At 59.1% G+C, this 55,900-nt stretch carries 48 protein-coding genes, 2 tRNA genes and 12 pseudogenes; 32 read left to right on the top strand and 30 right to left on the bottom strand.

Features of this window, described 5'->3' with window-relative positions:
- Together AC0L3S_RS32580 and AC0L3S_RS32575 are read right to left on the bottom strand one after the other, a co-directional pair.
- Positions 1-404 (bottom strand): aldehyde dehydrogenase family protein (locus AC0L3S_RS32580; protein WP_473283734.1); only part of this gene is annotated, 404 nt, incomplete at its 3' end.
- A gap of 1,679 nt (positions 405-2,083) precedes the next feature.
- Positions 2,084-2,159, bottom strand: a tRNA-Ile gene (locus tag AC0L3S_RS32575).
- Positions 2,160-3,094: 935 nt separating this feature from the next.
- Between AC0L3S_RS32575 and AC0L3S_RS32570 the strand changes: the two genes are divergently transcribed.
- Complete coding sequence (locus AC0L3S_RS32570) at positions 3,095-3,364, top strand: hypothetical protein (protein WP_259219457.1); 270 nt, start codon at positions 3,095-3,097, stop codon at positions 3,362-3,364.
- A 400-nt stretch (positions 3,365-3,764) separates the two neighbouring features.
- Positions 3,765-4,037, top strand: coding sequence for a DUF3551 domain-containing protein (locus tag AC0L3S_RS32565; protein ID WP_259219458.1), 273 nt, complete (start codon positions 3,765-3,767; stop codon positions 4,035-4,037).
- A gap of 478 nt (positions 4,038-4,515) precedes the next feature.
- On the opposite strand, the gene AC0L3S_RS32560 is transcribed toward AC0L3S_RS32565, so the two are convergent.
- The 3 genes and pseudogenes from AC0L3S_RS32560 to AC0L3S_RS32550 form a co-directional block, all read right to left on the bottom strand.
- A complete protein-coding gene (locus AC0L3S_RS32560; protein WP_259219459.1) occupies positions 4,516-5,085 on the bottom strand; it encodes an anthranilate synthase component II in 570 nt (189 codons plus the stop codon).
- Entirely contained in the window at positions 5,082-6,476 is a 1,395-nt protein-coding gene (gene pabB, locus AC0L3S_RS32555; RefSeq protein ID WP_259219460.1) for an aminodeoxychorismate synthase component I, read from the bottom strand. The genes AC0L3S_RS32560 and pabB overlap by 4 nt, the downstream gene beginning before the upstream one ends.
- Positions 6,477-6,616: 140 nt before the next feature.
- Positions 6,617-6,898: pseudogene (locus tag AC0L3S_RS32550) on the bottom strand (Dabb family protein).
- Positions 6,899-7,855: 957 nt separating this feature from the next.
- Here AC0L3S_RS32550 and AC0L3S_RS32545 point away from each other — a divergent pair.
- From AC0L3S_RS32545 to AC0L3S_RS32535, 3 genes are all read left to right on the top strand, one after another.
- On the top strand, positions 7,856-9,229 hold the full coding sequence (locus AC0L3S_RS32545; protein ID WP_259219461.1) for an L-serine ammonia-lyase: 1,374 nt from the start codon (positions 7,856-7,858) through the stop codon (positions 9,227-9,229).
- Positions 9,230-9,320: 91 nt separating this feature from the next.
- The gene (locus AC0L3S_RS32540; RefSeq protein WP_374762401.1) at positions 9,321-9,557 is read left to right on the top strand and encodes a hypothetical protein; all 237 of its coding nucleotides are present in this window, start codon (positions 9,321-9,323) and stop codon (positions 9,555-9,557) included.
- Positions 9,442-9,828: a dihydroneopterin aldolase gene (locus AC0L3S_RS32535; RefSeq protein WP_374762400.1), complete on the top strand. Its 387-nt coding sequence runs from the start codon at positions 9,442-9,444 to the stop codon at positions 9,826-9,828. Before AC0L3S_RS32540 ends, AC0L3S_RS32535 begins: the two co-directional genes overlap by 116 nt.
- A 194-nt stretch (positions 9,829-10,022) precedes the next feature.
- On the opposite strand, the gene AC0L3S_RS32530 is transcribed toward AC0L3S_RS32535, so the two are convergent.
- From AC0L3S_RS32530 to AC0L3S_RS32515, 4 genes are all read right to left on the bottom strand, one after another.
- Entirely contained in the window at positions 10,023-10,199 is a 177-nt protein-coding gene (locus AC0L3S_RS32530; protein ID WP_259265536.1) for a hypothetical protein, read from the bottom strand.
- Positions 10,189-10,725 carry a hypothetical protein gene (locus tag AC0L3S_RS32525; RefSeq protein WP_259219464.1) on the bottom strand — a complete coding sequence of 179 codons (537 nt, stop codon included), beginning with the start codon at positions 10,723-10,725 and terminating at the stop codon, positions 10,189-10,191. Before AC0L3S_RS32525 ends, AC0L3S_RS32530 begins: the two co-directional genes overlap by 11 nt.
- Before the next feature lie 407 nt (positions 10,726-11,132).
- A complete protein-coding gene (locus tag AC0L3S_RS32520) occupies positions 11,133-11,453 on the bottom strand; it encodes a Dabb family protein (protein WP_259219467.1) in 321 nt (106 codons plus the stop codon).
- A gap of 293 nt (positions 11,454-11,746) precedes the next feature.
- Positions 11,747-12,247: a GntR family transcriptional regulator gene (locus AC0L3S_RS32515; RefSeq protein WP_374762667.1), complete on the bottom strand. Its 501-nt coding sequence runs from the start codon at positions 12,245-12,247 to the stop codon at positions 11,747-11,749.
- A gap of 204 nt (positions 12,248-12,451) precedes the next feature.
- Here AC0L3S_RS32515 and bioB point away from each other — a divergent pair.
- The 10 genes and pseudogenes from bioB to AC0L3S_RS32465 all read left to right on the top strand — a co-directional run bounded on the left by bioB (position 12,452) and on the right by AC0L3S_RS32465 (position 23,659).
- Positions 12,452-13,431, top strand: a pseudogene (gene bioB / locus AC0L3S_RS32510) (biotin synthase BioB).
- A gap of 51 nt (positions 13,432-13,482) precedes the next feature.
- Positions 13,483-13,836 carry an aspartate 1-decarboxylase gene (panD, locus tag AC0L3S_RS32505; RefSeq protein WP_259219469.1) on the top strand — a complete coding sequence of 118 codons (354 nt, stop codon included), beginning with the start codon at positions 13,483-13,485 and terminating at the stop codon, positions 13,834-13,836.
- Between the two features lie 84 nt (positions 13,837-13,920).
- Positions 13,921-15,074: pseudogene (locus AC0L3S_RS32500) on the top strand (8-amino-7-oxononanoate synthase).
- Positions 15,071-15,703: a dethiobiotin synthase gene (gene bioD, locus AC0L3S_RS32495; protein WP_259219471.1), complete on the top strand. Its 633-nt coding sequence runs from the start codon at positions 15,071-15,073 to the stop codon at positions 15,701-15,703. Before AC0L3S_RS32500 ends, bioD begins: the two are co-directional and overlap by 4 nt.
- Positions 15,700-16,961: pseudogene (locus AC0L3S_RS32490) on the top strand (adenosylmethionine--8-amino-7-oxononanoate transaminase). The gene bioD and the pseudogene AC0L3S_RS32490 overlap by 4 nt, the downstream one beginning before the upstream one ends.
- 1,194 nt (positions 16,962-18,155) lie before the next feature.
- Complete coding sequence (gene panB / locus AC0L3S_RS32485) at positions 18,156-19,028, top strand: 3-methyl-2-oxobutanoate hydroxymethyltransferase (RefSeq protein WP_259219473.1); 873 nt, start codon at positions 18,156-18,158, stop codon at positions 19,026-19,028.
- Positions 19,029-19,118: 90 nt separating this feature from the next.
- Positions 19,119-19,884 (top strand): annotated as a pseudogene (gene panC, locus AC0L3S_RS32480) (pantoate--beta-alanine ligase).
- A gap of 459 nt (positions 19,885-20,343) precedes the next feature.
- Positions 20,344-20,544, top strand: coding sequence for a hypothetical protein (locus AC0L3S_RS32475; RefSeq protein ID WP_259219476.1), 201 nt, complete (start codon positions 20,344-20,346; stop codon positions 20,542-20,544).
- A gap of 573 nt (positions 20,545-21,117) precedes the next feature.
- A pseudogene (locus AC0L3S_RS32470) lies at positions 21,118-21,890 on the top strand (polysaccharide deacetylase family protein).
- A 1,196-nt stretch (positions 21,891-23,086) separates the two neighbouring features.
- Positions 23,087-23,659, top strand: a complete 573-nt coding sequence (locus AC0L3S_RS32465) for a GNAT family N-acetyltransferase (RefSeq protein WP_259219478.1) — start codon at positions 23,087-23,089, stop codon at positions 23,657-23,659.
- 249 nt (positions 23,660-23,908) lie between these two features.
- On the opposite strand, the pseudogene AC0L3S_RS32460 reads toward AC0L3S_RS32465, so the two are convergent.
- The 8 genes and pseudogenes from AC0L3S_RS32460 to AC0L3S_RS32425 all read right to left on the bottom strand — a co-directional run bounded on the left by AC0L3S_RS32460 (position 23,909) and on the right by AC0L3S_RS32425 (position 29,576).
- Positions 23,909-25,140: pseudogene (locus AC0L3S_RS32460) on the bottom strand (diaminopropionate ammonia-lyase).
- A 271-nt stretch (positions 25,141-25,411) separates the two neighbouring features.
- A complete protein-coding gene (locus AC0L3S_RS32455) occupies positions 25,412-25,708 on the bottom strand; it encodes a hypothetical protein (protein ID WP_374762398.1) in 297 nt (98 codons plus the stop codon).
- Entirely contained in the window at positions 25,686-26,027 is a 342-nt protein-coding gene (locus AC0L3S_RS32450) for an aldehyde dehydrogenase family protein (protein WP_374762397.1), read from the bottom strand. The genes AC0L3S_RS32455 and AC0L3S_RS32450 overlap by 23 nt, the downstream gene beginning before the upstream one ends.
- 300 nt (positions 26,028-26,327) lie before the next feature.
- Positions 26,328-26,591: pseudogene (locus AC0L3S_RS32445) on the bottom strand (DUF3551 domain-containing protein).
- Between the two features lie 403 nt (positions 26,592-26,994).
- Positions 26,995-27,462 (bottom strand): MarR family winged helix-turn-helix transcriptional regulator, encoded by a 468-nt coding sequence (locus AC0L3S_RS32440; RefSeq protein WP_259219479.1) that lies wholly within the window; start codon positions 27,460-27,462, stop codon positions 26,995-26,997.
- Positions 27,463-28,068: 606 nt separating this feature from the next.
- Positions 28,069-28,389 carry a DUF1045 domain-containing protein gene (locus AC0L3S_RS32435; protein ID WP_374762403.1) on the bottom strand — a complete coding sequence of 107 codons (321 nt, stop codon included), beginning with the start codon at positions 28,387-28,389 and terminating at the stop codon, positions 28,069-28,071.
- Positions 28,350-28,517: pseudogene (locus AC0L3S_RS32430) on the bottom strand (DUF1045 domain-containing protein); the annotation flags it as partial. The pseudogene AC0L3S_RS32430 and the gene AC0L3S_RS32435, both read right to left, overlap by 40 nt.
- 166 nt (positions 28,518-28,683) lie before the next feature.
- A pseudogene (locus AC0L3S_RS32425) lies at positions 28,684-29,576 on the bottom strand (transglutaminase family protein).
- 179 nt (positions 29,577-29,755) lie between these two features.
- Here AC0L3S_RS32425 and AC0L3S_RS32420 point away from each other — a divergent pair.
- A pseudogene (locus AC0L3S_RS32420) lies at positions 29,756-30,636 on the top strand (transglutaminase-like domain-containing protein).
- A gap of 617 nt (positions 30,637-31,253) precedes the next feature.
- Positions 31,254-31,454, top strand: coding sequence for a hypothetical protein (locus AC0L3S_RS32415; RefSeq protein ID WP_259219480.1), 201 nt, complete (start codon positions 31,254-31,256; stop codon positions 31,452-31,454).
- Between the two features lie 338 nt (positions 31,455-31,792).
- On the opposite strand, the gene AC0L3S_RS32410 is transcribed toward AC0L3S_RS32415, so the two are convergent.
- From AC0L3S_RS32410 to AC0L3S_RS32395, 4 genes and pseudogenes are all read right to left on the bottom strand, one after another.
- Positions 31,793-31,981, bottom strand: coding sequence for a hypothetical protein (locus tag AC0L3S_RS32410; protein WP_259219482.1), 189 nt, complete (start codon positions 31,979-31,981; stop codon positions 31,793-31,795).
- 18 nt (positions 31,982-31,999) lie between these two features.
- Complete coding sequence (locus AC0L3S_RS32405; RefSeq protein ID WP_259219483.1) at positions 32,000-32,158, bottom strand: hypothetical protein; 159 nt, start codon at positions 32,156-32,158, stop codon at positions 32,000-32,002.
- A 2,146-nt stretch (positions 32,159-34,304) separates the two neighbouring features.
- Complete coding sequence (locus tag AC0L3S_RS32400; protein ID WP_259219486.1) at positions 34,305-34,445, bottom strand: hypothetical protein; 141 nt, start codon at positions 34,443-34,445, stop codon at positions 34,305-34,307.
- A gap of 65 nt (positions 34,446-34,510) precedes the next feature.
- Positions 34,511-35,851, bottom strand: a pseudogene (locus AC0L3S_RS32395) (LLM class flavin-dependent oxidoreductase).
- 566 nt (positions 35,852-36,417) lie between these two features.
- Here AC0L3S_RS32395 and AC0L3S_RS32390 point away from each other — a divergent pair.
- From AC0L3S_RS32390 to AC0L3S_RS32345, 10 genes are all read left to right on the top strand, one after another.
- Positions 36,418-37,347 (top strand): TauD/TfdA dioxygenase family protein, encoded by a 930-nt coding sequence (locus AC0L3S_RS32390; RefSeq protein ID WP_259219487.1) that lies wholly within the window; start codon positions 36,418-36,420, stop codon positions 37,345-37,347.
- Between the two features lie 25 nt (positions 37,348-37,372).
- Positions 37,373-38,443 carry an ABC transporter substrate-binding protein gene (locus tag AC0L3S_RS32385; RefSeq protein ID WP_259219488.1) on the top strand — a complete coding sequence of 357 codons (1,071 nt, stop codon included), beginning with the start codon at positions 37,373-37,375 and terminating at the stop codon, positions 38,441-38,443.
- Positions 38,440-39,303, top strand: a complete 864-nt coding sequence (locus AC0L3S_RS32380; RefSeq protein WP_259219489.1) for an ABC transporter ATP-binding protein — start codon at positions 38,440-38,442, stop codon at positions 39,301-39,303. The genes AC0L3S_RS32385 and AC0L3S_RS32380 overlap by 4 nt, the downstream gene beginning before the upstream one ends.
- Entirely contained in the window at positions 39,296-40,039 is a 744-nt protein-coding gene (locus AC0L3S_RS32375; RefSeq protein WP_259219490.1) for an ABC transporter permease, read from the top strand. Before AC0L3S_RS32380 ends, AC0L3S_RS32375 begins: the two co-directional genes overlap by 8 nt.
- A 1,473-nt stretch (positions 40,040-41,512) precedes the next feature.
- Entirely contained in the window at positions 41,513-41,860 is a 348-nt protein-coding gene (locus AC0L3S_RS32370; RefSeq protein ID WP_310473304.1) for a PilZ domain-containing protein, read from the top strand.
- Positions 41,861-42,265: 405 nt separating this feature from the next.
- On the top strand, positions 42,266-42,553 hold the full coding sequence (locus AC0L3S_RS32365; protein ID WP_259219491.1) for a helix-turn-helix domain-containing protein: 288 nt from the start codon (positions 42,266-42,268) through the stop codon (positions 42,551-42,553).
- Positions 42,550-43,833, top strand: a complete 1,284-nt coding sequence (locus tag AC0L3S_RS32360; RefSeq protein WP_259219492.1) for a type II toxin-antitoxin system HipA family toxin — start codon at positions 42,550-42,552, stop codon at positions 43,831-43,833. The genes AC0L3S_RS32365 and AC0L3S_RS32360 overlap by 4 nt, the downstream gene beginning before the upstream one ends.
- 788 nt (positions 43,834-44,621) lie before the next feature.
- Positions 44,622-44,843 (top strand): hypothetical protein, encoded by a 222-nt coding sequence (locus AC0L3S_RS32355; RefSeq protein ID WP_007600495.1) that lies wholly within the window; start codon positions 44,622-44,624, stop codon positions 44,841-44,843.
- Between the two features lie 20 nt (positions 44,844-44,863).
- Positions 44,864-45,289, top strand: a complete 426-nt coding sequence (locus AC0L3S_RS32350; protein ID WP_259219493.1) for a hypothetical protein — start codon at positions 44,864-44,866, stop codon at positions 45,287-45,289.
- 678 nt (positions 45,290-45,967) lie between these two features.
- A complete protein-coding gene (locus tag AC0L3S_RS32345) occupies positions 45,968-46,372 on the top strand; it encodes a hypothetical protein (protein WP_259219495.1) in 405 nt (134 codons plus the stop codon).
- A 60-nt stretch (positions 46,373-46,432) separates the two neighbouring features.
- Here the strand turns inward: AC0L3S_RS32345 and AC0L3S_RS32340 are convergent, their stop codons facing one another.
- The 3 genes from AC0L3S_RS32340 to AC0L3S_RS32330 all read right to left on the bottom strand — a co-directional run bounded on the left by AC0L3S_RS32340 (position 46,433) and on the right by AC0L3S_RS32330 (position 47,258).
- Positions 46,433-46,654 carry a hypothetical protein gene (locus AC0L3S_RS32340; RefSeq protein ID WP_007600502.1) on the bottom strand — a complete coding sequence of 74 codons (222 nt, stop codon included), beginning with the start codon at positions 46,652-46,654 and terminating at the stop codon, positions 46,433-46,435.
- 2 nt (positions 46,655-46,656) lie between these two features.
- The gene (locus AC0L3S_RS32335) at positions 46,657-46,890 is read right to left on the bottom strand and encodes a hypothetical protein (RefSeq protein ID WP_259219496.1); all 234 of its coding nucleotides are present in this window, start codon (positions 46,888-46,890) and stop codon (positions 46,657-46,659) included.
- A 65-nt stretch (positions 46,891-46,955) separates the two neighbouring features.
- Entirely contained in the window at positions 46,956-47,258 is a 303-nt protein-coding gene (locus AC0L3S_RS32330) for a hypothetical protein (protein ID WP_456652731.1), read from the bottom strand.
- Between the two features lie 622 nt (positions 47,259-47,880).
- On the opposite strand from AC0L3S_RS32330, the gene AC0L3S_RS32325 reads away from it, so the two are divergent.
- Positions 47,881-48,060 carry a hypothetical protein gene (locus AC0L3S_RS32325; protein WP_259219498.1) on the top strand — a complete coding sequence of 60 codons (180 nt, stop codon included), beginning with the start codon at positions 47,881-47,883 and terminating at the stop codon, positions 48,058-48,060.
- 486 nt (positions 48,061-48,546) lie between these two features.
- Here AC0L3S_RS32325 and AC0L3S_RS32320 read toward each other — a convergent pair whose 3' ends face one another.
- A complete protein-coding gene (locus tag AC0L3S_RS32320) occupies positions 48,547-49,398 on the bottom strand; it encodes a GIY-YIG nuclease family protein (protein WP_259219499.1) in 852 nt (283 codons plus the stop codon).
- Positions 49,399-49,841: 443 nt separating this feature from the next.
- On the opposite strand from AC0L3S_RS32320, the gene AC0L3S_RS32315 reads away from it, so the two are divergent.
- Positions 49,842-50,075, top strand: coding sequence for a hypothetical protein (locus tag AC0L3S_RS32315; RefSeq protein WP_259219500.1), 234 nt, complete (start codon positions 49,842-49,844; stop codon positions 50,073-50,075).
- 514 nt (positions 50,076-50,589) lie between these two features.
- Complete coding sequence (locus AC0L3S_RS32310) at positions 50,590-50,982, top strand: hypothetical protein (RefSeq protein ID WP_259219501.1); 393 nt, start codon at positions 50,590-50,592, stop codon at positions 50,980-50,982.
- A 101-nt stretch (positions 50,983-51,083) separates the two neighbouring features.
- Here AC0L3S_RS32310 and AC0L3S_RS32305 read toward each other — a convergent pair.
- From AC0L3S_RS32305 to AC0L3S_RS32295, 3 genes are all read right to left on the bottom strand, one after another.
- Positions 51,084-51,158: transfer RNA gene (locus AC0L3S_RS32305), tRNA-Val, on the bottom strand.
- Positions 51,159-51,314: 156 nt separating this feature from the next.
- Positions 51,315-52,613: a hypothetical protein gene (locus tag AC0L3S_RS32300; protein WP_473251433.1), complete on the bottom strand. Its 1,299-nt coding sequence runs from the start codon at positions 52,611-52,613 to the stop codon at positions 51,315-51,317.
- Positions 52,614-52,731: 118 nt separating this feature from the next.
- Positions 52,732-53,337, bottom strand: coding sequence for a DUF1134 domain-containing protein (locus tag AC0L3S_RS32295; protein ID WP_007606270.1), 606 nt, complete (start codon positions 53,335-53,337; stop codon positions 52,732-52,734).
- A gap of 139 nt (positions 53,338-53,476) precedes the next feature.
- Here AC0L3S_RS32295 and AC0L3S_RS32290 point away from each other — a divergent pair, with 139 nt between their 5' ends.
- Positions 53,477-53,962 carry a YHS domain-containing (seleno)protein gene (locus AC0L3S_RS32290; RefSeq protein ID WP_473266862.1) on the top strand — a complete coding sequence of 162 codons (486 nt, stop codon included), beginning with the start codon at positions 53,477-53,479 and terminating at the stop codon, positions 53,960-53,962.
- 13 nt (positions 53,963-53,975) lie between these two features.
- Here the strand turns inward: AC0L3S_RS32290 and AC0L3S_RS32285 are convergent, their stop codons facing one another.
- A complete protein-coding gene (locus AC0L3S_RS32285) occupies positions 53,976-54,803 on the bottom strand; it encodes a 3'(2'),5'-bisphosphate nucleotidase CysQ family protein (RefSeq protein WP_473283709.1) in 828 nt (275 codons plus the stop codon).
- Between the two features lie 171 nt (positions 54,804-54,974).
- Between AC0L3S_RS32285 and chpT the strand changes: the two genes are divergently transcribed.
- Positions 54,975-55,628: a histidine phosphotransferase ChpT gene (gene chpT / locus AC0L3S_RS32280; protein WP_018458347.1), complete on the top strand. Its 654-nt coding sequence runs from the start codon at positions 54,975-54,977 to the stop codon at positions 55,626-55,628.
- A 68-nt stretch (positions 55,629-55,696) separates the two neighbouring features.
- Here chpT and AC0L3S_RS32275 read toward each other — a convergent pair.
- Positions 55,697-55,900 (bottom strand): hypothetical protein (locus tag AC0L3S_RS32275; RefSeq protein WP_473266856.1); only part of this gene is annotated, 204 nt, incomplete at its 5' end.

Genomic DNA, 55,900 nt, shown 5'->3' with positions numbered 1-55,900 from the left:
TCGCGCAGCACCATGGCGGTGCCGACCGGTTCCTCGAAATGATAGTTCTTGAGCACGTCGAGCGTGGTCATGAGGTGACCAAGGCCGGCGCCGGCCTGGAGCTTTTCGGCCATCGGTAGCGGCGCGCCCATCTCGTCGGAGACGGCGGCCCCGATCTCCTTGAGACGGCCCTTGTAGATCTCGATGACTTTCGCCAGCAGCGCAACGCGCTCGTCACGGCTGGTCTGGGAGAACGTCACGAACGCCCGCTTGGCGGCGGCGACGGCTTTATCAACGTCGGCCTTGGAGCCCAGCGCAACCTCGTACATCGCCTCTTCCGTCGCCGGGTTGACCACGGCGGTGGACTTCTTGACGGCAGGATCGACCCAGGCGCCGTCGATGTAGAACTGCATGCGATTGACCATTGTGAACCTCTTCTTGGGAAGAATGGGAGTGGCGTTTAACGTCGCAAGCCCTCGTGACATTAGTGCGCGGTTAAGTGAAAAGGTGGCTTGTCACTGTGTAGCAGCCTAGTACCGAAATCGCCGCCGCACGATAAGATGGTTCTAAGAACTCCACCCCGTTCAGGTTTTATCAATCCGTCATTCCAAATCTAGCAGCCATGGCCCGCAGGGTGGCAGGATCTGACTAAAGCGGTCGGTTAGGGAAGTGTCGGGATGCCTACGGCAATGTCGGAACGTATGACCCAGAACGGAAATATGCGCCGGCACAGAACACAAGCGCAAAGGTGCGTGGCCTCACAACAATCCATTAGCTCTCACTACAGTAGAGAGACAGCACGTTGCTTTCGTGCGATCTTCCGGACAGTCCTGCAGGATTGCGGCTTCGTGAGCTATGTGAAAGTGCCATATCGGTCGCCGCCCGGCATGGTGAAGGGGCCGCAGACCCAGAAACTTTGACCGAGATAAAACATCGCATCATCTCCTGTCCTTCAGCAGGTGAAGGGAGCAGATGTCTTATGCGCCGCCGTCACTTTATTGTTGTGCTCACCTTCGTCGTCCTCGTTGGGGCAGGGCTGAGTTCGACCGCGGCTCCGCGGAATCATTCGGGATACGTCCCGCCGGCCCGACAGGACCTATTCTACTTGCAGGGGCAGATCGGGGCTATCCGGGCACTACCAGTTCTACCTCTGGTAAATGTATGGCCAGCCCAGGGACAAACGCCTATTGCGGAATGAACCCGGTCTACGCTGTCAAGCAACGTGCATGGCCACCGCTGAGAGGCTTGGACTTGGCCGAATGTCCTGTTGCCGCTAACGCGTTGCTGAGTGTACGAATTGCTGCCCACCATAACGAGCAGTCGTTGCAGTGGCTCGCATCCGTGGTTTGAACCAGCTACAAGATTCGCCTCCCACGATGCCAGTTTCGTCGCAAGCGGTGCGTTTCGCAAAGAGGTCCGCTCAGGGGCCGAGCCGATGGCGCCGGTGAACCGACCCATGCTGATCTCGAAAGATTTAGCAAAGAAATGAGCGGGTACTGCCTTGTGACCTGCCTTCTCCCCGGGGGGCCTTTATGCATTTCACTGTGGTGGTTTCACTGCCGATTCGCCACAAATGAACGGCGGACCAAATTCGATAGAAAGGTTCCGCGCCGAAGCTGATATCCGAATGTTTTCGAAGCCCAGCCGCCGCGCGCTGCCCTACGCGGCTGTGTCCATGCGCTCGCATTGACCTTTCGGCCTGCACGACCAACCCTCATCCCCGACGGGCGTGAAAGGTGGAGCTTTTTGCGACGAAATCAGGGACAGGGAAACGGCGGTCAACTGCCACAAGAGCGGCTTTGACCTTCGGAGTCTGCCAGCCCAAGAAAATACCATTCCCAGAGATTGACCTGTATGATCGATGAAGCGTGCCAAGTGACCGGCTTGGGGCGCACGAGACTCTGTGAGTCGATACGGACGGACAGCTCAGGACGAGAACGACCGCGCGTTGGCGACTGTGCTTGTGCGCTCACTTCAAGCATTGCTCGGCGTGTCCTCAACAGCAGGAGAGGTCCGCTATCGCTTTCGAGCCGCTTTATGATTCTGTTGGGAGTCGTATCGAGAGCTCGCACCAGCCGCCACCACCACCAACAACAAGCGAAACTGGTGGGCCTGCCTGGAGTCGAACCAGGAACCAGACCGTTATGAGCGGCCGGCTCTAACCATTGAGCTACAGGCCCGGCCGCCGATCCGCGGCTGGTGGTGCGCGGCTCGTCTGCAGGATGGCTGTCAGAGCAACACTAAATTGCCAGCGTTGACATCAGGCCTTAGCTCATCTCCACTTAGCAGAACACGCCAACCCTGCGGGTAGTGTTTTGCATCGCTCCAGCAGGGTTCGTCCGAGTTTCATCTTCACGGTGCATGCGCGCCTGCAGAGTGGCCCTTTGCTGCTATTTGCGAACATTTCCCGCACGTGGTATCCCGCATCGAAGCTGACTGCATAAACGTTTCAACTTAGATCATGTGCTCGGCTGATACAGCGGCTTAAAATTGCTGAAGCACGAGCCGAGTCGCTTTCTTCTTACCTTACGTTCAGCGCCGGGACACTACGCTTATGCTGAAAATCGCGCCGGATCGCGGCGGTGTCGGCTATTCCCGAGCGCCCGCGCCGCCCGACATCCCAGCAGATGCTCGGCTATTTGAAGTGCGGCGCGCTGCTCCTCATCCCGTAGTGGCGGGAATGCGGAGACTAGAGGGACCGTCCAGAGTTCGATGGAGTGGGGCAACTCATTCTGGAGGCACCGAGCCCACTCATCGCGAATAGGTGCCAGCGGGCAACTTCGTCCTGCGCCAACGACGGCTTACAGAGCCTGACTCAATTCTTTTCGGGGTACCGACCCTGTGCCCGCACCGGGAATTGCAGCCACGCGGGGACAGACAGTCGATATTTCGCCGAGTTGAATGAGGTCCGCAAGAGCCGCGTTAAGCTTTCTGAAACGTAAAACTGGGAAATGACGCCCTTTCAGATTGGAATGGTTGTCGCCGGGGCTGGACTGCATTCATTCAGGATAGGCATTTTGAACCCGAAGGGCCGCCGGCGACGTTGTCGGCGGCCTTTTTCAGGGATAAGCAGATAGGATCAGGCTGGCCAACAGGCGGTGCCGCGGGGGCATTTATGCATCATTGGAAGAAGGAACTCGACGCGCTCGTCGCCGAAACGTTAGCCTTCACCAAATCGCTGAAGGTGCAGATCGAGCTGCCCAGGCCCGAGTCGAAGAAAGTCGTCGACCCGAGTGACCTCACTCTGCCCGACTATGGCGGCAGCGAACGAGATGAGATCAGGAAGCGGGTCGAGAGCTTCAAAGAACAGCAAGTGCGCTTTATGCGCGAGCGTGAAGAGTATGCTGAGTTACTGCTGCGCCGAATCAGGCCGATCACGAAATGAGAGCTCAAGCTCACTGAATCTTCGTGAGCCCTACCGGGCTCCCTCAAGTTGCTCATGTCAAGCGATGCGCGCTCGCGAGGTACCTGATGGCCGATGTTCCACTTTAGCTTGTTGCTAAGCGCGCCGTTCTGCGGCCGTCCCGAAACCGGCTTATTGCGCCAGTGCGAGAGGGCTTAGGCTCCCTCGCCATAGGATTTCCGCCCCACGCACGCTCCTCACGCTTGAAAAATGCAATCCATTCTAGAATTAGCAGGAATGCTGCTCCAAACTCACAGCGCCCGGCGCTTGAATAGTTCGGAATGCGATCGGCGGAACGGATTACGAAACGTTTTGCTATTGACGAGGATCAAAACGTCAGTTCTAGATTTTCTATCCTCCCAAGGCTTAACGAGGCTAGATCATGCGCAACCTTTTCTTCGTCGGTGTGCTTGCACTTCCCATGCTCGTAGGCTTTGGATCGCCTTCGACCGCCGCTCCGCGCGGTCGTTCTTTCCTCCCACCGCCTCGGCAGGACGTTTGTTGCCTGCAGGGACGCACCTGGGGATATCCGGGCAATTGCCAGTTCTCGACCTATGACCAGTGCATGGCAACCGCATCCGGTACCTTATCCTATTGTGGGCTGAATCCGATCTACGCATTCCGGCGACGAGGAGGGCATGGCGCGGATGTGTGATCGTCGAGAGTGATCGATGCATCCCTTTTTGATCATATCAGTGGATACGTCCGCTGTGCAGGTTGAGCGTCGAGCTTCCGCCTGGTTGGACGTCACCAATAAGTACGCTCGCGTTCTCTTTTGATCAGGAGCCAGGCAACACGATTGGGACGCGACGGCTGAACGGCGTCACGTATAATCGGGCATCCATTGCACCGGCACCGGCCTCAATCACGGGCGACGTAGCTGTCAGCACCGGTCGAACCTCCCTTGACCTCGTGTCGTCTCACGTCCGCGCATGCGGCATTGATAACTCTAGGGGCCGCAAGCCATAGCGACCTTGCCATTGCCCGCGCGGACGTCGATTCAGTTGGCGGACGAACGTCAAGGCGTCATCGATTGGCGCCTTGGCCGTCCCCAATGATGTAGCGACCCTATGCTTTGGATTCTCGTAGCTGCAAGACGTCCTCCCGCGTGCCAGATCCACTACTTAGGAAGCCTACCCGGCTCGCAGGAAGTTCCTGAGCAGCGCATAACCTTCCTGCGTCAATATCGACTCCGGATGGAACTGAACGCCATAAGTTGGGTGATGATGATGTGCGACGGCCATGATCTCGCCTTCGCCCGAGCGGCCCGTCACAGCAAGATGTGGCGCGCGTAACTCATCGAGCTCTACAATAAGGGAATGATAGCGCCCTACGCGCAATGGCGAGGGAAGTTCTTTGAACAGGCCGCGTCCGTCATGTGTTACGTACGAGGACCGGCCGTGCATAGGGCGACGTGCACGTGTCACGCGTCCGCCAAAGACGGTCCCGATACACTGGTGTCCGAGGCAGATGCCGAGAATTGGGACGCGGCCGGAAAGCTCACGAACCACGGAAGTAGATATTCCGGCTTCCATCGGCGTGCCCGGGCCGGGGGAGATAACAACTGCGTCCGGCTTAAGGCCAGCAAGATCGCTGACGCTGATCATGTCGTTCCGAATTACCTCCGTCGCTTCACCCAGCTTGCGGAAATAGCGTGCAATGTTGAAGACGAATGAGTCGTAGTTATCGATGATAACGATCAAGATACACCGAAAGAATCAGCATGAAATGCGTCAAAGATCCGCTGCGCTTTGGCGAGAGTCTCCTCGTATTCTGCCTCTGGTTTCGACATTGCAGTTATGCCGCTACCAGCGTGAAACGCGGCGAGTCCGTCATCGATCGTAACAGTGCGGATCGCTATATTTGTGTCCATGTGTCCGTTGAAGCCGATGAAGCCGATTGCCCCGCAGTAAACGTTTCGTGCCACACCTTCGATTTCTGTGATGATTTGCATCGCTCGGACCTTCGGTGCCCCGGTAATGGAGCCGCCGGGAAAGCAAGCTCGAAGGAGGGATACGGCGTCTTGGTCTGAGGCAATCTCGCCCGTAACGACGGACACGAGGTGGTGCACCGAGGCATACGTTTCGAGTTCGCACAACGCTGAAAGTTCAACCGATTCCGCAGTGCAAACACGTGATAGATCACTACGCAAAAGATCGACGATCATCGTGTTTTCAGCGCGATCCTTTTCGGACGCCAGAAGGAACTGAGCGCGACGCTGGTCTTCCCTGAAATCGGCGGATCGCGCAATCGTGCCCTTGATGGGGCGCGTTTCGACCTGTTGTGCGTCAAGCTTCAGAAACCGCTCCGGCGAACTCGACGCAATGGTCAGCTTGCCGTAGCGTAGCAAAGCGGCAAAGGGAGCGGGATTTAATGATCGTAGCCGGCAGTAGAAGGCGATGGGATCGAACGAATCGGCAAGCCTAGCGCTGAAACGCTGCGCAATATTCGCCTGGAAGACATCCCCAGCCAGAATCAAATCGATAACACGCTGTACGGCCGCAGTGTAACTTTCACGGCTGAAGCTCGAATGCCATGTGCCCAATATGCTGAGGGAGTTACTCAGCGGTGCCTCTGGACCGGCAAGCAGCGCTGCAAACTCATCCGCTCGGCGGCGTGCGCGCTCGCCCCGCCGCGCAGGATCACGCTCCGGCCATCCGGTAGAAACGATCCAGCATCTGTCGTCACGATGATCGAAACTGACGACCACGTCATATAGATTGAGGATGGCCTGCGGCAGACTTTGACCAAGGATTGTAGGTGCCGGCAACCGCTCCAATGTCCTGTTCAGATCATAGCCAAAGAACCCGGCCGCGCCTCCCTGGAAGGGAGGGAGATCGGGGCGATGCTCTTGCGGAAAGCTCGCGAGCAGGGTGCGGAGGGCTCCCCATGGATCGCGATCGAGAGCCCATTCATTGCAACTCGCCTGGCCATCCTTGACCACATAAGTGATGAATGGGTCGCAGGCCAAAAATGAGTAGCGTCCAAGTGATTCATGCCTCGCGGCGCTATCGAAGAACGTAAGGTGCGCTCGACGCGCCAGGCGCCGCATCGCGCTGACGGGCTCGATCCACTGTAGTTCGCGGACGTGCATCGGGCTGCCAGTTAGCGACGGCGGGCGTGGTGTTGAGAGGCGCGCTGTTTGAGATCCTCGCCCAGGCGAAAGACCCAAGAGGTCCTGAGATCCATTGCCAGTTTGACCCTTACTTGTGCACGTGGTGCGCGCAGTCGCCGTTATGACTTGAGAGTCAACGCGCACCGCGCGTCAGACGATACGTTGTAATCAGCCGCGAAACGTTTTCTGAGTAGTCGTACTCGCCTAAGTCGCTTCCCGGTAGAGATCATGCGCCCTGTAAGCTGCGAGCTCCGTCTCGTTGTCGAACTCACCATAGACCACGACATCAATATCGGTCCCGAGCTGGTCCGTCTTGCAGTTGCGGGCGACCTCTGTCCGGCTTGCATGTGGAATTGCGGTGAGCCTAGGCCTTCGACAATCTGGTCGATGTGACGAATCATGTATGGCCGTAAATTGTGCTATCGGTAGTGGGCACATAGTTATCTTCGGATCGAGCTTGGTGCAAGGCATGCAATGTCATCCCACTCGCGCGATTGAAGCGCGAAGTGTGCTTCCGGCAAGGAACCCAAACGCAACGGTTGCCCAGCGTTTGTGTCCTCTAGTTTGCGGTCGCCTCACTTTGGCGCGCCCCCATTTCCTCGAAATTCTGCGCCTGATTGGTAGCTTTGAACGATCGCACTCGCACGAATTGTCTCGACAGCTTCGCCGGGCGATAAGCTGCGCATCCTGACAATCGAACGCAGAATTGCGGAATTGTTTGGTCCGAAATCAGCGAACTTCGCCTTCAGACCGCATTACTGTTGGCTTACAGGAATGGCTGGGTTGTCGCCTGAAGTTGAGCTCACACGAGTTGGGTGGCAGACCTCGTTTGGGGATGGTTTCGTTGTGGACGACGGCGTTGTCGAGGAATGTCTACTGACCCGCTTTCACGTAACAATCGCAGCAGCCGGAGTTGCTCGTGTCATTCGCATTCGTGGAGGACCTTCTGCAGACGAATGACCTCAACCACCCAGAGATCAGCCCTAAACGCCGTCCAAGCTTCGAACGCCTGCAGGTTCGAGAGGCCATAGTGCAAAATCCCGACATGCCGCCGGTCGCTTTGCCAGAGATGAGTGTCCGTAAGGGGCCAATTTGCGAAATCCCGACGCCGTTGTTCCGTGTCGTATACGGGAGAACTCGGGTTCGAAGCAAACATGCCGATGGGATACGGACGCGCGTATGAGAAGCGATCTATGCGGCAGGAAGGACATGCGGTGTCGCCCACCCTTCGCGCCCGGCCGGAGCAAGATGTTTTTCAAGGCCAGTGTGGCGCTCGTTTTCAACCTGTGTCTGGAGTCCTCTGGACGAAGCTTGCCAGAAAGTCTCGTCCGATCACCCGACGTGATCGAGCAAAATCGATGATCGGAATTTTCGAGCTCTTCAAAGTCGGTATCGGACCATCGTCCTCCCATACGGTCGGCCCCATGAAGGCAGCGGCGCATTTTGTCCAACGCGTGGGGCTTGCCGGACTACTGTCGCGAGTTGCTCGCGTCAGAGTCGACCTGTACGGTTCGCTTGCCTGGACAGGCAAGGGACACGGTACCGACAAGGCGGTCATACTCGGCCTCGCTGGCGAGCTTCCGGAAACGGTGGACCCCGACGAGGCCGACAGGATTGTAGCTACAGCACGATCGGAGCGAACGCTACGTCTTGGTGGAAGTCATTCAATCGCCTTTGAGTTGGAATCCGATGTCGTATTCGATGGCGTCACTCCGGCAGTTCATCATCCCAATACCCTGGCATTAACGGTGGTGAATGCGGATAGGCAACCGCTTCATCACGAGCGATGGTGCTCTATAGGTGGTGGTTTCGTTGTCTTGGAAGACGATATCGGGAAGCCCTTGGGGCACTCCGAGGACGAGGTGCCATATCCATTCAGATCGGGGCGCGATCTTCTCGCGATGGCTGCTTCAGCGCGTATCTCTATCGCAGACATGGTGATGGCGAACGAACTATCGCGACTGCCTCGCGAAGAAGTGGAAGCCAAGCTCGATCAGATAATTCAAGTCATGATGTCGTGCATCGATCGCGGCATGGCCACTGATGGCAACCTTCCTGGCGGGCTCGAAGTGCGGAGGCGAGCACCCTCGCTACATCGACGACTTCGGGAAGCCTCCAGTTCGAACAATCGGGCTCAGCATGCCATGATGGACTGGGTTAGCCTCTACGCGATCGCGGTCAATGAGGAGAACGCTGCCGGGAGCCGTGTAGTTACGGCGCCGACGAATGGTGCCGCCGGCATAATTCCTGCAACTCTTCGCTATTTCCGCGATCACTGCGATGAAGCAGACCCCGACGGACTGCGCAGGTTTCTATTAACGGCTTCTGCCATTGGGGCGCTTTTCAAGATGAATGCGTCGATCTCTGGCGCCGAGGTGGGGTGCCAGGGAGAGGTAGGTGTCGCCTGTTCGATGGCTGCTGCCGGGCTGGCTGCGGTCTTGGGGGGGACAAACGAGCAGATTGAGAATGCCGCTGAGATCGGCATGGAGCACCACCTCGGGATGACGTGTGATCCCATCGGTGGGCTCGTTCAGATTCCCTGTATCGAGCGTAACGCGTTTGGCGCGATAAAGGCAATCAGTGCTGCCTCTCTCGCTCTTCAGGGAGACGGGAAACACGTGGTGTCTCTCGATAAGGTGATCGCAACGATGCGAGAGACAGGCAGAGATATGCAATCGAAGTACAAGGAGACCTCGCTCGGAGGTCTCGCTGTCAATCTGGCTGAATGCTAAGTCATGGACGGGCTGGAGTGGCTTGCGCACGAGCACAGGCTGCGCTTTCGCGCTCTGGACTTTGCGAAATGGGAACGCAGGGGCGTAACTTATGGCAGACATGGCCCGTTCCGCCGGTCTTGTCGAAGGAGTGGTGCATCCATCGCCGTTCCTAGTAATGTCGACGACCCACAAGACAGTGCGCGGCCCAGGCAGTGGACAGGTGTGCCGAGTTGTCTCTCGAGGTAGACAAGATATTTCTGCGGGGTCTGGGGGGGCATGCGCAAATCGGTCCGCCTGGCGGAGTGGCTTTGCAGTTCCTCGAAGTAGACTTGGAGATGTCGATTGATTTGGCTAGCGCGGCGTCCAGCGATAATCTGTCGGACACTGCGAATTATGCCGAATTGGCCCGTGAAATCTCAGACGTTCTCGTTAATTCACGCCATTCAAACCTGCCGGAAGCAGCGGCAGCTGTGGCGCTGGCCATCCTTGTATTTGAGCCGCGGGCGCGCGAAGTTTCGCTGACTGTTCGCAACGCCAGCGTAGCGTTGGCCGATGCGATACAAAAGATCGGAGTGTCGGTTGCAAGGCGTCAGGGTCCGGACAGTCTACGCAAGTGAATTAGGGAAAAGGCGCGGTGGCCTACATCCGCGGCAAACCCGGCCACGACCACGATCAGCGACAAGGCCGCGCCATGCCCGCTGGATCACGTAAATCGTCAGTTCAAGGCGACAAGGGGCGGCCAGCGTGACCGTCGAGCCGCTTCGGGCGCTCAGGCGACTTGAACGCCTTCACCCCGCCCGCCACCAAGTAGTCATTCACCGCGTGATGGCTGCACCCCAGCTGCCGCGCAATCCGCTTCAGACCCCACCCGCACGCCCTCCTGCGCGCTTCCCTTGATCAACATCACCTTCTTGGGATCGAGCCAGTGGTCGATCCTGCCGCGTTTGACCTTCTCCACCTTCTTCTTCGCGAGCCACTCATCGGCCAATTGCTCGAAAGGCCGGGCGGCCGCCAGCCTGTGCTTGTCGAGCTGCTTCTCGGTGCTCGGGTCTTTCCTTCCTTGAGCAGGTCTTTGGCCTTGTCGCGCTCGCGCCGCGCGTCGGCGAGCGAGAACTTGCCATCCTTGCCGTTGCCGTAAGGGCCGATGGAGTAGGTTTTCTTACGGCTGTGGATGCGATAGCCATCCGCCAGAGCTTGGAGGCAGCGTTGCCGGGCCTGCTCTGGTCCGGCGTGACGAAGAGGTAGAGACCGCCGCCGGTCACATCGGAAATCGTGGCGGGGCTCCACGCGCCCTTATCGTATTTTGGTCGGGCGCCGTGGCAGTCGACGTCGGTCCTGATCAGTTTTAGGTTGGCGCACGCGCCATCGTTCTTGCGGGCCATCTGCTCAATTCCTGCGTCCGGAATAGCGAAAGTCGTCGTGAACGTTTGTTCTCTCGATACCAACACGATACCAACAAAAATACCAACAAACCGGGCGGCTGCGATCGGATGAGAACAAACGGTCACGAACACCGATGTACGCGGAATGGCCTATTTCCGGGGGTGTCGGTCACGGCGCGGACGGTTGCGAACGCTTTAGAACGGGCTTGAACAGCTTAGTTGGTGCCCCTCCGTGCAACTCGCCTGTCCGTCCTTGACCATATAAGTGATGAATGGGTTGGAGCCCAAATATCTAGTGATTCATGCCTCGCCGCGCTATCAAGGAACGTTAGGTGTGCTCGACGCGCCAGGCACCGCATCGCGCTGGTGGGCTCGATCCAATTTGTTCGCGGAAGTGCATCGGGCTGCCAGTTCTCGACGGCGGACCTGTTGTGAGGCTCGCCTTCGTTGTGATCCTCGCCCAGGCGAACGACCTACGACGTCCTGAGATCGGTTGCCAGTTTGACCCTGACCTGTGCACGTGGTGTGCGGAGTCGTCCTTATGGCTTGCGAGTTGACGCGCACCGCGCGTCTGAGGATACGTTGTAGTCAGCTGCGAAACGGAGTTCTCTAAGTGGTCGTACTCTCCTTATCGACTCCTGGTACAGATCATGCGCCTTGTAAGCTGCGAGTTCCGTCTCGTTGTCGAACTCACTATAGACCACAACGTCGACATCGTTGCCGAGCTGGTCGGTCTTGCGATTGCGAGCAACCTCGAGCCGGCGTGCATGTGGGATTGTGGTGAGTACCGACAGGCCTTCGATAATTTGGTCGATATGGGCCTCATCCTTTGAGGTGAACAAGACGATGTGACGAATCATGGATAGCCCTTTGTGATATCGGAAGTAGGTCGCATAACTACCTTTGGATCGAGGCGCGCAACGCTATAGCCGCCTGCTATGTCGTTCGGCAAGGCGCTCTGTGGTTTGACGCCCTTGCGACGGTCCGCGGTTTTCAACGAATCTCATCAGATCTTATTTCTGCTCGGGAAGAGGGAAGGGCAAGGCGCTCAATCGTTTGAATGTGGCGTGCGAGCAGGTTACAGGCTTGATCGACCTTGCGCGCTCGCAGTGCCTGCAGAATCATGCGGGTGACCCTCGCTGGACCGTGGTCGTCAGCCGACGCTTCGCGCCATCGCGAACACCAATCGTGAATTTGCAAGTTGTAGTCCGCCAAGGCTCGCGAGCAGGCGCGGCATCGAGCGGGGCGCCACCAGCGCGTGGTGAAAGCCGCGGTTCGCCGTCTCACTCCTGAATGGTCTGGGCATTGTCTGCTTCAACCAGGCGAGCTCGATCCGTGCCAAATGGGCGGATGTGAGTTTTAGAGCTGCATTGCGCAACGCGACCACTTCGAGCGCAGCACGCATTTCCGCGAGCTCCTTCACTGAAATAGTGTCGAGCGGGGAAACCCGCACACCGCGATGGGGCACAGCGACGACAAGATGTTGGGCCTCCAGTTGCCGAAAAGCCTCGCGCACCGGGACGTGGCTGGAATTGAATTCCCGCGCGACATGGTCCTGCCGGAGTGGGGCGTCTGGCTGCAGCGCGCCGCTGATGATGCGCTCACCGATTGACTCCGCAATGCGCACCGCAATCGTCGTGTTCTCGTCAGTCATCATAGATTATCTATCATTGCCCCGCCGTGAAGAGCGGCATAAGGCTCACTAGTTTCGCAGAATTTCTGCAATTCGTTCAGACTTTCGCGGTCTTTGGGCGTCGGCATACGATTATGTTGCACGTCGAAGAGGCAAAACGCGGGAACGGGTGGCCACAGAGTAGATAATCGTGCAGATTATCTATTATAAGAAGGCGAGACTTGAGTGGAACGGAAAGACAGGGGCAACAGCGCGCCGGTCCGCCATGACTGGCAGCGCGCCGAGGCCCAAGCACTCTATGGCCTGCGGTTTGCCGACCTGATGTTTCAGGCGCAGAGCGTTCATCGCAAGAACTTCGATCCAAGCCACGTCGAAACAGCAAGCCTGCTCAGCATCAAGACGGGTGGCTGTCCGGAAGACTGCGGCTATTGCTCGCAGAGCGCGCATTTACGACACCGGCCTGAACGCGACCCGCTTGATGGATCGCGCCGACGTCGTCGTCACCGCGCAAGCCGCCATGGACGCCGGCGCGAGCCGCTTCTGCATGGCCGCAGCCTGGCGCAGTCCAAAGGGACCGCGATCTCGATCAGGTCTGTGACATGGTCAGCGCGGTCAAAGATCTTGGCATGGAAACCTGCGTCACACTCGGCATGCTGACGCCGAAGCAGGCTGCACGGCTCTCCGAGGCCGGGCTAGAGTTCTACAACCACAACGTCGACACGTCGCCGGCGTTCTACGGCAAGATCATCACCACCCGCACCTTGCAGGATCGCATCGCGACACTTGCCCGTGTGCGCGAGGCCGGCATCAAGGTCTGCTGCGGAGGCATTGTCGGTTTGGGCGAGCTCCTCGAGGACCGGCTCGGCATGCTCGTGCTGCTCGCCAATCTCCGTAAGCATCCAGAAAGCGTGCCGGTCAACCTGTGGAACGAGGTCAAGGGCGTGCCGGTCAATGAAGCCGCGGAGCGTCCCGATCCGATCGCGCTGGTGCGCCTGGTTGCGACCGCCCGAATCATGATGCCGAAGAGCGTGGTGCGGTTGTCCGCTGGACGGCAGTATATGACCGATGAATTGCAGGCGCTGTGCTTTTTGGCCGGCGCGAGTTCGATCTTTATCGGCGATGTGCTTTTGACCACCAAAAATCCGCGGCAAGACCGTGACGCGAGTCTGCTGAACCGGCTCGGCATCACGTCCGGGCTTACCTGAGTGAAACAGACCAACGAGCACGCCGTGCGCAAATTCCAGTTTAGGTGAGAAATGCAGATTACGTTGATGAAAGGCAAAATCCATCGCGCCTCGGTGACCGAAGCCGATCTGCACTATGAAAGCTCGATTTCGATTGATCGTGCGCTGCTGGACGCGGCAGGATTCCTTATCAACGAACGCGTCGAGATTCACAACATCGAAACGGGATCGCGGTTCGCCACTTATGTTATGGAAGCGCCCCGCGGATCGGGCACCATAGATTTGAGCGGTGCGGCTGCGCGACTCGCGATGCCCGGAGACAAAATTATTATCGTTGCATATGCGTCCTTTGACGAAGCGGAAGCGAAAATCTTCAGACCCTGCGTTGTGGTGGTTGACCGAGAAAATCGCATACTATCAGGTTGAAAGCCAAGAACCCGATGCTGAAGCTTGTGTTCTTCGCAGCGATCAAATGTTTCCCGAGATCTACCGCTACTGTGCGAGTGAAGAATGAATTCCATCCACGGGGTCAAAGTTGGCGACTATGTCGCTGCCTTGCATGCCCTGAAGGAAGACAACCGACTGCGTGGCCTCGAGCCGCGCGCAGGGATCGACTTCGCATCGAACGATTATCTGGCGCTGGCGAGCGCGCCGCGTATGAAAAAGGCTGTTTACGCCGCGCTAGAAGCCGGCACACCGATCGGAGCCGGCGGGTCGCGGCTTCTGCGCGGCAATTGCGACGAACACGAAACTCTCGAAGCAGAAGCGGCTCAGTTCTTTGGGGCGGAGACGGCGCTTTTCTTTGGTGGCGGGTATATCGCAAATTTTGCTGTCCTAACAACGCTGCCACAGCGGAGCGATTTGCTTGTTCTCGATTCTCTGGTGCACGCAAGTATTTATGAAGGCGCGCGAGCTGGCCGGGCCGAGTTTCAGATAAGCGACCATAACGACGCCCAGTCGGTCGAGGACACAATTCGTGACTGGCGGGCCGAGGGCGGAACGGGTCGCGTCTGGATCGTGGCCGAAAGTCACTACAGCATGGATGGCGATTTCGCCCCGCTCGAAGGCCTGGTCGCGATCGCGGACCGGTACGACGCGTTCCTGATTGTGGATGAGGCTCATGCCACAGGCGTTTACGGAGAGCGGGGACGAGGGCTCACCGCGCCCTATGAGGGACGCGACAATCTCCTGGTCATTCATACCTGCGGCAAAGCGCTCGGTGCGGCAGGTGCACTTGTCACTGCCTCCGGCGTGCTACGCGACTTTATGGTCAATCGCTGCCGTCCATTTATCTTCGCCACCACCCCCTCACCGCTGATGGCTGTCGCCGTGCGGGAGGCACTCTTCATCCTGCGACATGAACCTGAGCGGCAGCAGCGTCTGGCCAAGCTGGTCGCATTCACGCATGGAAATGGGTTTGCGCGGTTGGCGACGTCCTTCGGCCTCGCAGATTGTGCCGTATATCGTTGGCGACAACGCACGAGCGATGCGGCTCGCGTCAAGACTGCAGGCTCGCGGGTTCGATATCCGAGGAATCCGGCCGCCAACCGTGCCGGGCGGACACGGCGCGTTTGCGAATTTCACTGACGCTCAACGTTGGGGAGGATGACGTGCGTGCAATGCTCGATGCTCTGTTCGAGGAGACCAGAGGTGAAACGCGATGAGGCAGCAGATCGTGGTCACAGGCACAGATACCGGAATCGGGAAGACGGTGTTTTCCGCGGGACTCGCCGATCTCCTCGGCGCGAACTATTGGAAACCGATTCAGGCCGGCCTCGAAGGAGAGACTGATGCCGAGCTCGTCGCGCGACTGGGCAATCTCTCGTCCGATCGCATCGTGCCGGAGCGTTATCGCCTTCAAACGCCCGTTTCGCCCCATCATTCCGCTGAACTTGACGGAATTTGCATTGAGCCAGATTTGCTCGATGTGCCGGACACCGGGGATCGACCGTTAGTGATTGAGGGCGCTGGCGGCTTGATGGTCCCGCTGAGGGGCGATACACTCTACATTGATGTCTTCGAGCGATGGCGGCTTCCGGTCGTGCTTTGCGCGAGCACGGCACTGGGCACCATCAATCATTCGCTGCTGTCGATAGAGGCTCTGCGAAAGCGCCAGATCCCTATTCTTGGCATTGCCTTCATTGGGGAACCAAATGCTGAGACCCAGATCGCAATTCGGGAGATTGGGCGGGCGCGTTGGTTAGGGCGATTGCCCTGGCTATGTCCCCTCGCAGCAGACACGCTGCAGGCCGCCTTTAAAAGCTCGTTCCGTGCCGATCAATTCAAGCAATGAGGATGAAGCCGAAGTCGCCGATCTGGCATCGGTTCACACAACACGCTCACCGAGAGGAGATGACAAAAGTTATACGTGGAGATGGCGCCTATCTCCACACCGCTGATGGTCGTCGAATTATCGATGCTATATCATCTTGGTGGGTGGTGACCACGGCCATTGCCATCCACATATCGTGAGCGCCATCCAGAAACAGGCAGGCAAGCTCAACCAGATCATCTTCGCAGGCCACACCCACGAACCAGCTGAGGAGGTTGCAGCACTGCTTTTGAAAGTTGCGCCCCGTGGACTTGAGCATGTCTTCTTTTCTGACAGTGGCTCGACCAGTGTGCAAGTCGCGTTAAAGATGGCGCTCGGCTATGGCACAACATCGGGAAGAGCGGACGTGCATCGTCGTGATGCGACATTCATACCATGGCGATACGATAGGGGCGATGTCGGTTGGCGCCCGTGGTGTGTTCAACGCGGCGTACAGGCCCCTGCTATTCGACGTTACGTCAATCCCGTTCCCGGCGAGAGGTCATGAACAGGCGACGCTCGATGCGCTCGAGTCTGTATGTCGCAACGAAGTTCCGGCAGCTTTTGTTGTGGAGCCTCTCATATTGGGGCGGGCGGGATGCTGATGTACCCAGCCTGGGCGCTAAGAGAGATGAGGCGTATCGGCGAGGCCTCGGACGTCCTGTTCATTGCCGACGAGGTCATGACGGTCTGGGGCCGCACCGGGACACTATTCGCCTGCGAGCAAGCTAATGTCACCCCCGATATCGCCTGCTATTCGAAGGGGCTCACGGGAGGGGCGCTTCCACTCGCGGTGACACTATGTCGCGCGGATATTTTCAACGCGCACTATTCGAAAGATCGGACGCGTACGTTCTTTCATTCGAGTTCATAGACGGCAAATCCAGTAGCCTGCGCCGCCGCAAAGGCCAACCTGGATCTCTGGCAAGATCCGGAATCTCGCCAACGCGTGGCGTCGGTTGCCACGATGCAAGAGCAGGCAATTGAGCCATTCCGCGCCGACCCGCGGTTTGCAAACGTCCGGCGGACCGGCACGATTACAGCACTCGATCTGAAAACGAAGGATGCAGGCTATCTCGCGGGCGTCGGTCCGAAGCTTCAGGCTTTCTTCAAAGACCGAAATCTGCTGCTGCGCCCGCTCGGCAATACGATCTATGTAATACCACCATATTGCGTCACAGGGGCAGATCTTGATGAAATCTACCTCGGCATCACAGATGCCGCCGATGCGCTAGCTTAAGGTGGTCTTGGCGCGTTCAGCGAGGGGGAATCCGAGGTTCGGACGTCGGGTTTTAGATTACCACCCTGACCGCGTAAAGGCAAACAGGGTGGTTCTGATAACTCCAGACGAGTTGCTGCAGCACATCGGCGCAAGTTGAATTCCGTCGAGGAAAGCTACCCGCGCGTTAGATTTGAGTGTCAACGCGCGATTCGTTACATTAACCAAGATCGAAATATCGTTACAGTCAATGGTTAAGACTTGGCCGGCGAAGCACGACGATGGAGCGTACCGCTTCACCAAGGAGGCGCAATTCAGAGCTCAAACTCTTGCGCCCGTGTCCTTACATGCCGCGAGACTAGGCATCGCCAGCGTCGCATTCACGTGCGGGCATGGTGCTGCAGCGAAGAAAAGGGGGCGATCCACCTAATGCCGACGGGAGGCGAGGAATGCGCAATAGCTCTCACAGTTCGCACCGGGGTTCAGTAAGGTGCTGCGCGATATGCGGTGGAAAGGTTCGGGTTGATCCGTTAATACTGCTGGCGAACGGCCCTTGGCTAAAAGAAGTGCGTCGACCGCTTCAAGCCGCGGCGGGAGTCCGGCCATAATGGTTTCGCTGGTTGCGAGCGGCTTAATACATGGCCTACCACTATACTCGTGACTCAAAGGACGCCGCGCGGCGACAGAACCTGCACCGATGTTCTCAGTCCTTAGGTCCGGGTTACGTGCGAGAGGTGGTAACGCGGAGAGGATATTGCAACTACGATTGTTATCGACGCTGCCACTTAACAGACATCGCCTTCCCGTACCTTACAGCGCGCCGATCCTGATTCCGACACGAAAAGATCTCGTCCCCCTTGGGCTCGCAGCTTTGCTGAGTGCGCTTCGTGCTGGTTTAGGTTGGGGAGGCCTCGATGTCATCGATCATCACGGCGGCGCGTGCCGGCGAACCGTCTGCGGCTAAGGGACCTTCCTCGGCTTAAGCTGAACCGGGTCGTGCGGTGTGTCTCAGCGTGACCTAAGGCCGCTCCGCATGAGGAAGAACGGCCGAGAAGTTGTTATTCGATGATCGCGCGATCATTGGACGTTTTGATGCGTCTGTCTCTGATCCTGGAGAGGTAAATTCCTTTTTTCCTCCTCCCCATTGACAGCTTTCTCTCGTTTTCCCAAGGAAGCGCCGACTCTAGGCATGCGGGGGCGGATCGGGGATCTAAGATGAGCCGAATTTCAGAGCCGCCTGTTGAACGCGTCACGATTCCAGTCCTGCAGCGATGGAAGGAGGAGGGGCGTCGTATCGCAATGACCACCGCTTACGACGCGGTTACAGCACGCATCGCCGATCCGATCGTGGATGTCGTCCTTGTCGGGGATAGCGTTGGAAACGTCTGTCTTGGATTTGATAATACATTGCCAGTCAGCATGGCGATGATGAACCATCACCTCGAAGCCGTTGTACGCACAAAGCGTCGTGCCTTGCTCGTGGCCGATATGCCCTTTCTTAGCTTCCATCTCAGTCCAGCGGAGACGATTCGTAATGCTGGAGGCTTCCTGCAGCGTGGCGCCGACGCTGTCAAACTCGAGGGGGGGGCCAAGCGTATCGAAATAGTGCGCGCCCTGATCGATTGCGAAATTCCTGTGATGGGCCATCTCGGCCTGACTCCGCAGAGCGTCAATGTCATGGGTGGGTTCAAGGTGCAGGGCCGGAAGGCCGATGACGCCTTGCGCCTGCTCGATGACGCCCACCGTCTACAGGAGGCCGGCTGTTTCGCTCTCGTCCTGGAGGGTATTCCGGGTGAGCTCGCGGCGCGAGCGACCGAATGCCTGAGGATACCGACCATTGGAATCGGTGCGGGTCCTGGCTGCTCAGGCCAAGTGCTCGTCTTTCACGATGTGCTGGGATTGACTGAAGGTCATCGCCCCAAATTTGTTCGCACCTATGCCAATGGTTTCCAGTTGTTGCAGGAGGCCCTGTCGCGTTGGGCTGCCGATGTTCGCAACGGTGCATTCCCGACACCGCAAGAGTCCTATCGGCTTCCTGAAGGCCTTCGCGACACGGTCGCGAACTGGATGCCCTCCAATCCAACCTGATGTGAAGCACAACATGCAAACGATCACGACGGTCGCAGAGCTTCATCGCGCGCTCGCAGAGCCGATAAACGCGTCGGACTTGTGCCAACGATGGGCTATCTACGCGACGGCCATCTGGCGCTGGTCGAGGCCAGCCGGACGCAATGCGACGTCACCGTAGTTAAGCATTTTCGTCAACCCCACTCAGTTCGGGCCAAATGAGGATCTCAGTACTTATCCGCGCGACTTCCTGCGCGATCAAGAGCTGTGTCGCGATGCCGGCGTTGCGATCGTCTTTGCGCCGGATATACAGAAGATCTATCCGGCTCAATTTGAGACCTTCGTCGAACCGGGCGAGCTCGCAAAACCAATGTGCGGAGCTTTCAGGCCTGGGCATTTTCGTGGGCTGGCGACTGTCGTTGGCAAGCTATTCAACATGGTGCAGCCGGATGTCGCGTTTTTTGGACAAAAGGATTTTCAGCAATGCGCGGTGGTGCGCCGCATGGCAATTGACCTCAACCTTCCAATTAAGATCGTCACCGTACAAACCGTCCGGGAACCGGACGGGCTCGCGATGAGCAGTCGCAACCGCTATCTAAGCGAGGCAGAACGTCGGCGCGGTCTTGCCATCAGCCGTGGGCTGTTCGCCGCAGCGGATAAGTTCCGCTCAGGAGAGCGCGACGTGGAGCAGCTGATTGCAATCGCAAAGGAGCGGTTGAATACGGTCGATCGACTGCAGTACCTTGAGCTTGTCGACGCTGATACGCTCAGGCCCGCCGAGAGTCCTCTGCGGCGTACCGCTGCACTATGCGCCGCAGCTTATGTCGGCTCGACACGTCTGATCGACAACGTGATACTGTCGTTGCCGACTCCTTAGCGCGACTCACAACTAAACGACTGAATAGTCTCAGAATACTGAAGTTTGCAGTGAATGGGTGTTTTCGTGGACGAACAGTTTTTGAGAGACCGGGCTCGGATTATTCGCGATCTAGCGGACAAGGCAGACCCCTTCATCAGAAAGAGACTGCTGGACCTGGCGGAACGGTATGACAGACGTATTAGCCGCCCATCTCAGGCAATGAAGATGGTGACCGCGGCGATTTCGCCGACCAGCACAAGCGCGTCATCCATGCGGTAAAGTCCATCGAAACGTAAGCGCGATCGCTGGACAGCCCCAATCGAACACCGACACAAGCCGAGAAGCAGAAAGAGAAGGTGGAGACCGCTCTGTGGCGGGGCGCGGCAGTCGCAGATTTCTTACCCGATCAAACACACTTGAACCGCGAAACGCGAAATGTGCATTATCTTCCTCACTAGGGATGGGGGAGATCTCCAAATGTTGGATGCCGCTACCACCGCGCTTCTGCGCGCGATCCTCGACGAGGTCTGCGAGAGCCTTTCCCCGTATGATACCGGCGCCCGCACTTACGTCGCCTCGAAGAATCTGGAAGCCGCCATCAGAGGTGAGACGACGCCCGACCGCCTCAAACAGATCGGCCGCGAGGCCCTTTCCGAAAGGCCGACCATGTGGAGGTAGGCCTAGACAACATGATGTTGGCACTCAGTTGAATTTCCAGATCACAGTTCTGAAGATCCTGGTGAGCTATCTAGACGAGGCACCGATGCTGAGCTTATTGCCGGTCAGTCGCTGTAATTGTCGATCGCTGGAGCGCCGTCGGCCCAAGCCGACAGTCGTGGGTGAAATCCGCCGACAAACGGCATCGGAACGCGGAATTCCGGCGTCAGTGCCGCGCCATTGCATTAATCAATATCGCCATATGGCTACTGTGTAGAGGCGAGCGTGGCCATTGGACGAGGCGAAGTTTTTGGAGGCCGGCAAAGTACAATGGTCTGCTAAATCAATTCCAATTGGACGACGCAGCAAATGATCTGGCTGCAGACAATCTGATGCGCTCGGGAGCGAAGTAGGCCGATCTGAGCACAGGTCCACTGCGACGGATCAGCTAGTCCGGAATGGAAAACGAGGTGGCTGAAGCGATCGGCATGGTGCAACTCCAGCCAGGACGGCAGGACTATCTTGTTTAAGGCCGCAACCAGACACCCGTCCGGACACGACCTTGATGGCAGATGTCTGCACGGATGGACCTTGCTGCTCGTGAGCGCCGCGACGGCGGTGCTTGCCGGCGTCACGGCTGCGGGCGCGGCCGACTGCCCGCGTAAGGACGCGCTCGGGACCTCGCGCGTGCTCGTCGTTGGCGCCAAGACTTATCCGCGGGTCGGACTGAAGAGCTTTGCCCAGACGCTGCCCTTGGCCGACCACGAAGTTGCGCTGACCTTCGACGACGGGCCCCAGCCGCCGTACACAGAAGAGGTGCTGTCGGCGCTCGCGCAGGAGTGCGTCCGAGCCACGTTCTTCCTGGTCGGCAAGTCGTCGGCCCAATTTCCCGAGCTCGTGCGGCGCGCCGCTGCGCAAGGCCACACCATGGCGCACCACACTTGGTCGCATTCGATGGCGTCGAAGATCAGCTTCGAGAAGGCAAAAGAGGACATTGAGCGTGGGATTGCGGCCGACGAAACGGCGCTCCATGGCGTATCGACGATGGCGCCCTCGACGCCGTTCTTCCGCTTCCCCTATTTCGACTCGAGCCCTAAGACGCTCGAGCTACTCCAGTCTCGGGGCATCGTCGTGTTCGGAGCTGACCTGTGGGCCAGCGACTGGGAGGAAATGACGCCAGACCAGGAGCTGAAGCTCATCACCAGCCGGCTGAATGCCGAGGGGAAGGGGATCATTCTGTTTCACGACGCCAAGGCACATACCGCCGCGATGATGCCCGCCTTCCTACGGTACCTGCACGACAACGGCTACCACGTCGTTCACATTGTCCGACGGCGCCGCTGCAGACGAATGCCGACACGCATTGATGGCGGAATGCCACGGCGGGCGCAGAATGCAGCAATCCCGAATCAAATGATGGAGGAGGAATCGCGCCTGAGCGGTTTCGGGCCCGCTCTGTCGTGGTAGGTTACTTCAGACGTCTACCCCATCCTTGCCGTTTGCGCGTTGGCAGGAGTGCTAGGCGCGCATAGCCCAGTATCTTCGTCGTGCAGCCTACCTGATTCTGGAATGGTAGAACCCTACCGCTTCATCGATGACCAGAGCCATCTTCTGCTGAAATGCTGCGACCGGCTCACGCTGTAACGCGTGTTCGCAAGCATTAGAACAGTCTTCCAACAAACAGATCGTAAAGTGATCCAAGTGAACGATAGAAACGATCTCGCGCGACACGGCCCAACGTGCTCTCAGAAAGCATTTAACGGCAATGCGATGGCAGGCCGTGAACCCGGCTCATCAGAACGGGACGTTGTCTATTCGAAGAACACGAGAGAAACCGGCCTCACTCGCGATCTCAACGACCAAGTTGTACGCTTTCGTCGGGCGTCTGTGATGTTCTTGATCGCGCCGTAACAAATGGCGCGCCCGATGAGAAATTAGAAAAACTGATTATCCAAACGCTACCAAAAACAGTGTGCTTTGGACTCGCGCATTCCACGAGTCTCTGAGACCATTGATCTCAGGCAATAGAGCCGGTCGAGGGGCGCTCATGATGCCCAACAACATCTTCGACAAGGTGAGTGATTTAGTTATTACCGCGGGCCGATGAGCGTTCCTTCCGCGACGCGCGCAGCCATTGCGATGGGACCGTCGAATGTGATTGCTCGAGACTTGATCCGGCAAATCGCTGGTCGCGCCGCTCGAGCTTTCTACGAGGGGGGAGTAGATCCAAATCCGTGAGCTCGTTCGCAAGCGGCAGCCTCGCTCCTGCAACGTCCGTGCATGAACACGATGGCGCCGATGTTGGCGACACCGCAAGTCTAAAGAAGAAGAGACGGCTCCGTGCGACCATCACGATGTCCGACGAGTTATCTTTCGATTGTCTGAGAGCGTTAGCTTAGCCAGGAGCGACACAAAGACGCTATCACCGCGGTGTGAACTGAGACGTCATCTGACCTTCAACCGTGCGGCATATCTGTTTTGTATCGGGTGCTGCGGCAGCCTCCTGCCCGATGCCGCCGCTGGACCAGGTCGTATGTTGGTTAAACTTGGAAGAGGATATGACATGGTGAGCACGCGTGAAGTCTCTATCGATGACGCCACAACGGTGACCCACATGGTTGCTGCCCTACTCGCCGAACTTGAGGGCGGACAGAAGCAGGGCGGACTAGATACCCAGCCTGTTGTCGACCTCCTGGCCATCAAAGAGCGCGTCTATGGGTTTCTGGCTTTCACGGAGGCACGCCCTGTCGGCCTCATCATGTTGTCGGAAAGCGCCGCCCTTTTTGCGGGCGGAACCTACGGTATTATCACCGAACTCTACGTGGTGCCGGATCAGCGATCGTCTGGGGTCGCGATGCGTCTCATTGAGGCTGCGGTGGGCCTGGGGACGGTAAAAGGCTGGGGCCAGCTCGAAGTGGGGGCGCCGAGGCAACCCATGTGGAGCCGTAGCCCCAGCTCAGCATTGTACTTGAAGGCCGGTTTTGCAGAGATCGGTCCACGCCTCAAGTTGCCGTTACACGGCTTAGCTAGTCAACGTGCGAAACGTAATGCTGCCGGGAGATCGCGGTTAGATCCTCGGCGGCAACGCGCACTAAACCGCTGTATCCCGGATTCGTCTTCCGCAAAATTTGCGTGAGCGTCGATTTGCCGGCGCCCGATTAATTCGCGATGAGGTTTGTAGCGCGGGGTTTGAGTCCGGCCGACAAGTCAGAGAGCACCGGCGCATCTCAAACCCCATTTTAGTGAGCTGATCCGCGTGCCCAGCTCAAAGGGACACGAGGCCCTGCGCCACGCAGGGGCCGGCGTCTGCGCGGCGATGAGCCTTGTAAGGGTCGAACGCTGGCCAGACTCCCAGGGCGTTCGGATCGGACGGCTAATGAAAGGCTCACGAGCTCGCCCCGTCTGTTGACCCCTTCCTGACCGGCTTATTGTTCTTCGCGGTCACTTGCGCTGGCGTCGCATTGACGAGCTGTTCGTACAGGAGAGGATCTGTCGCACCCTCGGCGTTGATCAGGAAGACCCGTGCATTGGGTCCAAGACTAATCTTGCCACGCAAGGTCGGGTCAGCAGCAGCCTTCAGCAAAGCTGCAAGGCCAACACCGCCACTTTCGCCTGCAACGACGGCGGGATCGCCATCCGTCGGATATGCCAGACGTTTCATTACGCTGATTGCGTCCTCGTCGTCGACAGTCATAAAAGCATCCGCTGTGCGCGAAAGAATGCGCCAAGCGACGAGTGAAGGCTCGTAGCATTCGAGCATCGCCATCACGGTCGATTGCCCATGACCTACCTTGACAGGACGCCCGGCCCGCGCGCTTTCGAAGAGGCATGCGGCCCGCGAGGGATCGACAACTGTAAAGAACGGGCGGTCGTCGTCGAACAGAATTGATAGATGTCCAGCAACGGCCGCGGCGATCCCACCGATGCCTTCCTGGACGAAGACGTGTGTCGGCGGCTCCGGCAACTGGCGTAGTGCTTCGCTCACAAAAGCGGTATATCCCTGCAGTACAAAGCGCGGGATCCGCTCATAGCCAGGCCAGGACGTGTCAGACACTGTGATCCAGCCTTTTTGAGCCGCAACTCGGGATGCTTGGACGACAGAATCGTCATCGTTGCCGTCAACGTGGATCATCTGCGCGCCAAAGCGGGCAATGGCGGCGATGCGCTCGTTGCTCACGCCTGAATGAACGAAGATAGCGCATTTTGCACCAATGAGCTGGGCGCCTTGAGCAACTGAACTGCCATGGTTACCATCCGTGGCGCAAGAGACCGTCATACCTCTTGCCACGGAATTCACTTCAGGTGTGTGCAGCTCGGACACGTCAACATCGCGACCGAGCTGCCGAGTTGCTTCCTCGAGCACCAGACGGATCACAGCATAGGAACCTCCCAAGGCTTTGAAACTCCCAGGGTCGAGACGTTGGCCTTCGTCCTTTAGATCGAACCCACTCCAATCTCGCGGGCAAGGCCTGGCAAAGAAATAAGAGGGGTTTCCTTGTGACCATCGCGATGCTTGAGAAACCGCTCGACCTCGCGAGCTGCTTCGAGACTCAACGTGTCGGCGTCCGAGACATCGAGGGGCGTGCGGTGGTCGATGTGCTGGTTGAGGAGAAACATGGTTTGGCTTTCTTGCCTCATCGGGAGCGCTTTGCATGGAATACTTCATTCACGACGATATAAGTGGCGCATTCTGCGGTCATTTTGAAGCAGCGTCTGGGTATTGCACGCGCCTTTGCCACGACCAGGTTTTCGATCGACGATCTTCCCACAACAAGCGAGCAAAGTTCACGGAAACACTGCAGCCCGCGCGCTTTATCAGCGCGTCTGGAGATCAGCTATGTGGGAAGGCCGTGGCCCCGTCCACGGCCCTCTCCTTCAAAAGATCAGCTCATCGTCGGCATGAGGAATTCGGGGCCGGCGCGGACCCCGTCGGCCACCGGGTCATGATCGTCTTGCGCTTGGTGTAGAAGCGAACGCCCTCGGGACCATGCATGTGGTGATCGCCGAACAGGGACGCTTTCCAGCCACCGAACGAGGGGAACGCCATCGGCACGGGGATCGGAACGTTAATCCCGACCAAACTCGCGGGCCGCATCACCATCTCTGGTGAAGATGGCGGTGCCGTTGCCAAATCGTTCTTGTTAATCATGTCCGCTGCATCATCATAGGAGTTGGCGCGAGCCAACGCGAGGATGGGACCGAAGATCGATCTCTTCGCAGTAAATTGTCATGTCGGTGGTCACGCGATCAAATAGACTTCCACCGATGAGATATCCCCCTTCATAGCCTTGACGCCGAAGTTCGCGTCCGTCGACGATCAGCTTTGCACCTTCTTGTACGTCCGCGTCGATGTAGCCTCGGACCTTAGCGAGATGTGGCTTTGTTGCTAGCGGCCCCATTTCGGGACCAGTGCCAGGACCGACGTTCAGGGCGCGGACCTTAGCCGTCAGGTTTTTCAGAGCATCGACCGCGTGGTCCATATCGGCGTTCGGCATGACAATCATGTGGTTCTTGGCGCCTCCGAAAGCCTGGCGGCGCTTGCCGCGACAGGATGCCCCGAAACCGGCGGTCGGATTTGGTCGAGGATTGAGGCCGGTGCCGGTGCGACAAGATTGCCCAATTGCGCGTGACGCCGATGAGCCATCCCGTTCCGATCGTTGTGCTTGGCGTCCCGAGGCAACTGAGGACGCGAGCGTACTCGAGCGAGGACGTCCAACCAGGCGGAAGCCCAATGCTTAACCAGCAGGGCGGGTCGATTTATAGGCGCAAAGACTGATGTCTCGACCACAGTTGGCGATCACGCATCAGCGCGGGTGCCCTCCTTGTTGCTGGAATGCATAGATCGGATTCATCCTGCAATAGGCTAGGGTACCGGAGGCAGTGGCCATGCACTAGTCATAGGTCGAGAACTGGCAATTGCCTGGATATCCCCTACGTCCCTGGAGGCAATAAACGTCCTGCCGAGCCGGTGAAATGAAAAAACGACCCCGCGGAGCGGCACTCAATGGCGATCCAAAGCCGATGAGGATGGAAAGCGCAAGCACACAGATAAAGGGAAGGTTGCGCATGAGACCTTTAACCTCCGTTCAGACTTGAGAAGATAGAAAATCTAGAATTGATGTTTTGATCTTGGTCAATGGCAAACAGCTTCGTAGTCGGCTTGGCCGACGGACTTTGTCGCGATCTGCAAGAGCTTTGCGATTCCACAAAGGCTTAGCGGCTGACCGCGTATAACAGGTTGGAGAAGCCAGAAATCTGGAGCTCCGCAGAGAACTCTGGCCTCATGCTGAACCCGTATTCGTCGCCCAAATCGACTAGCTCCCGGTCCACAATGGTAACTTTAGCCTGCCACCGCTGGGACTGGCCGACCGGCGCGAGGAACCGTTGTGCTCCTCATGATGGTGGTGCTTCACATGAGGGCATGCGGGCCATGCATTCAAGCAACCGTTGATCGTCCAAAGCGCCTCCCTTCTAACGTCGGCCCCTCCCTCGGTCTGACGCCCCACCGGTGTCCAGTTCGGCTTTCAGGCGAGCTCTCTCCAGCCGCTTCCTGAGCCCAGCAAGTCGGCTCGACAGGCTCATCGATGCCTCGATGCCAAGCTCACCGAAAACGAACTGATCCAGTTCCTTCTGTTGTGCAGCGATGTTCGCGAGACGCTTACGGGCTTTGTCCGTTAGTGAGAGCTGGACGACCCGAGCATCCTTGATACCGGTTTTGCGCCGCACAAATCCGACTTTCTCCAGCGCCTTCGAATGTAGCGTGATGAAGGATTTGTCGACTTTCATCAGTTTTGCGACCACTCCGGCCGGAGCACCGCCATCCTTGTCTAAGTCCATCACCGCCATCAAGATCGCCAATTGTGTTCCACTAATGCCGAGTGCCTCGGCTCGGACGTGAAGAAAATCCTCCAGACAGACGTTGAGGGATCTGATCTCCAACGTTAATCGCCGCACCAGCTCCTGACTCTCAGCAGAGCCATTTCCCCCTTGCGTTGCTTGCTTAGCCAAATGCGGTGCCGTCGAATGTTAGGACCCTGCTCAAAGCTCGTTCGCGCTGACAAGGTTCAAAGACAGGGACAATGTGTTGCGCCTCACGCGCTTGCTTCCGTCGATTATCGGAGGATGCCAAGAAGTGGCCCAAGTACGTGACTCCCGGCGAGACCCCCGCCTACATGTCGGCGGCTACTGCTTGCCAACCTTTGGCTTCGCCAAGTCGCCAAGATGCACCTTCAAAAAGAGACCCTCGATTCGTGGTGTCGCGCACCGGCGCGACACTACGTTTCTTACGCTCCGGCCACAGGTTGCCCCAATGCGGGAAGACCGTACTCGGATCCGGGCAACGGGCTCGAATGTCTCGGCAGCTCTGCGCTTAACTGAATCGCAACTTTGCACAATCGATACGGTGGAATTCATCAAAAACGATCGCCCAAACGTCGAATTCAACCGCAATCGTAGCGTTGTATCTCGTGTGTTGCCGTCCAAGAGCCGATTTTGCCGCCCGACGAGCGAGAGAATTCGATCGTCGGCTGTCCGACTATCCAACCCTTATTCGTCGAGGAACAAGGGTGCGAAGACCGCATCCAACTCCTGCCGTACCTCGGGCTGACTATCGGCGAGAACGCGACCGGTTAGGGTCATGTGGAAGCGGAAGAGATCGAAAACGTACGAGTAACCCCATCGGACAAGATGGGCTCGTTGAGCTGACTGCACAAGCGCCGTTGAAAGTCGCGCTGACTCAGCGGGGCTCGAAGCGTCGAACTCTTCGACGATGCAGAAGGCAAGCCCTGCGAAGTGGGAATCGGATTCACGGGAACGAGCCCAAAGAAGCCCCCCATTAGATCGAGTTTCAGAGGACCGATCGGGCACGAAGGCCAAGCTGTCACGAACGCGCGCAGCGCCCGCTCCAATTCCTCGACTTTATACCCCTCCTTCAGCCGGAACGGCGGCTTGAGCGTCGCGTGGAAGCCGTAGCGACGGGCACAATGGTAAGACACGGCGAATTTTGCTTCGTAGTAGCGGCGTCGAGTGCAGCCGAGGCCACGGGCGAGCGTCCCTCAAAGGCGTCGTACCCAAGCCAATCGCCGCTACCGTTTGCGGGTGGTCCGGACCTGGCGTGTAGTAGATCGCGTGGTGGTCGAGCACGGTTCCAATTGCGCTGTATCAATAGCAAGGCGAAGGCCGCTGATTCACATGCCGTCTTTGTCTATCGGTTCCGATTTCTTCATCTGTGGGGGCGCCCCAATCGCTGCCCGAAAGCGGGATAGCTTGAGCAGGTGTCCGAGCGACGCCAACCCTGATAAGGTCGCGATTTCCAACGATGCCGTTGGTTGGATCAAATTCAACCCAACCAGAGCCTGGCACGTAGATCGAACACCAGGCGTGTGTCGAGCCGCCTCCGAGACGGACGCCCCCATCGCGATCGGGTACATAGACATAGCCAGTGAGGAAGCGAGCGGCAAAGCCGAGCGAGCGCGCGGCCTCCATCATCAGGAGCGCAAAGTCGCGGCAAGTTCTCCGTTTAAGATGTATGGTTTCCGCGGGTGTTTGAGTGCCTCGCATCGTACGGCGTTGGTAGGAAAATGCCTCTGCGATCGCTTCGTTGAGCGTCATGAGCAACTGACCAGTAGGGCGATTAACACCTGGCGTCACGAACTTTAAAAGCCATTCGTCGACGGCTGTGTCGTCTGGATAATGGCGACGGATGTATGGGACCAGATCCGGCAGTTCATTGCCGTCATAAGCGAAAGGATGCTCCCGAGCGTATTCCTCGATCCGAAAGCCTGGAGCTTTCTCCGGCGTATGCTCAAGACGGATGGTCGTTTCAAACTCGAGCACCTCTGCCAAGGTGTTGAAGTCAACCAGCGTGAGGCAGTTACCGAATACGTCGTGTATCCAGCGGATTTCGACCGGGTCCGGTCTTACCTCAAGTTTTTGCAGTCCAGTAGCCGCTGATCAAAACTGTCTCTCGGACGAAAGAGTATTTGATGCTGGCCAAGCCCTACGGACCTACGGTAGCGATAAACGGTGCTGTGGTGGACGGTGTAAACGATCATCGAATGCGCTCTGGACTACAACATAAGACCCGGTCCTGATCGCAGGCCGCACGTGGAAATGGATTTGTTCGACCACGAATGCCGTTCATTTCAGCAGCATACCTGAGAAGATCCCGGAACAAACAAGGGACAGTGGGCTTTGTCTGCCACAGTAAACGCAGACGGGTAAGGACACGGCTTTGAAGATTCGGGCAGGCTACAAAATTGTGTTCGAGTGCTTCCAGGACGTTCCGATGGTGCTTATGCTCACCGTCCATCCGTCCCGCGCGTCAGAGATCTTGACGGACCATGCCATCCGCGTGGCACCGATTGTACATACCAGGGATTACAGAGATGTTTTCGGTAATATTTGTACGCGGCTAGTCGTGCCGAGCGGGCTGATCGAGATTCGGAACGAGTTCATCATCGAGGACAGTGGTCTGCCCGATGCAGTCGCACCCAATGCTACTCAGGTCCCGCTGCACGAGTTGCCGACGACTCCTTAATATATCTGTTGGGCAGCCGTTACTGCGATACGCAAAAGCTGACAGATTTTGCTTGGTCCACGTTCTGGCAGATCAACGGAGGCTGGCAGCGGGTTCAAGCCATTTGCGATTATGTGCACGACCGCATTCAGTTCGGCTACCACTTTGCCCGAAGCGATCGCACCGCCTTCGAAGGTAACCAAGAACGAGCGGGCGTCTGTCGAGACTTCGCTCATCTCGCTGTCGCTTTGTGTCGATGCATGAACATTCCAGCACGCTACTGCACGGGCTACTTGCGCGATATCGGAATTCCGCCGGATCCGGCGCAGATGGATTTCAGCGCATGGTTTGAAGCGTACATCGGCGGGGATTGGTACACTTTCGACGCTCGGCATAATCAGCCTCGCATCGGTCGTGTCGTAATTGCGCGTGGTAGGGACGCGGCTGACGTCGCTATCTCAACTTCGTTTGGACCAACGAGACTTGTGCGCTTCAACGTAGTGACTGAGGAAGTGCCAGCTCACGAAGCGTTTCCGCTTCAGCCGAACATTGATCCATCACACGACGGTTTGGTGGGCCAGCGGCAGTTTGCTTGAACGGCAATTGCGACTGCGACGGATTCCAAGCATGCTTACTGCCGACAATCGCGCGCACATTGCCAGCTGCGGGACGGCGATTGTCTTTGAGCGGAGGTTTTGCTGAGCCTTCCGATTGCAAGCCGACACTTCCGAATGCTCAAGGTCATCAGCCGCTGTTCGGCCATGGTCTTCAATGTGCGGGACGCCTGCATGTTGCTGATTGTGTAGGAGAGGCGTTCCGCATGGAGGACCTGCTTGCTGAGTTCTTTCGGATTGTTGGCTTGCAAACGAATTCCCGTCCAAAGATGCAGAAGACGTCGGCGGCAACGTTTCGTTTCCCTCTCGGCGGCCTTTTTTCCTAGGCGCACTCGCAGCTGATTTTTGGAAGGCAAAATTACGTGAAGCCTGAGACGGTACGCGCCACAGTGGCGACCGAGGACGCTTAATAAATCCTTCGCACAAATCGTGATAGCCTGGACCCTATCGGGATTTTGCGCGTCACCCTCCCGGGGCTGGAAAGCCGCCGCCTGCGCTCATTGAGCAGGCGGCGTTTTTGCTTCCAAGCCCCAGCTCTGTGCGTTGGGGCCCCTTATAGGAGGCAGGAAGTAGCCGAGCGGCCTAAGTACTTTTCCGACATGCAGGACGCCCCTGACTTCCTGAAGGCGCTCGAACAGACGCGGCGGCTCTCGAGCCGTGAAGGATGGTGCAGGGCGCACATCGAGGCCATCCAGGTCGCGATTGATCAATACGCTGAGGCGGCTTTCGGCAACCGCGAGTTCGTCCTCAACAAGCCGCACAGCATTGGACCGAGCCGAAGCAGGAGCGAGATTCCCTAAATGGTCCCGAGGGCCGTTCTCTTTTATCACATCCTGTTCGTGCACTGTTCGAGAAGCGTTCGCAGAAATGCGACCTTCAAAGGCGTTCGTGTTCTAGAAAACGTCGGGGTGCATTCACAGACGGAACGCGCCTCCGGCGTCCCAATTAGGAGATTACGCCGATACGAACGAAGCAGAATCAAAACCTTTCGCTCTCGGAAGGGCGGGGGTATTCTCCGTTTGAAGAAAGCTTTGGCGATGGAGGCGCGTTCGGATGAAGCGTGACGGACACGCCGCCAGTTTTGAGCCATTCTCACAAATAACAGAGCCCGCCTCCTGAGCACTTACGCGGCACACGATCAGGACAAAGTAACTCGGCCGGCCGCGGTAATGCTGTACGCGACTTCGCCCGATGCCAGCAGTTCGGCCTCGACGAGTCCCAGCTCGACCAACCGGGCGACGAGCTCATGGTCAAACAACGGCGGGCAGGTCCAGAATTGCGAAGCCAGACGGCTCAGGAAATCGCGCTCGGTTGCCGTCAGGTCCATGATCGCCCGCAACGTGCTTTAGCTGTCGCTGCAAGCGCTCCAGATGCCGACTGCAATGGCGACGAGAGCGACGCATGACCAGAAAATGGGTACGCTCGAGGCGCGGCCGGCAACGAGGCCCCAGGCGCCGAAGCCGACAATTCCGATTGAGATCGCATGGGCAACCGCTTTCTCCATTGGTCGCCTCACAAGCAGGTCCCGATAGGGACTCGGCGAGAGGTCAAATGTTCCCTGCGCGCGCTGAAGAATGGGGTTTTAGCCCGAATCCCTGGTGCCCGAGGGCGCCGATGGATCGGCCCTTTCAGATCTCCATGAACTTGCGTCCCCCGGAAGCATAAGGGGATCACTCTCAACCTGTTTGTTTCGGGTAAGCCCTAGGCCTACAAGTCCAGCCATCACCAGCGCACTGCCAGCAACAATCAACCAGTGCGGCAATTCCAATGCGAGCATCGCAGCCTCCATCGAAATGAGCCTGTAAGCTGCCGGAAGTTACCTTAGATAATCCGAATATCGTCCTCAGAGCAGACGATGGCAAGTTCGCCCGCTCGGCGAGGAGGGAACGGAAAAGGAAGCCGCTATTGTTTAGCGGGCGCTCCGGGCGGTTCTGCTGGCGCCGTGGGTTCGGCGGCTGGTGCGCTGCCCCTGAGATCTGAGGGCGCTGTACAATCGCCGGCCCAAATCTTGGTTCCCCTGACCGTGCCGACGGGCTTGCATCCCATTGGCGCCTGCGGCTTGACCTGAACAGGCGGCTTTTTGGCGGCTTTTGGCGGAGCGGTTTGAGCAAACGCGCCAGTCGCAATGAGCAGCGCGATAAGTCCGAATAGTCGCTTCATGGTCCATCCCCTCGACCGTTGAATGCGTTTATTCTGCCTTCGCCTTTAGCCCGATCCCGACTTCGGCGAATGGCTTCGGAACGGCCGGGCTGATCCTCCTGCTTACCAGCCCATTTGTCGACCGCTTCACGCAATTCCTCTGATAGCTGAATAGCGGTCACGGGTCCCGCCCGGTGGCGGGACGTAGCTACCGCCCCCGCTCTAAACCTAGAGAAGGGCCCGGCGCGCTGCTGGCTGGGCTAGCGGACTCCTTGGCGTCGTTTTGCCTTCAGCCCGCCACCGAACGGCAGCCGAGCGGCAGACGCCCAGCGAGCCGGTAACCTGCCGGCAATACCTAACAGGTACAAAAGCCGCCATCGCGGCCTGGTGACAAGTACCGCGGTGCGCATGGGCATAGAGACTCGCCGTCTCACGAGGCGGCGGGTTTTCCCCTTTTTATTGCGATGCAACCAGCGTTGCCCTGCTGAATGCGATCACGCGCGCAGCCAAGGACCATAAGCCTATCGCGATCTGCTTGGGCATGTGGCGGCCCCCAGGCGACAGCCCCTCTACCCTACTGCCTGGCGAGCTTGGACCGCATACCGGCGAGCATCGTATAAGCAACGCGCCGCCAGATCAGGTTCATCAGGACTAGCATGTTGGCATCCCCGTGTTCGATGCTGCCAGTATCGCCCCGCATGTTTCAGGAGGATTTCGCCGGGGTGGGAAAAGACTTCGTGCAAGCTGAGAAAGAGGTTCACCGATCCGCGCTAGCGGGTGTAACCGCACGTACGAAGGCCGCAGCGGGAGGTTAAATCGCTGCGGCCCGCGCATGGTCAAAAAAGCCGGGTTAAATATCCAAGTGAAATATGCAGCCAGCCCCGGTTCGGAAAATCTATCGCTAACCTTTTCTTGGTTGCAAGCTGAATTTCGCGGCAACCGAAATGTGATTATCGGGCATTATGTTCCATTGGGAACGCGCCGCCCAGCTTGCAGGAAGGCGCGCGATTGCAACCCCTGATTCCTGGTGGTCGTCGTCCGCGCATGAGATGATGATCAACATTTGCGTTTCGGAGGGAAGCCCGATGCGCCTTGTATTGCCTTATTTTGGAATTTGCCTCTGCGCGTCGCTCGCGGCGTGGTTGTCCTTCACGCTCCTCTACTGACGGAGCAGATCCTCGGCGGGTGTCTGCAGCCAAACGTATGTGCCGCTCTCATGCAGCTCGCCCTTCTCTACAGCGCACCTCATGGACTCTGCGCCGGTTCCCTTAAGTGGGTAGAGGAAGGGATAGTTGATCTTCTCGATGCGGACACGGCCGTCCTGTACCGGCTCGATGACCGACGCCAGCTGAAGGAGATGACGGGCGGCGACTTCATGTTTGATGACAGATCCTGCGGCGCCACACGCCGAGCAGAAAAGGCGCAATCCGACGCACCACCACGGCTGATCTTTGGGAAAGCGTGTCGAGCCGCACGTCGATCCTACACTCGCAGCGGCTGAGCCCGCGCTCCTACACCACCGAGGCCAGAGCGGCGAACCAGCCGCTCTCGTTGCGAAGCTCGTGCATCGCCAAAACCAGCTTCCCAAAGCGCAGCGCATTTCGAAGACACCGCAGCTTGGTTTCCGGGGCATAGAGAAATCTGTTGCTCATTCGCGTCTTAGCCGTCCAGCGGCCCAATGAAAGCAATCCGTTAGGCTTCTCTTGCGACAGGCGAACTATGCGATCGCCTGAATGGCGTTGGAGAAGATGCTGGCCGGCCGGCTCAGGCCGTAATGATCGCGCAGCGTTGTGCCCGTGTAGTCGTGACGGAACAGGCCGCTTGCGCAGAATGGGCACGACCTGCTCGGCGAAGATGTCGAACCCGCCGGGCAGCCAGGGCGGCATGACGTTGAAACCGTCGGCCGCGCCATTCTCGAACCAGGTCTGGACGTTGTCGGCGATCTTTACCGGCGGTCCGGCAATCACCCAATGGCCGCGGGCGCCGGCCAGGCGCTGCACGAGCTGACGAATCGTCGGCTTCTCGCGATCGACGATGTCGATCACCAGCTTGAAGCGGCTGGCAGCGCCGTGGGCGCCCTCGTATCGATCAGGTGGCGGTGAAAGGGGCCATCGAGGTCAAACCCGGAGAGGTCGAGACCGATCATCTGGCGCAGCTGGGTCAGCGAATACTCGGGCTGGATCAGCTCGTTGAACTCGTCCTGCAGCCGATCGGCCTCGATCTGCGTGCTGGCGATGCAGGGACTGATGCCGGGGAGAATCTTGATTTGATCGGGACTGCGGTCGAAGGCGCGCGCCTGACGCTTGATGTCGGCATAGAATTCCTGGGCGCTCGCCAGTGTCTGATGCGCGGTAAAGATCGCTTCTGCGAAACGCGCTGCAAAGGCGCGTCCGTCGTCGGAAGAGCCGGCCTGGACATAGACCGGTCGTCCCTGCGGCGTCCTTGAGATGTTGAGCGGCCCCCGCACGCGGAAATGCTTTCCGATGTGATTGATCGCGTGGATCCTGCTGGTGTCGGCGAAAACACCCGATCTGGGGTCGTTGACGAGCGCCTCGTCCTCCCAACTGTCCCAAAGGCGCGTGATGACGTCGAGATACTCCCGCGCCCGCTCATAGCGTTCGTGATGCGGAGGATGCTCGGGCAAGCCAAAGTTCTGCGCGGCCTGCGGCGTGCTCGTTGTCACAATGTTCCAGCCGGCCCGGCCGCTACTGATGTGATCCAGCGAGGCGAACAGCCGCGCCAGGTTGTAGGGCTCGGTATAGGTCGTCGATGCGGTCGCGATCAGGCCGATCCCACTGGTAGCGGACGCGATCGCGGTGAGCAGGGTGATCGGCTCGAGCCGAAACCGCTGCGCATAGCGGACATTGTCCGCCAGCGCCGGACCATCGGCGAAGAAGACCGCGTCGAACTTATGCGCTTCGGCGCGCTGCGCCAGCTCCTGATAGTAGGTGACGTCGAGGATGCGATTGGCTGCCGAACTTCGGTGGCGCCAGGCCGCCTCGTGATGGCCGTCTGGATAGATGAAGAAGTTGAGGGAAAGCTGCCGTCGTTCGTTCATGTGTGAGATCCGCGTGCATTGGGAGCTGTAGCAAACGAGACTCTACGTCTGCAGTCACGTTGATGTCGATGAAATGAACTTGCATTGTTGAGTTGGCTGCAAGCACGAACCTTGCGAGCAGAACGCCAATCAAAGACGAGGGCATTCGTCACGACGAGAAACGACGGCGGCTGTAACGATTTTATCGCGTCTTTGGACGAGAAGTGCGTTGCGTCGCGTCAAATTGCGCCGCTCTTGCAGCCGGGCGGGCAGTCATCATTGCAAATCTTTCAGTGTCAGCATTGCTAACGAAGCGTTCGTTGCCTCTCGCCGAAAACAAAGCTGGTTTTGTTTCATTGACTGACGATCGATCGCTCGTACCATTCAGGACCTCAACGCGAGGTCGTTTCATCATGCTCCAATTCGATCGCAGTGACCGATGTCCCGGCTCGGGCCGTCTGCCGGAGCACGTTGCGGCCGAGTAGGGCCCCTAGCCAGAAATGATCTCATCTATCTCCGCCGTCGTTTCCGCGACCGGCGCATGGCGGAGCTTTGTCCACGGGGATCGCAGTGACGAGAGCACGACCATGAGCAACACGACAACAATTGATAACGTCATTCCGCGCGCCGGCATCGTCAAGCGTGCGGCCAGGCTTGGCGCCGAGATCAGGAACATCAAACTGTCGGGCGAGCTTTCGGACGAGACCATCCGTGCCATCAACCAAGTGCTGCTCGAACACAAGGTTATCTTCTTCCGGGACCAGGAACATCTCGACGACGCCGAACAGGAGCGCTTTGCCATCAGACTCGGCAAGCTGGTGCCCCATCCGACGGTCGGCGCGATCAACGGCACGTCGTCGATCCTGGAGTTGGACTCGGGCCGAGGCGGTGGCCGCGCCGACCAATGGCATACGGATGTCACCTTCGTCGACGCCTATCCGAAAATCTCGGTGCTGCGCGGCGTGGTGATTCCACCCTACGGCGGCGACACCGTCTGGTCGAACACGGCAGCCGCCTATCTCGACCTGCCGGCGCCCCTGCGCAAGCTCGCCGACGAACTGTGGGCCGTTCACAGCAACGCCTATGATTATGCCGTGAAGACGCGGGCAACCGAGGCGGACAAGAAGCACTTCGACGAGGTGTTCACCGGAACGATCTTTGAGACCGAGCATCCGGTGGTGCGCGTCCATCCCGAGACAGGCGAGCGCACGCTCGTGCTCGGCAATTTCGTGCAGCGCTTCGTTGGCCTGCCGAAATCCGACGGCCAGAAGCTGTTCGACCTGTTCCAGTCGCATATCACGGCGCCGGAAAACACCGTTCGTTGGAGCTGGGAGGCCGGCGACGTTGCGATCTGGGACAATCGCGCCACGCAACATTACGCGGTCAACGACTATGGCAACCAGCACCGCGTTGTGCGCCGGGCCACCATCGATGGCGATGTACCGCTCAGCGTCGACGGTCGCCGCAGTGTGACGCGCGTCAAGACATCCAAGCCCCAGACCGCCAAAGCCGCTTGATCCTGATTAGCTCACGAGAGTCACAATGATGAACGCTATACTTCGATTGCTTCCCGCAAGGCGCGCCGGGTTGGGACGGGCCACCCGCAACACGTTGCGGGTTTTGTTGGCGGGCGCCGTGGCGCTCGGCCTCACGGCCCCGGCATTCGCCGAGCCGCCGCTCGAGAAGACCGAGATCCGCTACCAGGGATCGGCCGGGCAGGTGACGTTTATCGAGCTGGCCGAGGACCTCGGCTATCTCGCCCCGCTCAAGCTCAAATGGGTCGGCAACACCATCAGCGGGCCGCAGGACATCCAGACCGTCGTCACCGGCGATATCGACATCGGCGGCGCGTTCTATGGGGCGATCCTCAAGTTGATCGCGGCGAAGGCGCCGGTCAAGGCGGTGGTCGGCTACTACGGCTCCGACGCCAACACCTATTACGGCTACTTCGTGAAGGGCGACAGCCCGATCAAGACCGCGCATGACCTGATCGGCAGGAAGGTCGCGGTCAACACGCTGGGCGCACATTTGGAGTTCGTGCTGCGCGAGTACCTGGGTAGGTCCGGCCTCAGCGCTGGTGAAGCCAGGCAGGTCACGCTGGTGGCGATCCCTCCGGTCAGCGGCGAGCAAGCGTTGCGCCAGGGCCAGGTCGAGGTCAGCGCGTTGGGCGGTGTCCTGCGCGACAAGGCGCTGGAACGGGGTGGCATCCGCTCGCTCTTTGTCGACACCGATCTGTTCGGCCAGTTCACCGGCGGTGCCTATGTACTGCGGGACAAATTCATCAAGGATAATCCCAATTCCTCGCGTAAGCTGGTGGAGGGGATTTCGCGGGCCATCGAATGGGCCCAGACCACACCGCCGGAAGAGGTGCGGGCCCGGTTCGACAAGATCATCGCCGAGCGCAAGCGCAACGAGGATGCCTCCTCGATCAAATACTGGAAGAGCACCGGTGTTGCATCCAAGAGCGGCTTGATCTCAGACAGCGAAATCCAGGTATGGATCGACTGGCTGGTGAAGGACGGCCTGTTCAAGCCGGGGCAGGTCAAGGCTTCCGACACCTACACCAATGCGTTCAACTATTTTCGTCCCGGAAAAACGGCGGAGGCCCGATGACCTCCGTCAAGATCCGTTTCGAGCATGTCCGCAAGGAGTTCGTCCTGCGCGGGGAGGGAGGCGCACCAGGCCGCCACTTCATCGCTCTGGAGGACATCACGCTCGATGTTCGCTCCGGCGAATTCTTGGCCCTGGTTGGCCCAAGCGGCTGTGGGAAATCCACATTGCTCGATCTGCTGGGCGGGCTCACGCTGCCGACCAACGGCCGGATTCTGCTCGATGGCCGGCCGATTGCCGGACCCGCTCGCGACCGCGGCATCGTGTTCCAGCAGTATGCGCTGTTTCCCTGGCGCACCGCCGCGCAGAACGTTGAGTTCGGTCTCGATATCGCCGGGTTCAAGGCCAAGCAGCGGCTCGACATCGCGCGGCATTTCCTTGACCTGGTCGGGCTGTCCGGCTTTGCCGACCGCTACCCGCATGAGCTCTCCGGCGGCATGAAGCAGCGCGTCGCGATCGCGCGAAGCCTCGCTTACGATCCGGAAGTGCTGCTGATGGACGAGCCGTTCGCCGCGCTTGACGCCCAGACGCGCGAGACGCTGCAGGGCGAGCTGCTGCGGATCTGGCGCGCCACCGGCAAGACAATCGTCTTCATCACCCACGGCATCGACGAGGCCATCGTGCTCGGCCAGCGCGTGGCGGTGATGACGTCGCGTCCGGGCCGGATCAAGCGGATCATCGACATTCCGGACGTGCTGCGCAGCGAGGCCGACGACGTGCGCTCGCTGCCTGAATTCGGCCGCGTGCGCCACGAGGTCTGGAGTCTGTTACGCGAGGAAGTCTTGAGAGCGCAGCAAGGGCAATTGACCGCCGGCGCTTTCGCACGAGCCGATCGCAAAGTGGAAGGGGGCGCCCATGTCTAGTCTCGAGATGTTGACGCTGCTGGAGCTTGCACACAGGCGCCGAGAGCCGCTCACCAGCGTGGAAGGCCCGGCATCACCGGCGGTCGGCCGAATCCGCGCCGCGGCCCGCGGGCTGGCTGCCTTCGGGCACCGCTCATTGCTGCTGATTGCCCTGTTGGCGGCATGGGAGGTGGCGCCGCGGCTCGGGCTGATCGATCCCGTGTTCCTGCCACCCTTCTCGGAGGTGATCGCGGCCGGCTGGCAGCTTGCGCAAACCGGCGAGCTCTATGATGACGTCTCCGCCAGCCTGCTGCGTGCCCTGAGCGGATTTCTGATTTCTGTCGCCTTGATCGTCCCGCTTGGCGTGGCCGTCGGTTGGTATGCGCGTCTCGGCAATCTCGTGAACCAGTTCATCGAGATCTGCCGCAACACCGCGCCGCTTGCGCTGCTGCCGGTCTTCATCCTGCTGCTCGGAATCGGCGAAACGTCGAAGATCACGATGGTGGTCTATAGCTGCGCGTGGCCGCTGCTGCTCAACACCGTTGCCGCGGTGAAACAGGTCGATCCGTTGCTGATCAAGTCGGCGCGGACCATGGGTGCAACCCCGCAGCAGCTGTTTCGCAAGGTCATCCTGCCGGCTGCGTTTCCCACTATCTTCGTCGGTATTCGTCTGGCCAGCGCGTCGGCCATGCTGGTGCTGGTTGCGTCCGAAATGGTCGGCGCCAAGGCCGGCCTCGGCTATCTCCATCATCAATAGCCAGTACAGCTTCCTAATTCCGCAAATGTATTTCGGCATCCTCAGCATGACGGTCATCGGGCTGGTGTTCAATGCCATTCTGGAGGCACTGGAGCGGCGCTTCATGCGGTGGAAAGCGCCATTAACGGCATGAGATATGGAATCAGGCGCCGATCGCAGGTTCCGCGCTGGCCGCCTGCGTAACCATGCTGTTCGGCCGATCAGTCAGAGATTGCCGCCGATCATCGACTTGTCGTTTTCGACGCAAACAGCAGCATCAACATCCCCGCGGTCGGCATGCCGATATCGATGTCGATGTCGATGTCGACCACGGTTAGTCGCTGCTCGCGATCGGTGGCAGCCGCGTAGTCGCTGCTGCTGCTGGCATCACCTCACGTTAGAGGTGCTCTTTCGAGGCTCCGGCAAAAGATGATTTTTCCTCCGCGGCTTTTCCAATTCCGCGTGGCGCTTCTGAGTACTCTTGCCCACCCCATTCACCCGGCACTCCGGTGGACACGGCTGCGCAATCATGACGGTTAGGCGTCTCGCCCCTCGTAAGGCGCCGGATTAGCCAGGGCTGAAGATCAAGCAGAGCAGGATCGCCGCCACGACCAATGTCCAACCGATTGACGTGGCGAGAGCCCATACTTGGATTGGCATCGGACGAACTCTCCCGACGAGGCTAAGACACCGCTGGCGGGGGACAGCGGCCTCTTGAAGTTACCTCAAACCCTGTTCGAGATAAAAGCCCTTACTTGGGGACCGCCAGAATCAAAAGCCGGACTCGCCACTTGTGAAGTCAAAAACGATTTCAGACCTATGATCTTTCGCCCGTGCCTAGACTACTGTAGAGGCGTCCATTGCGCACAGAGGGCGATCGAAAGTGAGTAGTAGCCATCGGCGCTCAAATTGGGCGGCATCAGCCTAGTTGTTTACGAAGCCAAATGGGCTTCGCGTCGGATTGTGCCGCGCCCAAGACGTCTCCGAGTTCGACAGTCCTGCTCTGCATCTGAACGCAGGTGCTCTACTCTACTGCCGATTAGCGATCGCGTCCCCTTACGCGCCACAGGGTTGAACGGTGCGGGAATGCGGCGCACTGCTCGCTGATCGTGCTGGAAACCAGCGGCCCATTGGGAGACCAGCAGGAATTATGCGCCGTATTTGAATAATCTTTCATGATGAGCCGGCGATGTCTACTCCTCGCCAAAATAGAGTTCGTTCATGGGCATTTTTGATCTTGTCAGCAGCAGCTTCTGGTGCCGTCGGCAGCTGGAGTTGCGCAACTTTGCTTCCGCTCGTCTTCACGTAAAGTGAGTTGGTCGATCGTGTTGCCATTTTTGTAGACTTCAATCGCTGTTGTCCCGGAGCATCTCCAACTACGTCGCTCAAGCCCGCACGAACTATCTTCGGAAAGTGGTGGCGAGAGCCGCGTCCGCTTTCAGTAGCTGACAGATATTTTGCCTCTTGGTAGTTGTCATTTTCATTTGATTGCAGATGCGAGGCCAGATGAGGAGCAATTTGGCTCCGCTTCGCCCGGTCTGGACTGAAAGCCATTGGATGTGGGATAAGCGAAAATCAAAGCGCGTTCACTTCGAGCACGAGTACCGGGCAACCCTTTTAGGTCTAGACGGCACGTGGCGGCGCGATTGCATTCTCATCGACGTTTCCGACACCGGAGCACGCCTTCGAATTGATGGATCGACAGACGTGCTCAAAGCTCGCCAGTTCTTCCTACTGCTTTCAACCGTCGGATTAGCTTACCGGCGATGCAAGTTGATTCGACTGGACGGCTCGGAAATCGGAGTCCAATTTGTAACCAGCCGGAATATTCGCTCGGGCTAATTGCCAGAGAAACCAAATCCTGTTCGAATTGCTTCAATGAGGAGGGTCGTCCCCCAACTCACTCCTGAATCGACGCTACCTGGCAGCAGCGATGCCCCTCATCTGCGTTCTCATTGTAGGGGCGGTCCGTCCCGGGTATCGAACCCTTATGCGATTGCCTGAACGGCGCCTGAGAACATGCCGTGCGGCGGTCTCAAGACGTAGTGCTCCCCCGTAGCGCTGCAGCGGTATAGTCGTTCCGGAACACGCCATATCGCCGCAAGTGGGGACTACCTGCTTCGAACAGTTGGGCACTAAGTCAGCATTCGATGACATTCAACTTTGTCATCGGACGCTGACATTCACAAATTGTCAACGAACGCCGACTTATGCTAAAGTAAGCGAACGGAGACATTTGGATATCCCATGCTCATACGCACACCGGCCGAACTCGGCGCCATCCTTCGCGACCGGCGCAAGAAGCTCAAACTCGATCAATCGACTTTTGCCAAACGCATTGGCGTCAGCCGCCAATGGGTGATCGAAGTTGAGCACGGTCACGCGCGCGCTGAACTCGGTCTGATCCTTCGCGCCCTTGACGCCCTGGACATCCGCCTGGATGCGAGCACAGAACAAGCGCCGGCCCGCGGGGCCACCAGGCCAGCCGTCGATATCAACGCCATCGTGGCCAAGGCCAGGAAGAAAAAGGCATGACGAGCGAACTTGTTGCTCTGCTGGACGGCCGGGAAATCGGCCGCGTGCGCAATGACGCCCGCGGCCGGCTCACCCTTGTCTATGACAAGGACTGGCGCCAGGCCGAAGGAGCCTATCCGCTGTCACTGTCCATGCCGCTCGCGGCCGAAGAGCACGGACCTTCCGCCGTGCAGGCTTTCCTCTGGGGACTCCTGCCCGACAACGAACACGTGCTCGAACGGTGGGCCCGACGATTTCAGGTGTCGGCGCGCAACGTGTTTGCCCTTATTTCCAATGTCGGCGAGGACTGCGCCGGCGCCGTCCAGTTCGTCCCGCCCGATCGGCTGGACGCCTTGCGAAGCGGCGCCGAAGACAAGGTCGAATGGCTTGACGAAACGGCGATCGCCAAACGCCTGCAGACCTTGCGCGAGGATCACGCCGCATGGCGGTTGCCGCGCGATGCCGGACAATTCAGCCTTGCGGGCGCCCAACCCAAAACCGCCTTGCTTTTCCAAAAGGGCAAATGGGGAATTCCCTCTGGGCGCATTCCGACGACGCATATCCTCAAACCGCCGACCGGCCATTTCGATGGACACGCGGAAAATGAACATATCTGCCTCATACTCGCCCGCAATCTCGGTCTGCCCGTCGCCGACACCCAGGTGATGCGCTTCGGAAAAGAAATCGCCATCGTCATCGAGCGCTACGACCGGCAGTTCAGTGGGAACGAGATTGTCCGCGTCCACCAGGAGGATATCTGCCAGGCGCTCGGGATCCTGCCGACCAGAAAGTATCAAAACGATGGCGGACCAAGCCCTGCCGACGTGATCGAGCTTTTGCGCACCTACTCCACGGATCGCGTCGTCGACGTTGACACGTTTGTCGAGGCGCTAGGCTTCAATTGGCTGATTGCGGGTACGGATGCTCATGCCAAGAACTATTCGCTGCTGCTGGCCGGCGGCCCTCACGTGCGGCTCGCCCCCCTCTACGACATCGCCAGCATTCTTCCCTACGATGACATCGATCTGCAGAAGATCAAGCTCGCGATGAAAATCGGCGGTGATTACAAGCTCAGCCAGATTGGTTTGCGCGATTGGCAGAAATTCGCACGCGAAACGCGCCTCGATCCTGACAAGGTGATCGCCGGACTGATTTCCATGGCCGAGCAGCTTCCGGACATTGTAGCCGCCGTACGGGAGCAAGGGCGGAAAGACGGATTGGACAATGCCATCATCGGGCGCCTCGCCGAGCACTTGATTGCCAGAGCCAAGCAATGCCGTCGACAGCTCGGTGGGATATAGTTCCGACTACGGCCGCCAGCAGAATGATGATGTTCGGCAGCAAGGCGTCGATCATCATAGTCGACATGTCGTTGTCGACGCCAACGGCAGCACCACCGCGATCGGCATGCCGATGTCGATGTCGACTACGATCGGTGGTTGTTCGCGATCGGTGGCAACCGCGTAGCCGCTGCGGGTGGCATGACCCTACGGCATGTCCTTTCAGGGCTCCGGCAGAGTACGATTACTCTCCGCGGGTTTTTCCAATTCGGCGGTCCGCTTGTAGGTCCTCTTTTGGCACCACTCCTATCCGCCCGGCAGTCCCGTGGACACGGCTGCGCAATCACGGCGTCTCGCCCCATTTAAGGGGCGCTGGATTAGCCAGGGCTGAAGATCAAACAGAGCAGGATCGCGGCCACGACGGCTGTCCTGTCGGTTGGTACGCGACGTCTTGAAACACGGTCCAGATCGGGGCCTAGCGCCTTGGCGCGGTTCGCGTCGCGCTGGATGGTCCGTTCTGGTTTTCCTGTCTTGCGGCGGTATCGGAAGTAAAAGACGCCACGTTGGCATCTTTTTCCCGCGTCGCCCGGTCGCGCCGTGCTTCGTCTCCGGATGCACGGCTCCATATATGCCGCTTCCGCTTCGCGATCAGGTCAGTGCGCTGCGGTCAGGTCGCGGCGGATCAGGCTTCGTCGATGCCGGTCAGGGACGCCTAATGGGAAACACAGCAAATTTCCCCGGACTAGGAACACTAGCCGGCGCCGCGAGGTTCTTCCGCCGTAGGGTTAGCACTTACGGAGTTCTCTTCGATGGCTACTCAGATCGTGATGGACCACACAGGCGACAGCAGACACTTTTTTGACCAAACCGCCCTCGAGGGGCTGGCCAAGGCTGAGCGTCGCTTTAAGAAGTTGACAGACCAAGGATTTACCGCTGCTACTCGGACGCCAGTCGGCGATCTCAAGGCCGTACGGACATTTGATCCGACTGCGGATGAGACGCTGTTCTATCCGCGCCTCGTCGGCGGCTAGCCACCTTCGCGGCACGGCAAATGTTTTTGTTCAGGCGCAACGGCGTCGGCAGTAATGCGCGTTTGCGCGCCCTGCGTTCGCTGTATTGGAGCTTCTTCGAGCAAAAAGGGCCGGAAGCGCGTGCGCGGCGTCTTTTGCGCGATTGGCTATCTCCGGATCAGCGTGCGCAGTTTGATGCCGAGGGTTATTTCGATGTCACGGGCTCTCACACCGGCCGACGATATCGAATTCATCAGGGCACCATGAGCAATGTTTTGGAACTTGATGAAGAAAGACAGCCTAAGATCGGGTGGTGTTTCGTTCCCGAACGGGCCCTGGCGGCTGGCGATGTGATGCTCGCGCAGAAGATCGCGCTCGAAACCGACGAAGCCGCAGTGCTCGCGCTTGCCCACCAGTTTTCTCCGAGAGTGCCATCCCTGCCCCGAGTAGTGCGGCGTGCTTACTAGACCGCCCGCGGGCGGGGCCGCCGCTTGTGACAGCGGCGGCCCCTTGCCGCGAAGGCAGCGTTTACGCGATACATCGGCACCTCCGCGACTACAGGTAGGCTCGACCCAGAAATGGCCTCCTGGCAATGTAATCTACTAGTTAGCCTTACCGGGCGGCGCGGTGCGGTCGTCTCTCGTGATGGTCTCCACATCCGTCATGGTTCGGGTGAACGCTTCGCGCAGTTGCTCCGCGTGAGTAGGGCTCTCTGGTTCAGTGAGATATGCAATCTTGACCAGCAATCTGTTCAGCAGATACGTAACGCGCAAATTTTCTGAGTGCCGGCTTCGCACAGCGATGATCTGCCGACGCATCTCGGCGAGATCGAGCGCTTCTTGTTTTGACGGCCTCTTCAAAATCGCACTCGCGGGCGTGCAGGGGCAAACGAAACCGCCGCGCCGAATATGATGGCGCGACGGCTTCGCCTGGGGTGTTCCCGGACAGGGCAATGTCCGGTGCGCAAAGCTAACCCTCCGACGCGTCGCCGCAATCAAAGCGTCAAATTAAGCTTGATATCCGCGCTGGAAGTTAATTCGGGAACCGAGAAGCCGCATCGGAAGGTTCTGAGCCGGTGAATGTCCAAGAAGGAACGTCTAGGCCTGCGTTGGAATTCCTGACTGAACAACAGCTGCGAAACTGCGATGCGCTGCTATATCTTCACGCTCTACGACTGCGGTAGGACACTGAACGCGCAAGAGATCGACTGCAATAATGCCGAAGAGGCTCTACAGCTGGGCTCTCCCGCAGTGGCGAACGACCCTGTCGAGGTTTGGTGTGGTCCACGGCGTCTCGCCCGCTTTGAACCGGAGCGGAGGCAGGAGCGGCCGCTTTCGCGCCTGCGCGAGCGCTTGATCGTAGCCGAACGCCGTCTTCACGAAGGCGAGCAACACATCAGTGAGCAAGAGAGGGTCATCGCCCAGCTCAAGCGCGAGGGACGTGATCTTGCTCTCGCGTTTTCCATTCTCGACACCCTGATTGAGACCCAAAAGGCTCATTTGCGGGAACGGGACTTGCTCGTCGCAGAAGTGGCAAAGCGGTCTGGATAGACGGGCTCGCGCACTCAACGCCCGTCGGGGCTGTGCCCCAGGCGACGACGGTGGACCGTCCTACTGTTCTGGATTGCCGATGTCGAACGCGCCTAGACGGTAATCTTCGCCCACCGATTGCTCAGTGGTCGGCCGCGTGATCAAGGTGAACGTCGCATCGGGGTAGCGCGTCCACACCTCAATGTCCTCTGAAGTGACGTTTAGATATCCAAAAAAGCACCTATATCGACCCGGCTCCGTTACCCGGCCGATTTTGTCCCAATTGATCTTGTTAACGCGCATCGCTAGCTCCACTCGTTCTCAGGCAGCGAACCGGGCGGAGGTTTAAGTTCTTCGAGGCCGGCTTCGATCAGCGCCAATTCATCTTGGATCGCTGTTACTGCGTTTTCTGGGTTGATGCTTGATACGGCTTGCAGCTGGGCGAGCACCTTGCGACGATGTGCCAGCAAGTCTGTCAGCGCGCGACGGTCCCGCACCTTCACGTAGCCAGCGACGATCAATTCCATGGCCTTTGACATGTTCGTCGTTTCCCACCGGCTTGCGGATTATCGGGGGCGGCTAAGTTCTGTCAGACCGGCTTCGGTCATACGATATTCCACACCTTCGCCGGTTGAGCGTCGCTCCATCCATCCGTTTCGCAAAAGAGCGAGCGTTGTTCCGGGATGATCGGGAAGCTTCGAAGAAGACACCCAATCGCGGTCACGAAGAGGATCGAGCATTTGCCGGTGAAACTGATTAAAAAGCGGCCTGCGCTTTTCCTGCCGACCGATGCCTTGACGTATCGTTTCAAGCGGGCGTTCGGTTTCCATGCCCGTTTGTTGCCATCCCATCGTTTACGATCGGTTAGGGATCGGGAACAGCCGGCAATCTTTTCTAAATGGTTCATGGATATTGTTCTGCGGCATGGATCACGAGGACGCATCCGCTTGGTTCGTTCCGGCTCTCAGGCGAAGCTACGCTCGTCTAGCAGCGTGGATGACGGGCGGTAATCGCTTGCTTGAGCCCGGCCGCTTGCCGGCGCCGCCGCGCTCAGAGCGGCCAGCTCGCTTTCCCGACCCGCCGCGGCGGCCAGCGCCGCCGCGGATTTAGGCATTGCAGGCATCGCGAATGACGAACGATCGCACATCGACGAGTCCGTGGTTGCCGGACGAAGAGGCTGAATTGCTCTCGCTGTTTGGCGCAGGTGCCACAGCTGAGGAGGTCGGCGAACGGCTAGGCCGCACCCGACAAGCGGTTTACGCTCGCTTGCAGCGCTTTCAAAAACAGCGAGGGCGGGCGAGTAGGACGAGCGGGAAAGTCTTTGCTCAGTTGGCAGAGTGATCGAGTGACGGCCATCGATATCTAAGGTCGCAAGATCACACTCGCAGCGGATATAGGGCTGCGAGCCGATCCGATCGCATCGTCCGTACGCCCCCGCGCTGAAGTAGCCCTCAACCGGTACATCGAAGGTTCAATTGCATCCGCTTCAAAAGGGACGAAGCTGTAGGCGATCGCATTGAGGTCGACCAATGACCAGCCCGACTGATCACGAATTGCGTGTCGCGATCGCTGCCGCAATCGAGCAATGGAAGACAGCGCGCCAGCTTCCCCACCTGTCGCCGAACGATTGTGAGACGTTGAACAAGTTGATCATCACCGGACTTCAAACCGTGCTGTTCCAGCGTGCGAAGGCCTTCGACAAGTGCTAAACCGGACATCTTGATCAGACCCGGTGGAATTCGACGACGCGACTTTACTCGAACCCGAAAGCCCGCCTTCACCCACGCCCTTGCTTGGATGTGCCCGGCCTTCATGGAGCTTTCCTTGCTCCACCACGCGGTGAATTTGTGTGCCGCTGCCGGAAGCTTTCTCCAAAGTATTTCTTCCATAGGTCAGCCGAACGATTTGTCCACGCTCAACAAGCGCTGATGCAATGGTTTGTAGATCGATTTCGGAAGCTCATGGTCTCACCGCAGGCTAGGCGAACATGGACGGTCCTGGAGCAAGTGCGTGCCGAGCTTCCGCACGGTGGCGATCATGAGAGCCGGAAGTACATCGCCGAGCAATTGATCCAACCGGCTGAGGCAGGGCAAAGTACCTTGACAACAGACAATCGGGCTGAGCGAGGGCGCGGCCGGGGCTGGCTGTTGGCGGGGGCCTCCACCCAAGACGCTCCCGTCGTTGAAGGGATCGCTTCATCGCTCGCCTACCACCACCTTGTCTCTTGCTCTTTTATATTCGAGCAACTGCGACACCGCATCGTAGAAATGATACCTTGCGTAGACGCTCTTTGCATTCCTCTCGCGAAGATCGGCCAGAGCATCAGCCCAATAAGCGACCATGGCGCGCCGAACTCCGTCGAGGGCGAAGATGCGTTCGGCATTTGCAAAATCCTCGTCGAAACTCACGCTTACTGCACGTTCAGCAGCTTTGTAGTCGGCCGGTTGAACATCCCCAGCACGTTGGCCGAGCCACATGATCGTTTTGGGATACTCCAAAGTGAGACGGTCAAGCACGAGGTAGTGCGAGAACTTTCCGTCCGCAGGTGTTCGAGTGCTGAAAGCGACTTCGTGAGACCCGATGTTTAATGTGAACCAACGCCCTCCGTTGGTCTGCGGGAGAACGCTTAAGGTCCACGCGCCCTGAATGTCGAGGTTGCCGTACAATCCCGAAAGCTGGAATAAGCGATAAAGAAACAGGCTGACATCGGGATTGTGGAAGAGCCGATCCGTCCGCTCGTGATCGACGCGAAGCAGTTCGCTAATTGAGCGCAGTTGTTCTCTAGCCTCGTGCGGGGCCACGCTGAATAGCTCCCGCGTCCCTTCGACTTCCACGTTTCGGGTACGAAAGTGACGGTGAAGCGCGCTCTCTACCGCGGTGCAATCCGTGACATGCACGAAATCTGACAATTCCCACGGACCATGGGGAGCGTACGCCTCACCGCCATTTATTCCTCGAAGGCGTTCAGCGATGGGCCGTTCGGTGCGGCCGATTTTTATGTAATCGCTATTTGGTGAAACGAGTACGTAGACAAACCCCTGCGGCACAGGCGCGATCCCCCAACCCACGCCGGCAAAGTAACTGAGGACCGCCCGGACGTGGAATAGGCGGAACGTTTAGATTGCATGACTTGCGGGGCAATCCTCTCGCATCGGCGGCAGATTGCTAATCAAAGCTCTGACGAAACGATTAGCGGAATGATTGCGAGCTTGGTGGCCCTTCTTCTCCACGCCACAACGGCGCACGCTGTGCGGCGTCCATCCCTCGCGCAAAGGGATGCGGAGCTCCTCGCCGGGGGCATTCGGGAAAGGGGCCTGCCGTGATGAAGTATGCCGGCGTCGCTATCACTGCCCCGTTCGCGGTCGGCGGTCGACAGCGCGGCCGGACCCGGGCTGATCGAGCAGAAAGACGGCTCATCCCAAGGGTCAAACGCTGCCAATCGCCATGGTTGCAATGGTAAAAGTTCCTCGCCGACTGACTGGAGGGCAGGATGGTTAAGGCATTTCGTAATTTGATCATGGCACTTACTTTTGTAGGAGTTGCCGGCTGCAACATGTTTTGGAATTTCATCAATGACTATATGGCCTGTGGCCTTGCGCTGGCGGCTTCAGTTGCAGCCGGCTTTTGCGTTGAGCGCATCTTCATCGAGCGGTCCCGTCGGGAGATGATCCGCCTCCATGGCGCGGACTGGCATTTGGCGGAGAACCGGCAACTCGACTCATGAGCGTCACCCGTCGCGCGCTCGTCGTTTTCATCATCCGATTGTTCGCATTCGACCTGAGGGGCCTAGCCCGATGATCAAACCAGTCCATCCATTCCGGTTCGCTCGCATCGAGCGCCTGCGAGAGCTGCTTGAACGGGACTACGAAATGGCAGTTGATCCGAATGCGGGCGTGAGCACCACGAAGCTGGTGAGACCCGATCCGCCAATGCTCGATGCAGGTTTGGTACTCGGTCGTGATCCAGGAGGGTGCGAGCCGGGTCCTTCGTTGTGAGCCATACGAGCGCTACGGCACCGCAACCGGTCAATAAGCCCGAGTAGCATCACGATCTGGAAGGGCGATGACCGTAAGCCGACCCCGAGGTAGCGGGATGCGAAAGCGAACTCCCCGGCTCCATTAGTCCTTACCGCTTTACAATGTTGCCACAGGGGTCTCGTCGTAGTCGTCACCAGCGCTAGCGATCCGAGCTAAGTCGGGCGCGAGGCTCAACGGCAACAGCTGGCGGAGAAGCAGTGCATGAGCTGGCAACCTGATGATCGCAGGCGGCCCTATGTGGTGTCCCTCACCGGACGGCAGGTCGTCACTGGAAACCAGCACTATCTGCTCTGGCGACGTGGTCTCGATCACCATTTCGAGCTCGCCATTGCCGAGCTGACGCGGCGGCAACTCATGGCGCCAGTGGAAAACACAGCCAAGACCGGCAAGCGCGCAGCATCAAAGGAACCGCGGAAGCAAGATACCTTCCTCGCGTGGTACCTCGGCGAAGGTTGCCTCGATCCCAACGTACTCACCCTATCGAGCGCCCAACGAAACTCGGGCCCAAAGGTCGCGCGACGACACGGATCTCATGGTGAAAGATCAACCAGCTTTCTTGATTTGCCGTCGGGATCGGAGCGGCGGACGAAGTAGAGGAATGATCTTTTTTGCAGGGTGCCCGGGTTGTGCCCCAGACTTTTCGGGGCACAATGTGGGGGAAGCAAGTCGCTAAGCTACTGTAAATTCTGGACTAATGGTGGGCGCACAAGGGATCGAACCTTGGACCTCTCCCGTGTGAAGGGAACGCTCTCCCGCTGAGCTATGCACCCGAAACCATCATGCAGGCGACCCGAGTTTCGGCCGCCGGCGCTTTGGAGCCCGCGATTTAGAAGTGCGGGCCGAAGGTGTCAAGTTTCGAGGCGCTGCCGGGCCCGAAAACCTTCCCCCGAACCCGCAACTCGGCGGTGAGGCCGTTTTCGGGCCGCTTACGCGCCCTGCTGGCGGGCGCGGGAGGCGTGGGCCTGGAGCGCGCGGATGCGTTCGGCCAGTGTTCCGCCGCCTTCAGGCAGGGTGCCTGCGGCCGTGCCGTTGGTTGGGGCGTCATTGGCCGGGCGCGGCGCCGGCCTCGGCGGCTGGCCGGCCTCCGCCGCGAGCAGGGCCTCGATCGGCGAGTTCGGGCCTTCGAGCTGCATCGCGAGCTTGGCCACCTCGGCGGCGATGTCGTTGATGCGTTCGCGCAGCAGCGCGTTCTCCATCCGCTCGGTCGCCCAGGAGCTCTCGGCCTGCTGCTGGATCGCGTTGATGTCGCGCTGCAGCTTGGCGCGCTCGTCGCGGGCGGTGCGGAGCTGCTCCTCCAGCGCGGTCTTTTCCGCGCGGATCGATTCCATCGCGGCCGACGATTTGCCGCCGCTCAAGGCGGCGATCTCGACGCGCAGCTCCTTGATGGTGCGCTCGGAACTCTCATTGGCCTGGCGGAGCTGGTTGTTCTCATAGTCGCGCTCAGCGAGCAGCTTGCCCTGCGTGGCAAGGCGTCCCTCGAGATCGCCGACGCGGCCCGACAGCATCTCGGCCTCTTTCACCTGCACGATGAGCTGGCGATCGAGGTCGGTGACGCGCTGGCTCAGATTCTCGACGCGGCCGCGGGCGTCGCCGAGCTCGCGCGAGGCGGTCTCGGATTCGGTGCGCTCCTGCGCCAGCCGCGCCTGCGTCGCGGCAAACTCCTTTTCGGCGTCGCCGACGCGGTTCTTCAGCTCCTCGATCTGCGCACGGACCACAACCAGCTCGACCTGCCGGCTCTCCGCCATCATCGAGCGGTCGGACAGTTCGGAATTGATCTTTGCGAGCTCGCCCTGCTTGTCGGTCAGCGCGAGCTCGGCGGCACGCAGGGCTGCGGTCTTGGTGTTGAATTCCTCTTCGGTGGCGCGAAGCTGCTCCTTGACCGCCTTCTCGCGCGCCTCGAGCGCGAAGATCGTGGCGTTCTTCTCGCCGAGCTCGATCTTCATGCGGTTGATGGCGTCGCTCTTCTTGCCTAGCTCGGCGAGCTGGCTCGTGGTCTTGTTCTTGAGCTGGTCGACGCTCATCTCCAGCCGTCGCGCCGACATGGCGAATTCGGCGCGGAGCTGGTCCTTGTCGGCCTGGATCTCGGCCATCGACAACGGCGTGGCAGCCTCGAGCCGACGCGTGGTCAGGCGCACCGCGCGGTTATGCACCAGCGGCACGATGGCGAGCCCGCACAGCATCGAAAGCAGGAAACCGATCGCCAGGTACATGATCGGTTCGACCATGGGCCAGAACTCCCAAAGCTAAGGAAAAATTTACCAAGGACATTGCATGCGGGGCCGGCAAAAAGCCAGCCCCGACATGTCGTTAACCTTGATCCGTCGCCGGAGGGGAAAGCGGACCCTAGAACGGGTTCCAGGTCGCGCGCGGGGTGAATTTCAAATAGCCGATATTGGCTCCCAGCCGCAGGCCGAGGCCGGAGCGGATCGGCACCAGCACGATGTTGTTGGCGGTGAGCGCCGTCATGCCGAAGCCGCCGATGATGTAGGCCGAGCCGTCGAGGCCAGCGAAGCGCTGGTAGATCGCGTTGGTGGCGGGCAAATTATAGACCAGCGTCATCGTGCGCGCGCCATCGCCACCCCAGTCGAAGCCGAGCGAGGGACCCTGCCAGTAGACCCTGAGGTCGCCGGCATTCTTGGTGTAGAGCGTGCCTTCGCCGTAGCGCAGGCCGGCGACGAAGGCTCCGGACCCTTCCTCACCGAGGATGTAGCCGTTGGGCAGGCCCCATTGGCTGACCGCCTTCTCGATGATCGAGGCGAGACCGCGCGAGACGTTGCCGAAGAAGCGGTGGCCGGCGTTCACGAGTTCGTCCGGCCCATAGGTGCTGGGCGTCGGGGTCCGCTGCGGCGGCGGCAAATCGGGCGGCGGCGGCTGCTGGGCGGAAGCCGGAATGATCCACCCGACCATCGCGGCAAGCGCGACTGCGGCAAGGCGTGATGCGAAAGTCATAAAAGAACCCCTGGTACCGAATCCGGTCGCTTCCTTAACCTGACGCCAACAGGCACGGCTCTAGGTTGCGCCGGATGTCCCCTCGACTCGGATGTTATCCGCAGCAACTATGACGGCACAACGGCAGGAAGCCAGCCCTTTGCGCCCCGGAATTGCCTTGATCGGCCTTCTGGTCTGCATGCTGTCGGGCATTTGGATCCTCTGCGCGGGGGTGCCGGCGCAGGCGGCCACCACCGAGCGGATCGTCGTCAACCGCTTCAGCGGCGTGGCGATCGAGGGCTTCGACCCCGTGGCCTATTTCGTCGATGGCGCGGCCGTGCAAGGGACGGCCGAGTTCGAGGCGAACCTGTGGGGCGCAGTCTGGCGCTTTCGGAACGAGGGCAACCGCGCCTCTTTCCTCGCGCATCCCGAGGTCTACGGGCCGCAGTTCGGCGGCTACGATCCGGTCGATATCGCCCGCGGCGTCATCATCGCCGGTAACCCCCGTTTCTTCGCGATCGCGGCGCAGCGGCTCTATCTGTTCAGCCGGGAAACCAATCGGGACGCCTTCGCCGCCAATCCCGAGCGCTTCCTCTACGAGGTGGGCAAGCGCTGGCCGGCCCTCCAGGACAAGCTCAGCCAGTAGCGCCTTTGCGATATCAGAGTCTTGCCGCCTGCGGGTCACCCCAGGCGATGAACTCCGGGATGATGAAGCCGCTGTCGTATCGCTCACCGAAGCGGAGCGTGCCGCCTTTGCCATCGGTTACGCTGCCGCCGGCCGCGGTCACGACCGCGTAGCCAGCCCCGACGTCCCATTCACAAGTGGGCCCGAAGCGCGGATAGATGTCGGCACTGCCTTCCGCGATCCGGCCGAATTTCACGGCCGAGCCGACCGTCTTTCTGACGGCGCTGGGGCGGTGATCGATGAACGCCTCGGTTCGGGGATCTCCATGCGAGCGGCTCACCGCGGCGATCCAGGGCTCGCCCAGGGGCGGCAACTTGCGGGTATGGATCGGCTCGGCAGCGCCGATGGTCGCGCCGTCGAACCTGACCCGCTCGGCGCCGCGGCCGACGATACCGCGCCAGAGCAGCCCGAGGGCCGGGGCGCTGACGATGCCCAGCAGCGGCACGCCCGATGTCACGAGGGCAAGGTTGACGGTGAACTCGTCGCGCCCGGCGACGAACTCCTTGGTGCCGTCGAGCGGGTCGATCAGGAAGAAGCTGTCGCGGAACGGCGGCGAGGCGAGCTGGGTCCGCTCTTCCGACAGCGTCGGGATGTCGCCCGCAAGCTGGGCCAGCCCGTCCGCGATGATGCGGTCGGCGGCAAGGTCGGCCTCAGTCACCGGCGAGCCGTCCTGCTTGCCGTCGACCCGCATCGCCGTGCGGTTGACCGCAAGGATGGCTTCGCCCGCTTTCACCACCAGCGCGGTGAGCGGCTCCATCAGGTGGGAGGCGGCCGCGCCATCAATGATCCGCTTCACCTGCATGCCTCATTCATCGGCAATTCCATCCCTGCTCGAGTGATTCGCCGCGGCATTAGGGCCGGTTCGAACCGATCGCAAGCTAGCTGCCACGGGCTTGCGAATGTTAGAACCTGCGGCATTCGTCAAGCATGCTTGATTCGCCGCGTCCGCGCCGTGCAATTCCAGGAACCCTTTATGTCTGACGCTTCGTCACCCGCTACCGCCACCGCTCCAGATGCGCTCGAACTCGCCGCGCTGCTGTGCTCGCGGGTCTGCCACGATCTCATCAGCCCTGTCGGCGCCATCGTCAATGGTCTCGAAGTGCTCGATGACGATCCAAAGCCCGACGACCGCGAGTTCGCACTGGACTTGATACGCAAGAGCGCGAAAACCGCCTCCGCCCGCCTTCAGTTCTGCCGCCTCGCCTTTGGTGCGGCCGGCTCGTCCGGCGCGCAGATCGATCTCGGCGATGCCCAGACCATGGCGCGCGGCCACATCGAGGACGGCAAGTGCTCGATTACCTGGAATCTGCCGCGGATATTGCTGCCGAAGAATCGCGTCAAGCTGTTGCTCAACATGCTGGTCGTTTCGCAGCACACGATCCCGCGCGGCGGCACGCTGACGATCGATCCGATCGGCGAGGGCGAGACGATGAGCTTCCGCATCACCGCGACCGGACATAATGCGCGCCTGCCGCAGAACATCTCCGAGCTCCTGAGCGGCGAACGCGGCCCGGCCGCGGATGCACATGCGATCCAGCCTTATTATACGCGGCTGTTGGCAGAGGCTTGCGGCCTGACCGTGAGGCTCGCGCATGAAGGCGAGGCCATCACCATCATCGCGTCGTAGACACGAAGCCGCTCTCAAACGTTAATCGAATCTTTACGAGGCGCTTCGGCTTGTCCGGAGCGCCTTATCTATTTGTTGATTCCGTTCTTTTCCACATACTCAACCAATATTAAACGCTTTGCGGTGAAGCTGGCCCCATTCCGAATTGGCGCATCACGTCTTGTGTGCGCGCCCTCCCTGTATGAAGGCCTGTTTTCATGGATGATCTGTTGCGGGAGTTTTTGACGGAAACCAGTGAGAGCCTGGACACCGTGGACAATCAGCTGGTGAAG

It is taken from the genome of Bradyrhizobium sp. Ken01, assembly GCF_055807355.1.
The sequence above is the reverse complement of the archived record's forward strand: the minus strand, read 5'-3'. Positions and strand labels throughout refer to the sequence as shown.

Coding starts and splice junctions, on each gene's coding strand:
- AC0L3S_RS32570 (WP_259219457.1), top strand. CDS start 3,095: ATGCATCATTGGAAGAAGGAACTCGACGCGCTCGTCGCCGAAACGTTA.
- AC0L3S_RS32565 (WP_259219458.1), top strand. CDS start 3,765: ATGCGCAACCTTTTCTTCGTCGGTGTGCTTGCACTTCCCATGCTCGTA.
- pabB (WP_259219460.1), bottom strand. CDS start 6,476: ATGCACGTCCGCGAACTACAGTGGATCGAGCCCGTCAGCGCGATGCGG.
- AC0L3S_RS32545 (WP_259219461.1), top strand. CDS start 7,856: ATGATCGGAATTTTCGAGCTCTTCAAAGTCGGTATCGGACCATCGTCC.
- AC0L3S_RS32540 (WP_374762401.1), top strand. CDS start 9,321: ATGGCAGACATGGCCCGTTCCGCCGGTCTTGTCGAAGGAGTGGTGCAT.
- AC0L3S_RS32520 (WP_259219467.1), bottom strand. CDS start 11,453: ATGATTCGTCACATCGTCTTGTTCACCTCAAAGGATGAGGCCCATATC.
- AC0L3S_RS32515 (WP_374762667.1), bottom strand. CDS start 12,247: ATGACTGACGAGAACACGACGATTGCGGTGCGCATTGCGGAGTCAATC.
- panD (WP_259219469.1), top strand. CDS start 13,483: ATGCAGATTACGTTGATGAAAGGCAAAATCCATCGCGCCTCGGTGACC.
- bioD (WP_259219471.1), top strand. CDS start 15,071: ATGAGGCAGCAGATCGTGGTCACAGGCACAGATACCGGAATCGGGAAG.
- panB (WP_259219473.1), top strand. CDS start 18,156: ATGAGCCGAATTTCAGAGCCGCCTGTTGAACGCGTCACGATTCCAGTC.
- AC0L3S_RS32475 (WP_259219476.1), top strand. CDS start 20,344: ATGTTGGATGCCGCTACCACCGCGCTTCTGCGCGCGATCCTCGACGAG.
- AC0L3S_RS32465 (WP_259219478.1), top strand. CDS start 23,087: ATGGTGAGCACGCGTGAAGTCTCTATCGATGACGCCACAACGGTGACC.
- AC0L3S_RS32450 (WP_374762397.1), bottom strand. CDS start 26,027: ATGATTGTCATGCCGAACGCCGATATGGACCACGCGGTCGATGCTCTG.
- AC0L3S_RS32415 (WP_259219480.1), top strand. CDS start 31,254: ATGCAGGACGCCCCTGACTTCCTGAAGGCGCTCGAACAGACGCGGCGG.
- AC0L3S_RS32410 (WP_259219482.1), bottom strand. CDS start 31,981: ATGGACCTGACGGCAACCGAGCGCGATTTCCTGAGCCGTCTGGCTTCG.
- AC0L3S_RS32405 (WP_259219483.1), bottom strand. CDS start 32,158: ATGGAGAAAGCGGTTGCCCATGCGATCTCAATCGGAATTGTCGGCTTC.
- AC0L3S_RS32400 (WP_259219486.1), bottom strand. CDS start 34,445: ATGAGCAACAGATTTCTCTATGCCCCGGAAACCAAGCTGCGGTGTCTT.
- AC0L3S_RS32390 (WP_259219487.1), top strand. CDS start 36,418: ATGAGCAACACGACAACAATTGATAACGTCATTCCGCGCGCCGGCATC.
- AC0L3S_RS32385 (WP_259219488.1), top strand. CDS start 37,373: ATGATGAACGCTATACTTCGATTGCTTCCCGCAAGGCGCGCCGGGTTG.
- AC0L3S_RS32380 (WP_259219489.1), top strand. CDS start 38,440: ATGACCTCCGTCAAGATCCGTTTCGAGCATGTCCGCAAGGAGTTCGTC.
- AC0L3S_RS32375 (WP_259219490.1), top strand. CDS start 39,296: ATGTCTAGTCTCGAGATGTTGACGCTGCTGGAGCTTGCACACAGGCGC.
- AC0L3S_RS32370 (WP_310473304.1), top strand. CDS start 41,513: ATGCGAGGCCAGATGAGGAGCAATTTGGCTCCGCTTCGCCCGGTCTGG.
- AC0L3S_RS32365 (WP_259219491.1), top strand. CDS start 42,266: ATGCTCATACGCACACCGGCCGAACTCGGCGCCATCCTTCGCGACCGG.
- AC0L3S_RS32360 (WP_259219492.1), top strand. CDS start 42,550: ATGACGAGCGAACTTGTTGCTCTGCTGGACGGCCGGGAAATCGGCCGC.
- AC0L3S_RS32355 (WP_007600495.1), top strand. CDS start 44,622: ATGGCTACTCAGATCGTGATGGACCACACAGGCGACAGCAGACACTTT.
- AC0L3S_RS32350 (WP_259219493.1), top strand. CDS start 44,864: ATGTTTTTGTTCAGGCGCAACGGCGTCGGCAGTAATGCGCGTTTGCGC.
- AC0L3S_RS32345 (WP_259219495.1), top strand. CDS start 45,968: ATGCGCTGCTATATCTTCACGCTCTACGACTGCGGTAGGACACTGAAC.
- AC0L3S_RS32340 (WP_007600502.1), bottom strand. CDS start 46,654: ATGCGCGTTAACAAGATCAATTGGGACAAAATCGGCCGGGTAACGGAG.
- AC0L3S_RS32335 (WP_259219496.1), bottom strand. CDS start 46,890: ATGTCAAAGGCCATGGAATTGATCGTCGCTGGCTACGTGAAGGTGCGG.
- AC0L3S_RS32330 (WP_456652731.1), bottom strand. CDS start 47,258: ATGAACCATTTAGAAAAGATTGCCGGCTGTTCCCGATCCCTAACCGAT.
- AC0L3S_RS32325 (WP_259219498.1), top strand. CDS start 47,881: ATGACCAGCCCGACTGATCACGAATTGCGTGTCGCGATCGCTGCCGCA.
- AC0L3S_RS32315 (WP_259219500.1), top strand. CDS start 49,842: ATGGTTAAGGCATTTCGTAATTTGATCATGGCACTTACTTTTGTAGGA.
- AC0L3S_RS32310 (WP_259219501.1), top strand. CDS start 50,590: ATGAGCTGGCAACCTGATGATCGCAGGCGGCCCTATGTGGTGTCCCTC.
- AC0L3S_RS32300 (WP_473251433.1), bottom strand. CDS start 52,613: ATGGTCGAACCGATCATGTACCTGGCGATCGGTTTCCTGCTTTCGATG.
- AC0L3S_RS32295 (WP_007606270.1), bottom strand. CDS start 53,337: ATGACTTTCGCATCACGCCTTGCCGCAGTCGCGCTTGCCGCGATGGTC.
- AC0L3S_RS32285 (WP_473283709.1), bottom strand. CDS start 54,803: ATGCAGGTGAAGCGGATCATTGATGGCGCGGCCGCCTCCCACCTGATG.
- chpT (WP_018458347.1), top strand. CDS start 54,975: ATGTCTGACGCTTCGTCACCCGCTACCGCCACCGCTCCAGATGCGCTC.